Source organism: Actinokineospora cianjurensis, assembly GCF_003663795.1.
Lineage (GTDB): Bacteria > Actinomycetota > Actinomycetes > Mycobacteriales > Pseudonocardiaceae > Actinokineospora > Actinokineospora terrae.
In genome coordinates, this window is record NZ_RCDD01000003.1 from 57,672 (window position 1) to 115,342 (window position 57,671).

At 71.7% G+C, this 57,671-nt stretch carries 41 protein-coding genes (2 of these 41 cut by a window edge); 11 read left to right on the forward strand and 30 right to left on the reverse strand.

Annotated elements, in window-relative coordinates; genetic code table 11:
- Positions 1 to 447: the 5' portion of a helix-turn-helix domain-containing protein gene (locus CLV68_RS36080; protein WP_121392453.1), read on the reverse strand. It extends 978 nt beyond the left edge of the window; the window shows 447 of its 1,425 coding nt (coding positions 1-447); it begins with the start codon at positions 445 to 447; its stop codon lies off the left edge, out of view.
- Between the two features lie 295 nt (positions 448 to 742).
- Between CLV68_RS36080 and CLV68_RS20055 the strand changes: the two genes are divergently transcribed.
- The gene (locus tag CLV68_RS20055) at positions 743 to 985 is read left to right on the forward strand and encodes a hypothetical protein (protein ID WP_121392454.1); all 243 of its coding nucleotides are present in this window, start codon (positions 743 to 745) and stop codon (positions 983 to 985) included.
- Between the two features lie 802 nt (positions 986 to 1,787).
- Here the strand turns inward: CLV68_RS20055 and CLV68_RS20060 are convergent.
- Positions 1,788 to 2,576 carry a class I SAM-dependent methyltransferase gene (locus CLV68_RS20060; protein WP_121392455.1) on the reverse strand — a complete coding sequence of 263 codons (789 nt, stop codon included), beginning with the start codon at positions 2,574 to 2,576 and terminating at the stop codon, positions 1,788 to 1,790.
- 290 nt (positions 2,577 to 2,866) lie between these two features.
- The gene (locus CLV68_RS20065; RefSeq protein ID WP_121392456.1) at positions 2,867 to 3,916 is read right to left on the reverse strand and encodes a hypothetical protein; all 1,050 of its coding nucleotides are present in this window, start codon (positions 3,914 to 3,916) and stop codon (positions 2,867 to 2,869) included.
- Positions 3,917 to 4,021: 105 nt separating this feature from the next.
- Here CLV68_RS20065 and CLV68_RS20070 point away from each other — a divergent pair, with 105 nt between their 5' ends.
- Positions 4,022 to 5,569: a hypothetical protein gene (locus CLV68_RS20070; RefSeq protein WP_147460077.1), complete on the forward strand. Its 1,548-nt coding sequence runs from the start codon at positions 4,022 to 4,024 to the stop codon at positions 5,567 to 5,569.
- Between the two features lie 71 nt (positions 5,570 to 5,640).
- Here CLV68_RS20070 and CLV68_RS20075 read toward each other — a convergent pair whose 3' ends face one another.
- Together CLV68_RS20075 and CLV68_RS20080 are read right to left on the reverse strand one after the other, a co-directional pair.
- A complete protein-coding gene (locus CLV68_RS20075) occupies positions 5,641 to 6,468 on the reverse strand; it encodes an HNH endonuclease family protein (RefSeq protein WP_121392458.1) in 828 nt (275 codons plus the stop codon).
- A gap of 2 nt (positions 6,469 to 6,470) precedes the next feature.
- Positions 6,471 to 7,901: an AAA family ATPase gene (locus tag CLV68_RS20080; protein WP_121392459.1), complete on the reverse strand. Its 1,431-nt coding sequence runs from the start codon at positions 7,899 to 7,901 to the stop codon at positions 6,471 to 6,473.
- Positions 7,902 to 8,022: 121 nt separating this feature from the next.
- Between CLV68_RS20080 and CLV68_RS20085 the strand changes: the two genes are divergently transcribed.
- The 3 genes from CLV68_RS20085 to CLV68_RS20095 all read left to right on the forward strand — a co-directional run bounded on the left by CLV68_RS20085 (position 8,023) and on the right by CLV68_RS20095 (position 9,523).
- Complete coding sequence (locus CLV68_RS20085) at positions 8,023 to 8,364, forward strand: PadR family transcriptional regulator (RefSeq protein ID WP_121392460.1); 342 nt, start codon at positions 8,023 to 8,025, stop codon at positions 8,362 to 8,364.
- Positions 8,361 to 9,002: a permease prefix domain 1-containing protein gene (locus CLV68_RS20090; RefSeq protein WP_121392461.1), complete on the forward strand. Its 642-nt coding sequence runs from the start codon at positions 8,361 to 8,363 to the stop codon at positions 9,000 to 9,002. The genes CLV68_RS20085 and CLV68_RS20090 overlap by 4 nt, the downstream gene beginning before the upstream one ends.
- Positions 9,003 to 9,091: 89 nt before the next feature.
- The gene (locus tag CLV68_RS20095; RefSeq protein WP_121392462.1) at positions 9,092 to 9,523 is read left to right on the forward strand and encodes a DUF2269 family protein; all 432 of its coding nucleotides are present in this window, start codon (positions 9,092 to 9,094) and stop codon (positions 9,521 to 9,523) included.
- 145 nt (positions 9,524 to 9,668) lie between these two features.
- Here the strand turns inward: CLV68_RS20095 and CLV68_RS20100 are convergent, their stop codons facing one another.
- Positions 9,669 to 10,505: an NmrA family NAD(P)-binding protein gene (locus tag CLV68_RS20100; protein ID WP_170224477.1), complete on the reverse strand. Its 837-nt coding sequence runs from the start codon at positions 10,503 to 10,505 to the stop codon at positions 9,669 to 9,671.
- 35 nt (positions 10,506 to 10,540) lie between these two features.
- Here CLV68_RS20100 and CLV68_RS20105 point away from each other — a divergent pair, with 35 nt between their 5' ends.
- A complete protein-coding gene (locus CLV68_RS20105; protein WP_121392464.1) occupies positions 10,541 to 10,945 on the forward strand; it encodes a CoA-binding protein in 405 nt (134 codons plus the stop codon).
- A gap of 677 nt (positions 10,946 to 11,622) precedes the next feature.
- Here CLV68_RS20105 and CLV68_RS20110 read toward each other — a convergent pair.
- The 3 genes from CLV68_RS20110 to CLV68_RS20120 form a co-directional block, all read right to left on the reverse strand.
- On the reverse strand, positions 11,623 to 11,895 hold the full coding sequence (locus CLV68_RS20110) for a hypothetical protein (RefSeq protein ID WP_121392465.1): 273 nt from the start codon (positions 11,893 to 11,895) through the stop codon (positions 11,623 to 11,625).
- Between the two features lie 121 nt (positions 11,896 to 12,016).
- Entirely contained in the window at positions 12,017 to 14,092 is a 2,076-nt protein-coding gene (locus CLV68_RS20115) for a hypothetical protein (RefSeq protein WP_121392466.1), read from the reverse strand.
- A 44-nt stretch (positions 14,093 to 14,136) separates the two neighbouring features.
- A complete protein-coding gene (locus tag CLV68_RS20120) occupies positions 14,137 to 14,628 on the reverse strand; it encodes a DUF2231 domain-containing protein (protein WP_121392467.1) in 492 nt (163 codons plus the stop codon).
- Positions 14,629 to 14,700: 72 nt separating this feature from the next.
- On the opposite strand from CLV68_RS20120, the gene CLV68_RS34060 reads away from it, so the two are divergent.
- Entirely contained in the window at positions 14,701 to 14,877 is a 177-nt protein-coding gene (locus tag CLV68_RS34060; protein WP_170224478.1) for a hypothetical protein, read from the forward strand.
- A gap of 62 nt (positions 14,878 to 14,939) precedes the next feature.
- On the opposite strand, the gene CLV68_RS34065 is transcribed toward CLV68_RS34060, so the two are convergent.
- Positions 14,940 to 16,925, reverse strand: coding sequence for a hypothetical protein (locus CLV68_RS34065; protein WP_170224479.1), 1,986 nt, complete (start codon positions 16,923 to 16,925; stop codon positions 14,940 to 14,942).
- A 222-nt stretch (positions 16,926 to 17,147) separates the two neighbouring features.
- On the opposite strand from CLV68_RS34065, the gene CLV68_RS20130 reads away from it, so the two are divergent.
- Positions 17,148 to 17,510 carry a PLDc N-terminal domain-containing protein gene (locus CLV68_RS20130; protein ID WP_121392468.1) on the forward strand — a complete coding sequence of 121 codons (363 nt, stop codon included), beginning with the start codon at positions 17,148 to 17,150 and terminating at the stop codon, positions 17,508 to 17,510.
- Positions 17,511 to 17,535: 25 nt separating this feature from the next.
- Here the strand turns inward: CLV68_RS20130 and CLV68_RS20135 are convergent, their stop codons facing one another.
- Positions 17,536 to 19,644 carry a tetratricopeptide repeat protein gene (locus CLV68_RS20135; RefSeq protein ID WP_121392469.1) on the reverse strand — a complete coding sequence of 703 codons (2,109 nt, stop codon included), beginning with the start codon at positions 19,642 to 19,644 and terminating at the stop codon, positions 17,536 to 17,538.
- A gap of 348 nt (positions 19,645 to 19,992) precedes the next feature.
- On the opposite strand from CLV68_RS20135, the gene CLV68_RS20140 reads away from it, so the two are divergent.
- On the forward strand, positions 19,993 to 22,068 hold the full coding sequence (locus CLV68_RS20140; RefSeq protein WP_246010013.1) for a M28 family peptidase: 2,076 nt from the start codon (positions 19,993 to 19,995) through the stop codon (positions 22,066 to 22,068).
- Between the two features lie 77 nt (positions 22,069 to 22,145).
- Here the strand turns inward: CLV68_RS20140 and CLV68_RS20145 are convergent, their stop codons facing one another.
- Positions 22,146 to 23,444 carry a glycoside hydrolase family 18 protein gene (locus CLV68_RS20145; protein ID WP_121392470.1) on the reverse strand — a complete coding sequence of 433 codons (1,299 nt, stop codon included), beginning with the start codon at positions 23,442 to 23,444 and terminating at the stop codon, positions 22,146 to 22,148.
- Positions 23,445 to 24,249: 805 nt separating this feature from the next.
- Between CLV68_RS20145 and CLV68_RS20150 the strand changes: the two genes are divergently transcribed.
- Entirely contained in the window at positions 24,250 to 24,816 is a 567-nt protein-coding gene (locus CLV68_RS20150) for a hypothetical protein (RefSeq protein ID WP_147460078.1), read from the forward strand.
- 23 nt (positions 24,817 to 24,839) lie between these two features.
- Here the strand turns inward: CLV68_RS20150 and CLV68_RS20155 are convergent, their stop codons facing one another.
- The 18 genes from CLV68_RS20155 to mppP all read right to left on the reverse strand — a co-directional run bounded on the left by CLV68_RS20155 (position 24,840) and on the right by mppP (position 56,441).
- Positions 24,840 to 25,052, reverse strand: a complete 213-nt coding sequence (locus CLV68_RS20155) for an MbtH family protein (RefSeq protein ID WP_121392472.1) — start codon at positions 25,050 to 25,052, stop codon at positions 24,840 to 24,842.
- Positions 25,053 to 25,090: 38 nt separating this feature from the next.
- Positions 25,091 to 25,999, reverse strand: coding sequence for an ArsR/SmtB family transcription factor (locus tag CLV68_RS20160; protein ID WP_170224480.1), 909 nt, complete (start codon positions 25,997 to 25,999; stop codon positions 25,091 to 25,093).
- Between the two features lie 303 nt (positions 26,000 to 26,302).
- Entirely contained in the window at positions 26,303 to 27,778 is a 1,476-nt protein-coding gene (locus tag CLV68_RS20165; RefSeq protein ID WP_170224481.1) for an AfsR/SARP family transcriptional regulator, read from the reverse strand.
- Positions 27,779 to 27,968: 190 nt separating this feature from the next.
- A complete protein-coding gene (locus tag CLV68_RS20170; protein WP_121392895.1) occupies positions 27,969 to 29,066 on the reverse strand; it encodes a branched-chain amino acid aminotransferase in 1,098 nt (365 codons plus the stop codon).
- A gap of 2 nt (positions 29,067 to 29,068) precedes the next feature.
- The gene (locus CLV68_RS20175) at positions 29,069 to 29,518 is read right to left on the reverse strand and encodes a nuclear transport factor 2 family protein (RefSeq protein ID WP_121392475.1); all 450 of its coding nucleotides are present in this window, start codon (positions 29,516 to 29,518) and stop codon (positions 29,069 to 29,071) included.
- 130 nt (positions 29,519 to 29,648) lie between these two features.
- Positions 29,649 to 29,798 carry a hypothetical protein gene (locus CLV68_RS34070; RefSeq protein ID WP_170224482.1) on the reverse strand — a complete coding sequence of 50 codons (150 nt, stop codon included), beginning with the start codon at positions 29,796 to 29,798 and terminating at the stop codon, positions 29,649 to 29,651.
- 269 nt (positions 29,799 to 30,067) lie between these two features.
- On the reverse strand, positions 30,068 to 31,564 hold the full coding sequence (locus CLV68_RS20180) for a glycosyltransferase family 39 protein (protein WP_121392476.1): 1,497 nt from the start codon (positions 31,562 to 31,564) through the stop codon (positions 30,068 to 30,070).
- Between the two features lie 194 nt (positions 31,565 to 31,758).
- Positions 31,759 to 33,297, reverse strand: coding sequence for an amino acid adenylation domain-containing protein (locus CLV68_RS20185; protein ID WP_121392477.1), 1,539 nt, complete (start codon positions 33,295 to 33,297; stop codon positions 31,759 to 31,761).
- A 22-nt stretch (positions 33,298 to 33,319) separates the two neighbouring features.
- Complete coding sequence (locus tag CLV68_RS20190; protein WP_170224483.1) at positions 33,320 to 34,606, reverse strand: serine hydrolase domain-containing protein; 1,287 nt, start codon at positions 34,604 to 34,606, stop codon at positions 33,320 to 33,322.
- Positions 34,603 to 34,866 (reverse strand): hypothetical protein, encoded by a 264-nt coding sequence (locus CLV68_RS34075; RefSeq protein WP_170224484.1) that lies wholly within the window; start codon positions 34,864 to 34,866, stop codon positions 34,603 to 34,605. The genes CLV68_RS20190 and CLV68_RS34075 overlap by 4 nt, the downstream gene beginning before the upstream one ends.
- Positions 34,863 to 35,192: a hypothetical protein gene (locus tag CLV68_RS20195; protein ID WP_121392479.1), complete on the reverse strand. Its 330-nt coding sequence runs from the start codon at positions 35,190 to 35,192 to the stop codon at positions 34,863 to 34,865. The genes CLV68_RS34075 and CLV68_RS20195 overlap by 4 nt, the downstream gene beginning before the upstream one ends.
- Positions 35,189 to 44,296, reverse strand: coding sequence for a non-ribosomal peptide synthetase (locus tag CLV68_RS20200; RefSeq protein WP_121392480.1), 9,108 nt, complete (start codon positions 44,294 to 44,296; stop codon positions 35,189 to 35,191). Before CLV68_RS20200 ends, CLV68_RS20195 begins: the two co-directional genes overlap by 4 nt.
- Before the next feature lie 24 nt (positions 44,297 to 44,320).
- Entirely contained in the window at positions 44,321 to 49,447 is a 5,127-nt protein-coding gene (locus tag CLV68_RS20205; protein ID WP_121392481.1) for a non-ribosomal peptide synthetase, read from the reverse strand.
- A gap of 98 nt (positions 49,448 to 49,545) precedes the next feature.
- Entirely contained in the window at positions 49,546 to 52,236 is a 2,691-nt protein-coding gene (locus tag CLV68_RS20210; RefSeq protein WP_121392482.1) for an ABC transporter permease, read from the reverse strand.
- A complete protein-coding gene (locus CLV68_RS20215; RefSeq protein WP_121392483.1) occupies positions 52,233 to 52,979 on the reverse strand; it encodes an ABC transporter ATP-binding protein in 747 nt (248 codons plus the stop codon). Before CLV68_RS20215 ends, CLV68_RS20210 begins: the two co-directional genes overlap by 4 nt.
- 242 nt (positions 52,980 to 53,221) lie before the next feature.
- Complete coding sequence (mppR, locus tag CLV68_RS20220; RefSeq protein WP_211346691.1) at positions 53,222 to 54,079, reverse strand: enduracididine biosynthesis enzyme MppR; 858 nt, start codon at positions 54,077 to 54,079, stop codon at positions 53,222 to 53,224.
- Positions 54,076 to 55,296 carry an aminotransferase class I/II-fold pyridoxal phosphate-dependent enzyme gene (locus CLV68_RS20225; protein WP_170224485.1) on the reverse strand — a complete coding sequence of 407 codons (1,221 nt, stop codon included), beginning with the start codon at positions 55,294 to 55,296 and terminating at the stop codon, positions 54,076 to 54,078. The genes mppR and CLV68_RS20225 overlap by 4 nt, the downstream gene beginning before the upstream one ends.
- On the reverse strand, positions 55,293 to 56,441 hold the full coding sequence (mppP, locus tag CLV68_RS20230) for an enduracididine biosynthesis enzyme MppP (RefSeq protein WP_121392486.1): 1,149 nt from the start codon (positions 56,439 to 56,441) through the stop codon (positions 55,293 to 55,295). Before mppP ends, CLV68_RS20225 begins: the two co-directional genes overlap by 4 nt.
- A 287-nt stretch (positions 56,442 to 56,728) precedes the next feature.
- Between mppP and CLV68_RS20235 the strand changes: the two genes are divergently transcribed.
- Positions 56,729 to 57,671: the 5' portion of an MFS transporter gene (locus CLV68_RS20235; RefSeq protein WP_211346693.1), read on the forward strand. The gene runs 380 nt beyond the window's last position; 943 of the gene's 1,323 nt are visible here — the first part of the coding sequence; it begins with the start codon at positions 56,729 to 56,731; its stop codon lies beyond the right edge, outside the window.

A 57,671-nucleotide genomic window follows, 5' to 3' on the forward strand; every position in this document is an offset into this window, starting at 1 on the left:
GGCTGACGCGAGGAACGTACGACGATCCACGTCCGCGCCTCCCAACCTCATCACCGACTCCACGGCATCCCCGCCGGGCAGCCCATCACCGACATCTCCACCTGGACCAGCGTGCCATCCCAGGGCCTCGACGTGTGTTCGTCGATCCTGCGGCGCCTGGTCTTGAGGTCGCCCTGCTACCGCTTGAGGTAGGAGGTGCGCCTCGCCGACTGGCTCTAGATCGAGATTAGCCTGAGCAGGACCGGCTTCGAGTAGCGCCACTAGTTCGTGAAGTGGCACCGTCAGTGCGTCCGCCAGTCGACGCCGGATCCCCGGCATGGGTACCTGGGCACCCAGCTCCCACCGCGCTACTGTCGAGCGCTCTACCCCGACTGCCTCCGCCAGGGTCTCTTGGGTGAATCCCATCGCAACTCTTCGCTGCGCCAATGCACGTCGTCGCGTTGCCATGACATCCCCATCCGCCCACGCCCGATGCCACGATCGTGCCACATTTCACGACTGCACCACCACATGGTCACAGGCGCTGCCGCAAATCTCAGTCTGACACGGCAATTCCGTGTTGCGGCGATGGTGACGCCACAAGGACGCCACAACGTAGCCGCATTGCCGCTCTGTCGCGGCCGCGACCGTCGACCTAATTTGGTGGACACAACACGGGATGCCGCGAGGGTCCCGCGAGTTGACAACCGCTCGATATCGACGTCGCGTGGATTGGCTGCGCGACAGAAGTGTGAGGCCACAAATGTATGCCCCGACTCTCGATGTCTATGCGAAGCTCAACACCGGCTGCCCGATGTCGTACGAGACCAACACCGCGGGCGAGACCGAGTTCACCCTCGGAGGTGGCATGAACGGCGCCGTGGTGCTCACCTTTACTGGCGACACCCTCCACGACTTCCTCGCCGTAGCGACCGCAGCGACCGCCCTGCCCGCGTCGGACGAGTCTTCGTCTGACGCGGGCACGAGCGCGCACCACGCCAAGTAGGCCGCGGAGGTGGTCCTCGCCCGGTTTGCCTGCCGAGCCGGGCGAGGACGCGTCTCAGTGGGATTCCGGCTCCACGTCTCGGCCCGGGTGACCATCTGGAGGAGGTCGTGCGTCGACCTGCACGTGATCCACGACCTCACCACCACCGCCGCCCGCGCCACCCACGACGCCAAACACAACAAGCTGAAGCGCGCCGCACGGGTTGTGCTGTTCGCGGTGAGGGTTTCGACGTGGCCGAGTTGTGTCCGACCTGCGAATCGACCTCGCACTACTCCTGCACCACATCCGCAAGCAGTAGAAGCCAGGACAAGCTCAGGCATGCGTCTCTGGCGGGCCACGAATGGGGGTTCGCCAAGCCCTCTTCCCTGTTCTTCGAGCCATCCCCTGGCGCTTGCCATCGTCACCGGGCTTGCTCGTACGCGCTCACTCGCCGAGATCGTCGTTGGTCTGCAGGACGAGGCCACCAGGTTCGGTCTGCTGGACACCGGCGACCCGTCCACGAGCCTGCCCGCCGTGCTGTCCTACTTGCTCTGTGTGCTCACCCGCGAGCAGCAGGCGCTGTTTGCCCAGTTGGGCAACGCACCTGGCCCCGATATCGGACTCCCGGCCGCGGCCGCGCTCGTCGAGTTGTCGATCCTGGTTCCGAGCTCTGTTGCCGCCTGCTGGCGCGTTCGGCAGATCCCTCCACTGCGTCGTAAGTCAGCTGTACTCAACGCCTCTGAAAGTGTTCGCGTTGACCTGTCGAAGGCAGAATCAAACAGTGATTCCGCGACACCGTCGCGGTTGATTTGGGACAGACTCGTCACCAGGTGGGGCGGGTTCCTAGTGCTGATACGAGCGGGTAGGACCAGATTGTGAAGTCCGGGGTGTCGAGGAGGGTGTAGAAGGCGTCCAGGGATTTGGGGGTGACGCCGGTGGCGATCAGGGGGTGGGTTAGTTGTTCGGTGTTCACGCGGTGGAGGGTGGTTTGGGGTGTGCCGCCGTGGAGGAGGTGGGTTGTGGTGTGGGTTTGGGGGTTGGTCAGGCCCTTGGCGATGAGGAGTTCTGGGAGGGATCGGGCCCAGGTGGGGCTGACGTCGCGGGTGGTGTAGAGGTGGAGGAGGGGGGCGTGGACGGCGGTGAAGGTGGTGCGGTGTTCGGGGGTTGTGGTGTGCGGGAGGAGTGGGTGCTGGAGGTCGAACTCCTCCAGCACCAGGCGGCCGCCGGGTTTCAGGGCTGTGATGAGGCGGTCCAGGACGGCGAGGCGTTGGGGTAGGTGGATGAGGACGAGGCGGGCGTGGATCAGGTCGAAGGTGGCGGCGGGAAGGGGGTCGTTGACCACGTCGTGCTGGTGGACGGTGAGGTTGGGGCGGTCGCTGGTGGGAATGTGGCGGGGGTCGATGTCGGTGACGAGCACCGAGCCGCCGGGGCCCACCTGGTCGGACATCCAGTGGCCGACGCGGCCGTCTCCCCCGCCGATCTCCCAGCAGGTCCAGCCCGGCGCCAGGCCCGCGGTGGTGAGGGCGAAGTGGCTGGCGGGGTCGAACGCGGCCAGCACGTCGAAGCGGGCCTGGGCGCGGGCGTCGGCGTTGTCGAACACGTAGCTGGTCATCGCGGTGCCTCCGGTCAGGGCGGTCGGACCGCAGGATGGCAGCCCGGCAGCACAGTCACCCCGGGGCGCGAGCAGAACCACACGACCAGGCCAGGACGATCAGCCCACCCGGGCAACGATCGTCGCACCCTGGCGCCCGGCAGGTCGGTGTGGTCGTGACGCCGGTGATGCCCCTGCCGCGCAAGGCAGGCAACGGCGGGCAGGTCGCAGCGGGTTAAGGCTCACGTGGAGGTCGAGGGTCAAGCACGGGTCGAGGGTTGGGTCGATGTCGACCCCAACAGCAGACCCGGCTACAGGATGTCCAGCGAGACGAGCACGTCCGCCAGCGGCTCGATCCGCACAGCGGCGACCTTGCTCCGGTACGTCCGGTCCCGCCTGCCTTCTCGCAGGGTTCGCAGCCGAGCGGTGACGGCCCGGAGCAGCGGGTGGACCTCGACCGGCGGCGGCGGGCCCTCGGTCAGCCGGTCGGCGGCCCACTGGGCCATCCCGCGCAATGCCTCTACCTGCACCGACAAGTCGGTCTGGTTGCGGACCAGGCACAGCAGGCGGTCGGGATCCGGTTGGTCGAAGAGCTGCCGCGGTGACCAGATGGTGAGGCCGCTGCCGTGGGCGTAGAGGCGGCCCGCCAGGTTTGTGTCGCTGTTCGACGCCAGGAAGCGGTCCGGGTCGAACGCGCCGGGTGGACCCAGGGACGCCAGGCCCGCGATGCACGGGCCCACGCCGTCGACGGTCGGGGACAGGTCGTCCGGGGTGCCGTCGGTGGCGGTCAGGGGGGCGGCGACGGTGTGGACTGTGTCGGGGGCTGCCTCGACTGGGCGGCCGTCGGTGGTGAGGCGGGGGACGGCGGTGTCGCGGAGGTGGGTGGCGATCGCGCGCAGGGTCAGTCGTCCCGGCGCGTCGACGCCCCAGACGGCTGCGGAGCGGAGCCGGGCCAGGGCGTCGGCGAGGTCGGTGGCCAGCCAGGTCCCGGTCACCCGCACGGTGAGAGTGACCGCGACAGCGGCGGGGTACAGCAGGACCCGGGCTGTGACGGTGGTGCCCTCCGGACCGTGCAGCGAGGGCAACTCCCCGAGCCGGAACGGCACGACCCGCTGGAACACGATGTCGGCGTTCGGCTTGCGCATCACGCCCGGTTTGCCCAGGTAGGCCGACCAGAACCGGCTCCACGTGGCCGGTTCCGCGTCCGGCTCCCACGGCATGATCAGCTCGGGCCGGTACGACCGGTACACCTGCTCATGCCGCGACCGGGTCGTCAACCCACCCAGCGCGCCGTCGGCGAGCAGGTCGGGGTACGGGGTCGTCCAGCTGATCGTGAACACCGCGCCGCGGATGACGGCCATCTGACTCCTCTTCGACTACCCGAACACATCTGTCCCGGCCGGTGATCCGCTACACCGGCGGGTGTAGCGGATCACCGGCCACGGGAGATGAGTCTCGTGGACGGAGTGAGAGGGGTGCGTGTGGGGTTGCCGAGGGCACTCGCGTGCGTGTTCGCGGTGGTGTGGCTGTTGTCGCTCGGCGCACCGGTCATGGCGGCGGAGACACCCGTGGTGGTGTCCGTCGCCCCCGCCCAGATCGCGCTCGCGCCGGGACGATCGGCCGTCGTGCTGGTGTCGCTGGCGAACACAACCGACAAGCGCGTGCCGGTCACGGTCACGGCCGTGGCCGCCGAGGACTCGGTGATCACCTCGCCGGTGGCGCCGTTCGAGTTGGCGCCCGGCCAGTCCCGTACCGAGGCGGTCACCGTCACCAGGCGGTCCGAGGGGTCCGGCCAGGACGTCGGGCTGTCCTTCGTGGTCGACTCCCGCGCGGCGTCCGCGGTGGCGGGCACGACGGTGAAGGCCGTGCCGAACCCGCCGCCGGTCACCGTCACCGCCGAGGCGGGACCCGATCGGGTCAACGAGAACCGTCCGGGCTCGGCGACGCTGGTGATCGGCACCGACCGGGAGGGTCCGGTGCGGGTGACGGCGCTGTCGGTGACGCCGCCGCCGCACACCTGGCTGGAGGTGACCTGCCCGGGCGGGCGGGTGGCCAGGTGGGACGAGAACCCCGCCACCGGGCAACCGTGCGAGTTCGACCTGGCGCCGCGGTCGAAGGTGTCGCTGCCGGTGCGCGTCGGCACCGAGGGCGCGGTCGTGCCCGGCACCCGACCCGCGGTGTTCCGCGTCTCCGCGCAGGAACCGGGCCGGGCCGAGACGGCGGTGTCGCTGGTGGTGACCATGCCGGTCACCCTGGAGGTGTTCGGCGAGTCCGACATCCTGCAGGCATTGGGGGTGCCGGTCTTCCTGGTGCTACCCGGCGTGATCATCGTGCTCACCGCGGGGTTCCTGGTCCGGCGGTGCTCACCGTGGCGGCGGCGACCCGCGGTGGACGAGGAGCAGGCAGGCTCGGTGGTGGCCGCGGCGACCAGGACAGCGGTGCTCGGCGTGCTGCTGTCGCTGGGGATGGCCAAGCTCTACCCGGTGCTCACCGCCTGGTTCTGGCCGGGTGAGCCGAGGGACTACACCCGCGAGCACGCCTTCCTCGACTTCTACCTGGTGTTCGGCTACAGCTTCGCGGTGGCGACAGCGATCTGGCTGCTGGTGCTGCTCGGTGACCTGCCGCGGGCGCTCTGGGCGGCGACACACGTGCCCCACCCCGGTGACGCGCCGGTGGTCCTGCTGCGCAAGCTCAGCCTGCGGCGGAGCACGAGCTTCCCGCTGGTCGAGGTCGACGACCTGACCGGGGTGCTGGTGCGGCGCACCCGCGGCGAGGGGTACCTGGTGGCGCCGCGGGTCGTGGTCACCACACCTGCGGGCTCCGCGCTGCGCACCCGCGTCGAGACCCTGGTCTCGCGCAACCGGCCCGTGCGGTTGTACTGCGCGCTGCGGTGGGCCGTGTTCCGCGGCCGCGCGGAGCTGGGCTACCGGTCCTCCGACATCGACGAGGTGCTGCTCGCGCCCGAGGTGACGATTCGCAACCTCGAGGTCGGCATCGCCCAGATCGGCGAATAACGCCCGGGAAGTGAATGGCGGCCGGACCGGAGCCCGACCGCCGCCTCACCGGAGCGAGTAGTCGCCGAGGATCATACCGCCGTCCTGTCCCGCCCCAGCACCAAATCCGTCGCCTGGTCGAACACCTCTTCCGCCGCCGCGGGGTCGGTCCCGCACAGCAGGCGGAACCGCCGCGTGCACGCCGAATAACGCACTCCCGGCGCGCACAGGGCATCCATGTCCGCCGTCTTGTCCTTCTCCCACGCGTACCAGAACGCCATCAGCACGAGCGCGCGATCGGTCTGCAGCTTGTCGCGGTTGAGGCCGAGCAGCCTGATGGTCTCCGCGGCGCGCCGCACACCGTGCTCGTCGAGGTCGGGCGCCGCGACGGCGAAGGTCCCGCGCCAGTCGATCAGCCGCTCCGGGTCGGTGTCCTGCTCGTCGGTCGGGTCGACCAGGTAGGGGCGTTCCGCGCGCAACGCCGCCCGGTCGCCGGTGTGCAGGGCCCGGGCGCCGGCGGTCGGGAAGTAGTTGTCCTTGTACTTGTTGCACGTGCCGCAGGACCCGATGAAGTTGTCCGGCTCGTAGGCGAGCAGGTAGTACCCGGTCTGCGACGCGCCGCCGACGTCATGGATGTCCTCGGCCGGGTTGGTGCCGCTGTGGACCCGGCCCTTGGGGCGGTGGTGGTCGACCGTCCACTCCACGCCGTCCGCTTCCAGCTCGCTCTCGCAGTAGGCGCACTTGTTGTGCTGCAACCGCGTCAGTCCCGGGCGCAGCGCCGACCACAGGCTCTCGCCGGACACGTGCCTGCCCTTGTCGCGGTTGAGGTCGGTCGCCTTGCTCGCCTTCCCCCGCCACACCTGCGAGTCCGCGCCGAGCCAGGCCAGCAGCCGGTCGCGGCCCGCCAACACCCTGATCACCGTCAGCGGCTCCCGGTGGCGCCGTCGACCAGGACGGCCAGGTAGCGGCGGCGGGCCGCGTCGTCGCCGCGGACGGCCTTCCTGGCCAACTCGGTCAGGTCGTCGGCCACGTCGGGGGCGCGCGTGGTGTCGAGGCTGAAGTAGGAGCTGAGCAGGACCTGCTCGGCGTTGAGGCCGTGCACCTCCGCGCGCACCTCGCTCAGCCGCGACACCGACTCGTCCGGGTCGTCGCGGGCGAGCAGGATGTTGCGGGCCTGCAGGGTGCCGGTGACGATCGGGCTGTGCGTGGTGAGGATGAACTGGATGTTCGGGAACATCACCGCCACGTCGAGCACCACCTTGCGCTGCCACTCCGGGTGCAGCAGCAGGTCGATCTCGTCGACCAGCACGATGCCGCCCATGCTGCCCAGCGGGACGTGCGCCGGGGCCACGGCGCTGAGGTGGAACAGCAGGTCGCCGAGCCAGCCGAGGTACGAGCGGTAGCCGTCCGACAGCGCGCGGAACGGGACCGGCACGCCGCGGCGGCGGAACACCGCGTCCTCGCCGTCGAAGTCGTCGTCGAACCGGACGTCGTCGGGCAGCGCGCGCCGCAGGACCTCGGCGACCTCCCGCCTGCGCTCGGCGCTGACGGTGGGCAGCCAGGCGCCGAACGACACCAGGGACACGGTCTCGTCGAACAGGCTCGACACCCGCTGGAACCGCCGCCTGCGCCTGCCCTTCTCCTGGCTGGGGTCCGACCGCGCGTCCTCGGCCGTGCGCCGGTTGACCCCGTACCCGGCGACGAAGAACGACGGCGACGACTCGTCGAACAGGTCGTCCCAGTAGGGCCCGCGGGTGTCGGTCTCCACGACCTCGAAGTCCCCGCGGCGGCGCATCCGCACATCGCAGGCCAGCGGCTCCGGTCCGCCCACACCGCCGAACGCGAGCCTGCCCTCGACCAGCGCGGTGTCGCGCTCCTCGCGGACCAGCCGGTACGGCACGAACCCGGAGCTGTCGAGCACCGGCCCGAGCGCCACCATGGCCGCCGCGCGCAACACCGTGGACTTGCCGGTGCCGTTGTCGCCGATCAGCAGGTTCACGTTGGGCACGAGCGGCGCGGCGTCGGGTGTGGCGAACTCACCGGGGAAGCGCAGCGACAGCCGCGCCTCGCGGAAGCAGCGCAGGTCGGTGATCCGCAGGTCGGTCAGGTACACGTAGGGCGAGTCGCGGATGGCGCTTTGGTCCACCGGCAGCCGCGGCCGATCGGCCAACGACGTCACCGGCCGCTTGTCGCCCTCGGCCAGCGCCCGCGCCAACCGCTGCCGCTCCCGGCGCGCACTCGCCCGCCGGGCCAGCAGCCTGCGCACCTGCCTCGACCCGCTCGCGGCCACGGTGAACAGGCCGATCGGCGCCAGGACGAGTGCGAGCAGCCCGAGGACCACGTTCCAGGTCACCTGTACCACCGCACCCCAGAAGTGTAGGCGGCCCGATCAGGCCGGTGACAGCGCGACCGCGTCGGACACGTTGTCTTCCAATAGGTAGGGCGGCAATGCTTGTGGCGTAGGCTGACTCGTCGTGAGACAGGATGCGGTGCGCGGTCACCTGGACGGATTGCTGCTGGCCGTGCTCGAACAGGGCCCGCTGCACGGCTACGCCATCATCACCGCCGTCCAGCAGCGCAGCGGGGGCGCGCTCGAACTGCGCACGGGCACGATCTACCCCGCGCTCAACCGGCTGGAACGGGTCGGGTTGTTGCGCAGCACCAAGCAGTCCTCGGGCGAACGGCACCGACGGTGCTACGAGCTCACCGACGCCGGACGGCGGACGCTGGCGAACGAGCGGACGGCGTGGCAGGAGTTCACCGCCGCCATCGGGTCGGTGCTCAACCCCGTCGCGCCGCCCGAGATCGCGACATGAGCGATCCCGTCGAGGACTACCTCTCCTCGTTGGCCGCCGCACTGCAAGGCCCGAAGCGGACCAAGGCGCGCATGGTGGCCGAGGCCCGCGGCGATCTCAACGACGCGGTGTCCGAACGTACGCGGGCGGGGCTGTCGTACGAGCACGCCGCCGAGCAGGCCGTGCGTGAGTTCGGGACCGCGGCCGAGCTCGTCGGGAGCTGGCAACGGGAACTGACGATCGCGCAGGCCAGGCACACCGCGCGGGCGGTCGCGCTCACCGTCCCGTTCGTGATCGTCTGCTGGACCTTGCTCCAACGGGCCGACGACTCGTTCTGGCACCTTCCGCGCGCCGCCCAACACCTTGCCATCGTGTCGGCTGCCGCCGCCGTGCTCGCCGCGGTGACGCTGGCCGCCACCGGCACCCTCTCCCGGTGGTTCCCGACCCCGGACCGGCTGCCGCTCACGATCGCCTGGGCGGGTACTGCCGCGAGCATGTCCATGGCCATCGCGACTCTTGCTCTCGCTCTGTCGGCGGCCCTGGGCACGGACTGGGTCCTGCTGACCTTCGCCTGCGTTCTCGCCGCTGCCTCACACGCCCTCGTCGCAGGCTCCGCCCGGTCCTGCCGCCGCTGCGCGCGCCTCATCACCGACCTCTGACCCACCGGTTCCGCGTATCCGGCGAGGGTGGGCTGTGCTATCAATACGTAGGTAGCCAACATGTAGGCAGGCAACCTAGGAGGCCGTCGGTGACCGCACTGCTGCTCTCGATCCACGTCCTGGCGTCAATCGTGGCAATCGGCCCGATCACCGTTGCGGCGTCGATGTTCCCGCGCTCCGTGAAACCCGGGAGCGACCCGGCAACCGCCGCCCTCTTACACCGCGTCTGCCGCGGCTACACCGTCGTCGGCGTCGCGGTCCCGGTCTTCGGCATCGCCACCGGAGCCGCGATGGGCGTCCTCGGCCAACCCTGGCTCTCGGTCTCGATGCTCCTCACCGCCCTCGCGGCCGCCCTACTGCTGCTGGCGATCCTGCCGGGCCAGAAACGCTTACTCGACGCCGCCGAAGCAACCCGCGAGGCCACCACCCGCCTGACCATGACCACCGGCCTCTTCAACCTCGTCTGGGCCACCGTGGTAGTCCTGATGATCACCCGCCCCGGCTCCACAACCGGCGTCTGACTCAAGCCGATCCAGCGAGAGTCGTGGAGATATCGACAGCGCCTGGACGCCTTCGGCGGCACGCGAAGCCTGTCAGCGTGCTCCAGCAACTTTCGCTCGAGCAACTGCCCGGCGGGCAACCACTCTCGTTGCGCCCCTCAGTTGGTCAGGACTGGGCGAAGTGCCGGGCGAACTCGGCCGGGGTGTACGCGCGGCGGCCGCAGTGGCGTTCGACGGTGTCGGCGACGGGGATGACGAAGCTGCCGTTGGCGACCTTGCCGAGGGCGTCGGCGAGGAAGTCGCCGTAGGAGTGGGTGAAGCCGCGGGATTCGAGGAGGGCGATGAACTCGGCGGCCGGGACCGGGATGTAGCGGAACGGGCGGCCGAGGGCGGCTTCGAGGGCCTGGGCCACGGCGTGGTGGGTGACGGATTCGGGGCCGGTGACCGGGAGCGGGCCGGTGGGGCCGCCCGGGGCGAGTGCGGCGACGGCCACGGCGGCGATGTCGCGGGTGTCGACGAACGGGAAGGGGGCCTCGCCTGCGGGGAGGCGGAGTTCGCCGGTGTCGAGCATGCCGCGGAAGGAGCCGACGGTGAAGTTGTCGAGGAACCAGGTGGGGCGGATGAGCGCGGCCTCGACCGGGAGCGACAGCAGGGTCTGCTCGGCGACCTTGGTGGGGTCGTCGTCGGGGGCGTGGTCGACGTCGATCGTGGACAGCAGCGCGATCCGGGCGACCCCGGCGGCCGCGGCCGCGCGGATGACGTCGGGGGCCTTCTCGGGGACGCCCGCGTGGTTGAACGGGATCACGACGTACGCCGCGTCGGCACCGGCGAACGCGGGGTGCCAGGTGGACTCGTCGTCCCAGTCGAACGCGACGAACTCGCCTGCCTCGGCCGCCCGCCTGCCCGCGGCGCGGACCAGCCAGCCCCGCTCGACGGCCTGGGCCACGACGTGGCGCCCGGTCTTGCCGGTCGCCCCCAGCACGGTCACCACATGATCACTCACGGAGGGCAAGCTATCAGCATGGGAGGCTGGTGCGCATGAGCACCGAGGACGTCCGCTGGATCCTCGCCCACTGCGACACCTGGGCGATCATCGGCCTTGCCGACAACCCATCACGGGCGGCGCACGGGGTCGCCCGGTTCCTGCAGCAGCGCGGGAAGCGGATCGTGCCCGTCCACCCCCGAGCCGAGACGGTGTGGGGCGAGCAGGGCTACGCGTCGCTGGCGGACATCCCGTTCCCGGTGGACTGCGTCGACGTCTTCCGCCGCTCCGAGGACGCGGGCCCCTTCGCCGACGAAGCCGTGACCATCGGCGCGAAAGCAGTCTGGTTCCAACTCGACGTCATCGACGACGCCGCGGGCCAACGCGCGATGGACGCGGGACTGCGCTTCATCCAGGACCGCTGCCCGGTGATCGAATGGCCCGCCCACGGGCCTGCCTAGTCCTAGGGTGTGGACACCCGCCACCTGACGGATGCGCTCACAGAGGACGAACATCGAAGGCGCTCCGCGCAACCAGATCTGCGCCGAACCGGTATCCGACCACGACCCCGGTTATCCACAACCTGCCAAGCCATCCACACCTCGCCCTCGACCCCTCTTGACAACCCGCCGGGTTCGATGGGTTCAGAGATGGGCCCCCGGCCCCGGGAGGGTGGGCCCCGGTCGGAGAGTTGATCTTGATCGGCAGGTGATCTGGTAGGGGCTTGAGGGTGGGGAGGCGCTGGTTTCGCGTTCGGCGAAAGGGAGTCCCGCCGACGCAGGTGGTGGCGGTAGGGGCCTGGCGTGGGTGCGTGTCTTGGCCGCGCAAGTGGCGGATTGGGGTGACTGCCGCCGGTAGCGCCGAGTTCCACGTTTCCACGCGGCGGCGAAGTGGCTTGTGCGCCGCGGCCGACTTGGGCAGGTCGACGCTGGCTGGTGGCGGGTGTCGTCCCGGCTTGTCGCCGGAGGGCGTGGAGCCCGCGTGGCCGAGGCCCGGTGAGCAAGTCAGTGGCGGACTCGTGTGGTCACGGTTGGCCGGACCGACTTCTCTTGGTCGAGGCGCGGGCTTGGTCTGTATCGGCGGGCTTGGTCATTCCGCGATGCGGAGCACCATCGGCGTCCCGAGAGCTCGAACCAGGTCAGGCGGCCATCGGGAGGGCGACGTAGTCGGTGCCGGTGGGGGTGAGGCTGACCTTGGCGAGGCGGCCGCCGCCGGTGGCGGGTTCGATCTGGGCGAGGCCGCGGCGGATCAGGACCTCGAGGGACTCGGACTGCCACTGGGGGACCGTGCCCGCGGCGCCGCCGTCGGTGTCGGACCAGCGGAAGCCCATCGGGCCGCCCCACAGGCCGTTGTGGAACAGGATGGACTGGTCGGCCACGTCGCGGAGGGTCGACATCTCGTTCTCGGTCATCGGGGGCTCCTTGGGTCGGTGCTGCCGGTCACAGCAATCCTGACCCCGGCGACCCCCGCTTGTCCCCGCCCGCACCACCCTCGCCCTTGACCCGCACCCGTCCCGCAACCGCGGCCGCCCGCTAGCCCCCGAGACCCGCCCGCAGGGCCGTGGTGATCTCCACGTCCTCGGCGATCGTGTCGCTGGCGGTGGGCAGGCGGTGGTCGTCGTCAAGGATGTCCGACAGCTGTTCACGGACCTGTTCCCGCAGGTCAGGGTGCGCGGCGAGCACCCTGCCGAGCACCAGGCCCACCTCGGGCGCGACGCGGCCCGCGCTGTGTTCGTCGATCGAGTCGAACAGGGCCTCGGTGACCCGCTCAACCGCGGCGCCCGGCGCGATCTCCCCCAGGTCGACCAGGGTGTCCACGGCGACCACGACGGCCAGGTGGTCGCGTCCGGACCAGGTCAGGCGGCCCGTGGTGCTGATGTCCTCCAGCAGCGCGACCACCTCGGCGCGGTGCTCCCCCAGGGCCAGGGCGACCGCGATGGCGGTCGGCAGCGGGTTGCCCGCCTCGTCGAGCACCGCGCGGATCGTGGGCCAGGTGCGTGCGGGGTCGTCGATCGCGCGGGCGGCGGCGAGTTGGGCGAACTGGCCGGGGAAGGACGTGAGCGCGGTGCCGTCGAGCAGGCGCAGGCAGGTCTCGAGCAGGGCGGGTGACGGGCGCGTCGACCAGACGTCGATCAGGTCGCTGCTGGCGCGGTCGTCGCCGCCGTTGGCCTCCCAGGCCCGGCGGAACGCGGTGTCGAGGTCGGCGTCCGGGTCGGCGAGGGCACCGGCGGTGATCATCCAGGCGTCGTCGGAATCCACCGGCGGCACAGCGAGGCCCGCCACGGCGGCATGGGCCAACAATTTACCAACCTGCGCGGGCAACTCAGCAGCGAACGGCAGCACCGCCCGCACGGTCTCCTGGGTCAGCGGCAGCACCCCCAACACCTCGACCCACGCGCCGCTCCGCCAGGACCACAGCGCCGCGACAGCCAGTTCGAACAGGTCGGCCTCCGCCCACAGCAGGTCAGGCCGCTGCGGGCCGAACCCGGTCAGAGCGTAGGCGAACGACATCCGGGCCTTCCGACGCGAGACGGTCGGCTCGGCCGGGTGCACGGTCACGGTCTTCGCGGGCGCGGCCCACCGTGCATCCCGCGCCGAGAACAACGTCGTGGCGACGACCGCCCGCAGTGTCGGGTCGTCACTATCGGCCAACTCGAACACCGCGTCGCACAACTCGGCCGCTCGTTCGGGGACAGCGGGCAGCACCTGGGCGAGAGCCGTCACGACCCCGACTGTGCGGGGCGTCAGCGCGAGCAAGCCGTCCAGGGCCGCGTCGACGGACGACCGCGAGGCGAGGGCGACCTCCACCCACGCGTCGGCCAGCGCGTCGGTCTCGATCGAGTCGGCGAGGGCCTGCAACACCGGTACCGCCCGGGGACCGGCGTGGTTGGCCAGGATCTCCAGCGACGCCCCAGAACCGGGGTACCCGTCCGCTTGCGCCAGCCACAGCCGGACCACGTGGTCGATGGCGTCCGGCAGGTCCATCCCCTCGGCGATCGCGCTCCACGCCGCGGCGAAGGTGATGGCGTCGTCGCCGCGCTCCAGCACGACCTCGAAGTCCGCCTCGGTGAACAGGTCGTGCCGCACCAGGGACTCGATCAACGATGCCGCAGCACCGCTCTCGTTGTCGAACTTGGCACGCACCAGCGGCATGACCTCCTCGGCCACCGGCTCATCGACCAGGTACGACGTGAGCTGGTAGATCGACGCCCGCACCTCGTCGTCCGCGTCGTCGAGCAACGGTGCGAGTCGGCGGGTCGCGTCGGACAACGCCGCACGAGCGGACTCGTCGAAGTCGTCCATGTCGGTGTCTTCCGGCAGGTAGTGCGACGACTCGCTGTACCCCTGCGCGATGGACTCGGCGTAGGCGACGACGAACCACAGTGCACCCTGCCGACCCGGCGCGGCGGGATCGAGCGCGACGTCGACGATGCGCGGCACGGCGGGCAACGTTGCGTTGTAGATCGTGCCCTGGTGCAAGATCGACGCGTGCAGGTTCTGCAGCGCGCTCTCCCAGTCGGCGCCGCGCAGCGCCTCGATGAACCCGGGCGTGTCCTCGGCGGTGCCGTACGCGTGTTCCAGCTCAGACCAGTCCCGGTGCGCAGTCACGCGCAGAGACTAGTCATCCGCCCATGTGGGTGACAGCCAGGTCCTCACGCGTGTTGCGCCTTACCCGGAGTAGCCATCTTGAGCGCGTTCAGGCTCGCGTCCTCGTCCACCCCGACCGCGTGCCGCTCCACCAACTCGGCCCCGAGCCAACCGCCGAACACGACCAGCGCCAGCCCGGCAAGAGCCAGCACCAGCGAGGTCGACGTGGGCTCCCAGGTCTCCCCCGTCAACCGCACCAGCCAGCTCACGGCGAACAAGGTGATCACCACCGCGTTGGTCAACCCGTGCACCAACCCGATCCGCCGCGCCCGGGTACCTGCGGGCAGCGAGGACCAGTCGACCCACCCGAACGTGGACGCCACCGAACCCCCGACCACCCCAGCCGCCATGGTGTACGCCCCCGCGACGGCGAAATCCGCCCCGCCCGTCACGTAGAACAGGGCGTCGAACACGACCGCCGTCACCAGCAGCCCCAACGGGAACACGACCAGCATCGGGTGCACCGCATGCCCCGCGAACCTCGCCCGACTCCGCATTGTGGACTCCCTTGTCGTCCCACCCAGTCTCGCGCCGTGCCCCCGCCGACGCACCCCTCGTCAACCGGTCGGGTGCCGCTGCAACCTGACGGCGGACCGCGCTCGAGCACGCCGCCGCTCGTGGCGTGCGTCCTGAACTCGAGGGCGTACAACCTGGACGGCGGCGAGGGCCCGGGCTCGGTGGGGGTCTTCCCGGGGGACGAGACGGTGTGCTCCCGGCTGGGGATGGCCAACGCGGACATCGACTAGCCACCGGACGACGAGTGGAAAGCCCGCCGCGCCCAGGGTGGTGGGCACGGCGGGCTCCGGGGCTACTGGGGGGACATGGCGCCGAAGCCGGTGGTGACCGGGAGGACCAGGTCGTCGGGGGTCGAGCGGGCGCCCTGGCCCGCGTCGGACGGGGTGAGCAGGTAGCCGACGCCCGGGGAGGGGTCGCCCGTGCCGTCGTCGATGGCGTTGTGGTGCAGGTCGGTGGGGGTGGTGGTCAGGGAGATCGAGGCGAAGCCGATGCCCGCCGGGGCCGGGGTGTGCGGTTCGGCGGCGGCCTCGACCAGGACGCCGGTGGCCGTCGCGGCGAAAGCCTCGATGCCGGTGAGGGTGATGTCGAAGTCGACCAGGCGCAGGCCGCCCGCGCTCCACTCCTGCCACTTCTCCAGGAAGCTCGTCCAGTCGGTGTTGACCCACAGGCCGTACCCGCCCGCGCCCGCCCGGAACACGCCCGAGTACCGGCGCTGGCCGTTGACCTCGGTGATGTCCAGGTCCACCAACCGCAGCCCCTGCGCGCTCCACTCCTTCCACTTGGCCACGAAGCTGTCCCAGTCGGCGAGGGCCCACAACCCGTAACCGCCCGCGCCCGCGTTGAAGACGCCGGAGTAGCGCAACTGGCCGTTGATCGTGGTGACGGTCAGGTCGTCGAGCCGCAGCCCGGCGGCGCTCCACTCCTGCCACTTGGCCACGAAGTTGGACCACTCGGCGTTCACCCACAGCCCGTAGCCGCCGGTGCCCGCGCGGAACACGCCGGAGTAGCGGGGTTTCCCGTCGACCTCGGTGATGTCCAGGTCCACCAACCGCAAACCCTGCGCGCTCCACTCCTTCCACTTCGCCACGAAGCTGTCCCAGTCGACCAGCGCCCAAAGGCCGTAACCGCCCGCGCCCGCCGAGAAAACCCCGGAGTAGCGCAGGTTCCCGCCGGGCTTGCTGATCTCCAACTCGTCGAGCCGCAGTCCCGCCGCGCTCCACTCCTGCCACTTGGCCACGAAGTGCGACCAGTCGGCGTTGACCCACAACCCGTGCCCGCCGGTGCCTGCCGTGAACACGCCCGAGTACCGCTGGCCCTGCGGGAACCCGAGGTGCCACGGGGTGTGCGCGCACATGGTCCAGCTGTTGGACTTCATGATGCACGGCTCGCCGCCGCCGGGGGCGCAGGTCTCGCAGTTGGCGTTGGGCTTGCCCCACGGGCCCCAGGAACCGCCGCAGTCGCAACCACTTGAGGCGTACTCGTCGGGCGCGCCGAAGATGTGGCCGGTCTCGTGGGCGAAGACCCGGTCGATGTTGTCGACCCCCCAACCGTCATTGCTGTACTGCATGACCAGCCGGGGGCCGCCGATGGAGGCGTAGGCGAAGTGGCGCACCGGGTACTTGGTGAAGAACGCGACGTAGGCCCAGGTGGAGTTCTTGGTGTCGCGCAACTTCTCCGCGTACTGGGCGGCGGTGTCGAAGCCGATCGCCTTGAGGGCCGGGTCGCGCCAGAGGGGTTCCTTGGCGGCGTCCGCGGCGTTGGGGTCCGGCTGCGCGGTGATCGACGGGGTGCGCACGTCGTACACCCAGGTGACGCCGCCCGGGCTGCTCTGCGCGCCCAACCAGCCCAACCCGTTCTGCACCTCGGCGACGACCTTCGTGCGCTCGGCCGCGCTGAACTGGAGGTCCGCGGTCGGTCCGTCCACGATCACGATGCCCACCGCGACCCGGCCGGTGAGCCTGGCCGACAGCGCGGCACCGCTGTCCTCAGTGGACACCTCGGCGTCGTCGTCCGCGTCGGGGGCGTCGCCCTCGTCCCAGTTGGCACCGTCGAGGGGGCGCTGCGCCTTGGCCTCGGCGTACCCCGCGGACTCGCGCAACCGCAACGCCGCAAGCCCGATCGCGGCGAGCTCGTCGAGGCTCTCCTCGTCGACCGCCGCCACCGCCGCCGTACCCTCAGGCACCGCGGCGACCACCAGGTCTCCATACTCGTGTGCGACCGCGTGGTGACCGTCCGCGGTCGCGACTAACTGCTCGTTGAGGTTGATGTCTCCAGCCATGCACCTGACTCCTTGTTTTCTCGCACCACCCGCGCGCCCGCCAGGATCGCCCCGCGCGAGCGCCCCGGTCCTGCCCGTTCGGACAGCGGTGGAGGCGGAGTTCGGGACGGGAGGGACAGGTTCGCTGTCGTCCGAAACGGGGCCGTGACCGGAATCCGCTTGCCGGGGACGCGCGCGGGTGCCCTACCCTGTGCCGGTCAGATCTACTTGGGGGTGGGCGACATGTGGTACTTCGGCGGCGTCTTCGGACTCGCGACCTTGGCGCTGTGGATCTTCTGCCTGGTGGACGTGATCACCGCGCCGGAAGGCAGCCACCGCAACCTGCCGAAGTTCGGCTGGCTGCTGCTCGTCCTCGTCCTCCCCCTCATCGGCTCCCTCCTCTGGCTCGTCGCTGGCCGCCCACAATCCACAACCCCACGCCGCCCCGCAGCCTACGAACGCACCACCCCGCACTACCCCGAGTACGACCGCCCCGGCCGCTTCGCCGCCCCGGACACCGCCGCAGACGAGGACTTCCTCCGCCGCTGCCGCGAACGAGCCGAACAACAACGCCGCCAAGCCCGCGACGACACCGCCGACTCCTGACCGCTGATCCAGCCTGCGCAGTCGGCTAGTCGAGCTCGGCGAGTCCTCGTCGGACCACCTCGGCGTCGTCGTGGCCCAACTCCGTGAAGATCTCAGCGGCGCGGCTCCACGCGTCCCTGGCCGAGTCCACGTCGCCGAGTTCGCGGTACACGACACCCAGGCGTTTCAGGGTTCCAGCCTCGTAGAAGCGGTTCCCGAGCCGCCGCCACAGCCGGATCGCCCGCCGGTAGTGGGCGACGCACTCTTCTCGGTGCCCGGTGCGGTGCAACACATAAGCCTGCACCTCCACGGCGCTGGCCTCGCCTTGGTGGTCGGCGGCCTCCAGCGACTCGAACATGCCGATGGCACTGCGGGAGTGGACCAACGCCTGCGCGTACTGGCCGGATTCAGCACCGCACCACGCGAGCGCGTGCAAGGCCCTGGCCTCGCCGGACCTGTTGCCCGTGAGCCGGAACAGGTCACGAGACCGCGTCGCGTTGGCGAGCGCGCCGTCGTAATCCCCCCGCTCCTGGTGGATCATCGCAATGTTGCGGTACGCGCGGGCCATCCCCTCCCTGTCGCCCGTCTCCTGGTGGATCCGCAGGGCGCGGGCGCAGCAGCTCAGTGCCTCGTCGAACTCCCGCCGCAGGAGAGTGGCCCGTCCCAGTCGCCGCAAGGTCTGCGCGAGCATCGTCCGGTCGCCGAGTCGGGTGGCCGCGTCGGCCGCCGCGCGCAGGACACCGACGTAGTCCTCCCAGTGCCCGCTTCGGTCGAGGTAGGTCGACAGCCACCGGGACAGGTGCCACGCGTGGGCGTCGAACCCCGCTGCCGCCGCGTGCTCGACCGCTGTCACCAAGGTCGCGTGTTCGGCGGTGAACCACTGGAGCGCGCTGTCGTAGTCGGTGGGTGCGTCGATGATGGCGCCGTCGCGAGGTCCGCCGGGAGGCGTTCCACCTCGGTAGGGGTACAACTGCTCGTCGGCTGACCACGCTGAGTGCGCGTAGTGGTCGAACAGGCGGTGCAGCGCGGCGCTCCGATCCTCCGCGTCCAGCGAACGCGAGAGTTCGGCCGCGTAGACCCGCATGAGGTCGTGCATGCGGTACCGGCCCGCACCGTGCCGCTCCAGCAACCCGGCCGCGACCAAGCGGTCGAGATGACCTCGAGCGCGACGCACCGGCTGCCCTGCGAGACTCGCCACGGCGGTACCGGTGATGTCCGTGCTCCGGTGCAGGCCGAGCAGCCGGAAGACCTCCTTCACCTGCGGGGACAGCGCCCGGTACGACCAGGAGAAGACCGTGCGGACATCCACATCGGACTCGTGGAGGTCGAGGCCGTCGAGCACGGCGTCCTCGTCGGCCAGTTCCTCCGCCAGGTCGACCAGCCGGACATCAGGACGGCTCGCCGCGCGGGCGGCGACGATGCTCAACGCGAGCGGGAGCCCGGCACACCGCCGGGCCAGCGCGAGGGCCGCGTTCCGCTCCCGCGCCACCCGCGCCACGCCGAGGCGCCGTTCGAGCAGGGCCAGCACGTCCTCGTGCGTGAGCAGGCCGAGCGGCAGCCGCCAAGCGCCGTCCCGAGCGACCAGGCCGTCCATCGCGTTGCGGCTGGTGACCAGGACCAGACTCCCCGCGGTGCCCGGCAGCAGCGGTCGCACGTGACCGCTGTCCCTGGCGTTGTCGAGCACGATCATCACCCGTCGGCCGCGCAACAGGCTCCGGTACAGACCGCACTTGGCGTTCAGGCCCGCGGGCACCTGGGCCGCCTGGACCCCCAGCGCCATGAGGAAACCGTCCAGCACCGCGGCGCACGACACCGGCTCCCGCAGGCCGAACCCCACCAGGTCGGCGTACAACTGGCCGTCCGGAAAGCGGTGCTCGACCGCGTTCGCCCAGCGCAACGCCAGCGCGGTCTTCCCGATGCCCGCGGTGCCGTCCACCGCTGACACGACCACCGCGTTCGCCGCCCCGTCGACCAGCCGGTCGAGTTCGGCCAGTTCCGCATGGCGACCGACGAAGTGGGGCGTTGCCGCCGGGAGCTGCCGCGGGAGCACCGGGACCGCCCCGACCGCCACGGTCACGACCCCGGCCTGCACCACGGACCCGAAGACCGTGCCGGACAGCGTGTTCGACACGACCAGACCCGGCACGTCGTCCATCACCCCAGGGTGGGGCCACCCCGCGGGAATGCCATCCGCCGCACGGACGAATGCGCGGAGGTCAGTGGGCGAACCGGCTTTCCAGGGCGGCGCGGCGGGCGGCTAGTTCGTCGGGGTCGTCGCCCAGGAGGACACCTCTGGGAAGGTACTCGCCTTCGCCATCAGCGGTGACGGCCGGTTGATGGTCGCGCACCGGACCGAGCCCGGTGGCGACAAACCCTTCACCGACTGGACCTTGATCTGGGCCGTGCTTCATTCCCCAGCCTCAGTGTTCCCAGATGTCCACCTGGTAGGACACCGGACGATCAGTGGGTACCGCGCGCGACGGCGAGGTGGCTGACTGGGTGGATGCGAAGTATCACCCAGCGCAGTTCCAAGGTTGTCGCGGGCGTGGTCGTGGTGGGGGTTGTCTCCGCACTGACCGTGGTGCCCGCTGCCGCGCAGGACGGATCCCTGCTCGGGTTCACCGCCGCTCACTCCGCCGCACAACGGCGGGTGGAGAAGGACTTCCTGGCCGCCATCGATCCCGCGCAGGCGCTCGCGTTGAACACGACGCTGTCGGCGCGGCCGCAGCTCGTCGGGACGGAGGGCAACCGGGATTCCGGTGAGTACGCGACGCGCAAGCTAAAGGGGTGGGGGTTGCCCGCCCGCCATGCCCGCTACTCCGTCTACACGTCGGTGCCCAAGGACATCAAGGTGGAGATCACCGCCCCGACCAGGCGCGTGTTGAGCGTCAAGGAGAAGCCCTACCCGGGTCAGGAGCACCTGGACGAGGCCGTGGTCGGTTACAACGCGTACTCGCCCGCCGGGGACGTCACCGGTCTGGTGGTGTACGTCAACTACGGCCTGCCGGAGGACTACCAGCGGCTCACCGAACTCGGCGTCGACGTCCGGGGCAAGATCGTGCTGGCGCGCTACGGCGGCAGCTTCCGGGGTGTCAAGTCGAAGGTCGCGCAGGAGCGCGGCGCCAAGGGGCTGATCATCTACTCCGACCCCAAGGACGACGGGTTCGTGCGCGGCCCGGTCTACCCCGACGGCCCGTGGCGGCCTGCCGACGCGATCCAGCGCGGCAGCGTGCAGTACATCTTCCAGTACCCCGGCGACCCGCTGACCCCGGGCGAGCCGTCCGTGCCCGGCACCGACCGGATCGACCCGGAGGACGCGGACAACCTGCCCCGCATCCCGACCACTCCGATCTCCTACGGCGAGGCCCAACACCTGCTGCGCGCGCTGGGCGGCCCGGCGGTGCCCGCGACCTGGCAGGGCGGGCTGGACTTCCCGTACCGCGTGGGCCCCGGCCCGACCGAGGCGCACCTGGACCTCGACATCGACTACCGGCAGGTGCCGGTGGACAACGTCATCACCGAGATCAAGGGCCGCACCCACCCGGACGAGAAGGTCGTCATCGGCGCCCACCGGGACGCCTGGGTGTACGGCAGCACCGACAACACCAGCGGCTGGACCTCGGCCCTGCAGATCGCCTACGGGCTCTCCCGGCTGCTCAAGACCGGCTGGCGCCCGGAGCGGACCATCGTCATCGCGGGCTGGGACGGCGAGGAGTACGGGCTGCTCGGCTCGACCGAGTGGGTGGAGCAATTGGCGCCAGAACTGCGGCGGGGCGCGGTCGCCTACCTGAACATGGACGGCACCGCGGGCCGGTCCTTCGGTGCGGCAGCGGTTCCCGCTCTTGACGACCTGATCACGGCGGTCACCCAGTCCGTCCCCGACCCCGCGGGCGGCACGGTCCACGACAACTGGGCCGCGCAGGGCGCCACGACCCCCGGCCGCCTGGGCAGCGGCTCCGACTACACCGCCTTCCTGGACCGCCTGGGCATCGCCTCGGCCGACATCGGCTTCCACTCCCCCAACGGCAACTACCACAGCACCATCGACGACCCCCAGTTCACCCACCGCTTCCTCGACCCCGGCGCGCGCTACCAGTCCACCGCCGCCAAGACCACCGGCCTGCTCGGCCTCCGCCTGGCCCAGGCCGACGTGATCCCGTTCAACTACTCGGACTACGCGCGCGAGACCCTCATCTACCTCGAAGCCGCGGGCAAACGCGGTGTGGACGTCCGGGCGGCGACCAGGGCGGCCCAGGAGTGGTTGCGTGCCACGGAAAGGCTGGAGTCCACTCGGGACAGACTAATGCGGGAACGCGACCTCGGCGGTGGTGACCGGCTCGCCCGGCTCAACAGGTCGCTGCTGGCCCAGGAACGCGCCCTCACCCGGACCGAGGGCCTGCCGAACCGCCCGTGGTACCGGCACCAGATCTACGCCCCCGGCACCTACACCGGCTACGCGGTCAAGGTCCTGCCCGGCGTCAACGAACCCCTCGACCAGAACGACCCGGCGACGGCCACCCGCTGGCTCCGCACCCTGACGAGGTCCCTGGAAACCGCGACCCGCTCCGCCGAGAGCTGAAGCCTCCGCCAAGGGAGCGACGTTCCACTGCGGACGTCGCTCCCTTGGCGGTCATTGGCTTGTGCAGGAGAACAGCCTCAGCGCCGGTGCAACCCGGCGGACAGCGCGCGGATCAGCTCGCCCTGGGGTGTGTCGCCGTCGAGGGACCAGATCATGGCGCCGCCGAGGCCGCGGTCGCGGATGTAGCGGCCCTTGCGGGTGAGCTCGGTCGGGTCGTCGTAGGTCCAGAAGGTGGTGCCGTTGAAGAGCCAGGCGTGGCCCGCCTTGTTGTCGCGGTGCAGGGTGTACTTGCCGCTTGTCAGGAGGCCCTTGAGGGTGCGGTAGTCGTCGTAGCCCGCTTCGTGGGTGCCGGGGGCGGGGCCGGTGGATTGTTGGAACAGGCCGTTGTTCTGGTTCGGCAGGCCGGTCCAGCCGCGGCCGTAGTACGGGACACCCAGGGTGATCTTGTCTCGGGGGGCGCCGCGTTCCAGGTGAGCGTCGACGACGATCTCGCCGCTGTCCTTGGGGGTGGTCGGGTCGCCGTCGGGGACGCGCAGGGCCGACTGCTGGTTGGCGGTCCGTTCCCAGGCGCCGTGGTAGTCGTAGCCCTGCACGGTGGCGAAGGTCAGCAGCCGGTACACCTCGGCGAGCTCGTACCCGCGGTCCATCGCCTCCCGGTTGGCGGGCAGGAACGCGGTGAGGTCGTAGGTCCTGCGGTCCTTGAACCCCTGCCGGTCGAGCTGGACGCGGTACTCGCGCAGCAACGCGGTGAAGTTCTGCTTGTCCTCAGGCCGAACCACGTTGCCCACGTTGCCGTCGGTCGCGGGCCACTCCCAGTCCAGGTCGATCCCGTCGAACACCCCCTTGCCCGCGCCTGCGGGCGCACCGGGCAGATTTCCCTTGAGCCACAGGTCAATGCAGGACCGGACATGCGCCGCGCGGGACTGCGGGGTCAGCGCGGCGTTGGAGAAGTACGCGGAGCCGATCCAGCCGCCGAGCGAGATGTAGACGCGCAGCTTCGGGAACTTCTGCTTGAGCTGCTTGAGCTGGTTGAGGTTGCCCGCGAGCGCCTGACCGGGCCGATCCGCCTTGCCGCTAACGGATTCCCGCGCCGGGATCAACCGCCGGTAGTCGGCCGTCGGGTCTGAACTGACGCAGCTGCCTTGTTCGTCGAGCAGACCGAAGGCGTAGTTGAGGTGCGTCAACCTCGCCGCCGAGCCGTTGTCGACGATGTAGCGGACAGGCACCCCGCGGTCCTGGTGACTCCACTGCGTGTAGTACCCGACCGCCCGAACCCCACCGCCCCCGCCATGAGCCTGCGCGGGAACCCCGACAACCGCCACTCCGACCGCCACCGCCCCAACAGCGACGACGGTGCCCCACCTCTTCCAGGACATGGCCCTCCTCCACCCGGCGTTATGGTCCAGACCAATCTAGGCGAAGGCCCGCACCCCCGATACGCCCAGACGGGGCGATCCGGACGCCGCTACACCGCCAGGAAGCCCAGCGAACGGGGGGGAAGTGCACACAACCTGCCTGGAACCCGTCGCGCCGGGAGGTCCACCGCCTGCCGGAATCCTTGGCGGCACCACCGGAGAACACGACGTGCTCGACCAGGCCGTCTGCATGCAGTCTCGCGGCAGCGCGGCTGATCTCCCGCGCAGGCGACGACGATGAGTCGCAGGTGAGATGGGTAGGCCGTGCGGGCCTGCCATCACGTCGGCGAGGAGCCGGAAGTTGTCGGAGAGGGTCGTGGTCACACGTCGGATCCGTTCGAGGCCGACCGCGTAAGACTTGCAGGCCGTGCGGGACGACCGCGGCGAGCTCTTCTCACGGGGGACTCCATGGCCGCGTTCCTTTGCCGCGACAGCGCTTCGCAGGGCGCCGGTCGACATGTGCAGTTCGGCCGCAAGGGCGAAGGCCCGCTCCCAGGCACCCGTCGACGGCACCATCCGGGAAGCGATCCCCCCGCGCCGAGCTATCCGTTTGTCACGCCCGACGAGGTCCTCGCTCTACCGGTGCTTGTCGTCCATTGGCCGCTGGTAGCTGATTCCAGGGCTCCGAAGTGCGGCGGGCCGTTGATGGCTCCTTGGACTACGGCGCCGTCATTGGGCCACCCGGCGTAATCGGGCCGGTTTCGGGGTGCGGCTGGTGGTGGTCGTTGATCATGGCGGCGTCGGGGTGTCGAGCAGGGGGTGTGGGGTGGGCGATCTCGCGGTCGAGGTGGCGCGGGAGAAGTTTCAGGCGAGAGCGGTTGTGGAGTTGGGGAAGGTGACGGTGCCGCGCACGCACCTGATGGCGGAGCGGGACGCGGCGGATGCCGTGGCGCGGTTGAGCAAGCGTGCGCTGGTGTCGGCGAGTTTCGGGACCGTGGTGCTGGCGATGCTGCTCGGGTTCATCCTGGCGCGGTGGCACGTGGACCAGCCCACGTTCCAGACCCTGTGGATCGTGCTGGCCGCGACGGTGGGCAGCTTCTACGCGGTCGAGGGGGCGGTCCACCGGGTGCGGTGGCGCACGCGGGCCGAGGCGGCCGCCCGCACCGGGTGGACGACGGGGGTGGCTCAGGTGGACCAGTACGTCGGGGGTTCGGTGGCGATCAACCTGGAGGACGACCGGAAGCTGCGGTTGTCCATCCCCAAGGAGATCAACCGGCGCGTCCCAGACCCGTTTCGCGTCGGTGAGGTCCTCGTGGCGGGCAACGGCAACGCCGTCTCGGTCCTGCTCACCTCCGGCCCCCTGCTCATCGCGGCGAAAGCCATCCCGGACTGAGCAGGCGCGCGCAACCGGAGCGCTCAGCGGCCCATGGCCTCGATCAGGCTGTTCGGGCGCATGTCGACCCAGGTGTGGTCGATGTGGGCGAGGGCGTCGGCTCGGGTGGTGGGGCCGTGGGTGGGGGTCCAGCCGGTGGGGGTGGGGGCGAAGGTGGGCCAGAGGGAGTGTTGGCCCTCGGCGTTGACCAGGACGAGGAAGGTGCCGTCGGGGTCGTCGAAGGGGTTGGTGGTCATGGGGTTCCTCCCGGGGGTCGGGTGTCCACTGAGGACGGTCAGGCGGGGATGGAGGTTCGGTTGACCAGGACGGTGCGCTGCAACAGGGCGACACCGAGGGGGGTGAGGGTGTGCAGGACGGCGTTGCGGTGGCGGGCGGTGCGGATGAGGCCCGCCTTGCGCAGCACGGTGGCGTGCTTGCTGGCGCCCGCGATGGAGATGCCGAGGCGCTCGGCCAGTTCGCTTGTGGTGCAGTTGTCCGAGAGGACCTGGAGTGCGGCGGCGCGGGTGTGGCCGACGAGGTTGCCGAGGGCCTGGCCGCCCGCGTCGTCGCGGTCCTCGTCGTCGGGGGTGGTGGCGGCGGTGAAGGCGGTGGAGTAGGCCAGGACCGGGGGGCCGGAGTCCTCGGCGTCGACGAAGGCGCAGGTGCGGGGAGCCAGGAAGAGCGCGGGGCTGAGCAGCAGTCCCTGGCCGTCGAGGTGGATGTCGCGGTCGGGGCCGGGGGTGGAGACGTAGAGGACCGGCGCGTCCCAGTACAGGTTGGGGTGCAGGCTGCCGAGCAGGCGGTCCATGCCGCCGGAGATGACCACCCGGCCGCGGTCGTCGCGCTCGGCGCGCAGGTGCGCCAGGCCCTGTTCCCAGTACGGGACGACGGCGGCGTTGCCGAACTCGAACACGGCCTCGGCGAGGTGCCTGCTGGACGCGGGCAGGGCACCGCGCCCGCCACCGCCCTCCGGCCGCTCGACGAGCCAGAGTAAGTCCTGCAGGGGTAACTGCTCCCGGACCGTGCGCTCGATGCCGTCGAGCCTGCCGCCGAGCCTGCTGCGGACCCGCTTGCGCCACCGGCCGAACACGCTGCCCGGCCTGCCGAACAGGTCGAGCGCGAACACGCTCTCCGCGATCACCCCCAGCCCGGTCACCATCCGGACCCGCGCGAGGTCACCAACGCCGAAGTGGATTCGCAGCACTGTGCCCCCTAGACGGATTGCGCCCGTTGACATTTCCCCGGTACGAGCCGCACCCGCTGCACAATAAGCGACCCTCGGGCGCTAAGCGACATTACCGCGTCCCTGCGGACTAGTCCAGACCGGCCCACGGCAACCATCCGCACCGACACTCCGAATGGCGGTTGCCCCACGCCGACAAGCGAGGTTGGCGAGAAAAGGCCACGTCCAGCCGCACCAACACAATTGTCCTGGCATGCTCTCAGTCCGATTCACAGCGGCGAACCCGGCCACACCCAAGAAAGGATCGGGCAGTATGAGACTTTCTCAGGGCAGCGAACGGCGAATCGGCTCGACCACCGCCGCCCGTTCCATTCCTCGGCCCTCGGCCATTCGATCGGACAACCGCGCCGCGGCCCGCCGCAGCTCCACCGGTCTGCGCCCGGAAAGCGAGGCGAGGACCACCGGGGCGCGCCCGCCCGCGGCGAGCACGGTGACCAGCGCCTGCGCCTCGGCCGAGGACAGGTCGGGCAGCGCGATCCGTGCGGCCCCGTCGCCCGCCTCCAGTTCGGCGAGGTCGTGACGACTGGTGACCAGCACCTGGCAGGACCGCGTCCCCGGCAGCAGCGGGCGCACCTGCTCGGCGGACGCGGCGTCGTCCAGCACGACGAGGGTCTTGGTCGGTGCGAGCAGCGACCGGTACTCGGCAGCGGCCTCGGCGCAGTCCGCGGGCACCCGGTCCGGCGCCATGCCCAGCGCGCGCAGGAACCGGGCGAGTACGGCCGCCGGGTCCAACGGCAGCGGACCACTCCCCCGCAGGTCCACGTACAACTCCCCGTCCGGGAAGCGATCCCTGACCCGGTGCGCCCAGCGGGTGCAGACCGCGGTCTTGCCGACCCCGGCCGGCCCGGTCAGCACCACCGGCACCCGGTCACGGTCCGCCGCGGTCATCGCGTCGATCCTGGCCAGCACCTCGTCCCGCCCCACGAACGGACTGGCCTCGGCAGGCAACTGGCGGGGCGGCGCGGTCGCCAGCACCGGTGCGGCAAGCCGGTCCGCGGGGGCGCCGCGCAGGATCGCCTGCTGCACCTCGCGAAGCGCCGCGGTCGGTTCGATGCCCAGCTCCTCGGTCAGCAGCCGCCGCCCGTCCCGGTAGGCGGCCAATGCGTCGGCGACGCGTCCGCACCGGTAGAGCGCGATCATGTAGCTGCGGCGGAACCCCTCGTGCAGCGGGTGCGCCTCGAGCAGACCGGCGAGCACCGGCAGCAACTCGGCGTGCCGACCCAGGGCCAGCTCGATGTCCGTCTGGCGTTCACGGGCGAACAACCACCGCTCGCGCAACCGCGCGGCCTCGGCGGCGGCGTAGCGGCCGTCCAGCCCGACCAGCGGCGCACCCCGCCAACAGGCCAGGGCCTTGGCGAACGCGGCCGAGGCGGCGCTCTGCTGACCGGCGGCCTGCCACCGCACACCCGCGGCCACGGCGTCCTCGAACTCGCGCACGTCGACCACCACCGGCGGGGAGTGCAGCAGGTACCCGGTCGCGGTGGTCTCCAGGGCGCCGGGGTCGCCGGTGGCCGCGGTCAGCGCCCTGCGCACCGCGCCGACGTGGACGTGGACCTGGTTGCGCACGGTCGGTGGGGGCGGGTCGTCCTCCCAGAGCACGTCGATGATGCGTTCGACCGGCACCACGCGGTTGGCGCACGCGGCCAGCAGGGCGAGCAGCAGCCGCTGCTTGCGCCGGTGCAGCCGCGGGTCGCCGTCGTCGGCGCTGATCTCCACGGGCCCGAGCAGGTGGACGGTCATGGGCTTCCTCGCGCTGGCGGGCAGCATGAGCCGCGGTCCGGTGGGTCGGCTCGACCCAGCGTAAGCGCGCCCGCGAATCAGCCCGCCGGTATTTGCGCCGTGGGTAAAACACCGACCCCAGGCCCATCAGGTCGCCGCCCCCGCGCCCCCGGCACCACAACCAGGACACCACAGCCGGGGGCGCGGCGGTTCAGCGCTCGGCCAGCCGGTACCGCCACCCCCTGGGGTCCTCGGCCCGGCCGCGCTGCAGGTCGACCAGGGCCCCGCGCAGCCGCTTGGCCGCGGTGCCCGCCCCGCCGTCGCCGACGGTGAAGTCGCCGGAGGCGGCGGCGACCCGGCCGACCGGGGTGATCACGGCGGCGGTGCCGCAGGCGAACGCCTCGGTCATCGCCCCGGACCGGCAGTCCTCCCGCCACCGCTCCAGGGTGATCCGCCGTTCCTCGACGGTGAACCCCAGTTCCGCCGCGAGGGCGAGCAGCGAGGCCCGGGTGACGCCGGGCAGCAGCGACCCGGACAGCGGCGGGGTGATCAGGTGGTCGCCGTAAGCGAAGAACAGGTTCATGCCGCCCATCTCCTCGACCCACCGGTGTTCGGCGGCGTCGAGCCAGACGACCTGCTGGCACCCGTGTTCGGCGGCCTCGACCTGCGCGACGAAGGCACCGGCGTAGTTGCCCGCGCACTTGGCCTCGCCCGTGCCACCGCTGGCCGCCCGCGAGTACCGGGTGCTCGCCCACACCGCGACCGGTGGGGCCTCGGCGCCGAAGAAGTCCTCGGTGACCGCGGCCAGCACGAGGAAGCGGTAGGTGGCCGAGGGCCGCAGCGCGAGGCTGGGGTCGGTGGCGAACAGGACCGGGCGCAGGTACAGGCTCTGCGACTCGACCTCGGGCACCCAGCGCCGGTCCGCGGCCACCAGTTCGGCCAGGGACTCCAGGAACAGCCCCACCGGCAGCTCCGGCATCGCCAGGCGGGCCGCCGAGCGCTGGAACCGCGACGCGTGGTGCTCCGGCCGGAACGCGGCCACGGACCCGTCCGGCTGGGCGTACGCCTTGAGGCCCTCGAACACGACCTGCCCGTAGTGCAGGCCGACCGTCGAGGGCGCCAACGGCAGCGGGCCGAACGGCAGCACGGCCGCGTTGTGCCAGCCCCGCTCGGCCGACCACTCCAGGGACACCATGTGCTCGGTCAGGACCTCACCGAAAGCGGGGGCGGCCGTCCGATCGGCGAGCTGAGCCGGGGTGAGCCGCTGGTCGTCGGGCAGGATCCGCCGGTTCCACGTCGTGTTCGCCACGGTCACACCGCGGGGGCGAAGAAGAAGGTGTCCCGACGCGCGAACAGGCCCTGCGCGTCGAACTCGAAGAAGTCGGCGAAGCGCAGCCCGACCCGCGTGCCGTCCTTGAGGACGCCGTCGAACTCCCCGTGCACGGCGACGGCGGCGGCCTCGGCGGTGACGTGGGTGAGGGTGTGCCTGCCGGACTCGATGACCCGTTGGTCGCGGTAGAAGCGCTCGATCGCCTCGCGGCCCTCAAGCGGCTGGTAGCCCGGCCTGCGGTAGACGCCGTCGACCGCGAACAAGGCCACCAACTCCTCGACGGCGTCCGCGTCGACGGTCTCGTAGTACCGCCGCACGGTCCGCACGTTCGCCGCGGTGTCGGTGCGGCCGGGGGTGTCGGAGGGCAGGGACAGCTCGGGTGTGACGACGCGGACCGCGACCGTCTGCCCGGGGGCGATGTTGTTCGACATCGTTCATGGATAGCGGCGCGCTCCACCGGATCCCTGAACACAACGGTGAACGCGCGACAGCCGCACCACCGTTCGCCCACGCGGCAACGGCTATCCGGCGGCGTTCGGCCTCACCGGCGACCGGTGCCGGTCATCCCTCCACACCGGACCCGCCGTTCTGCTCCTCGAGGAAGCGCAACACCCGCTCGCGAATCTCGCGGGCCTCGCGTTCCTCTTCCTCCCGCTCGGCTTCCGACACGTCGCGGACGTCGTCGTCGGAGGACTTGCGCTGACCACGCACCACACATCTCCTTCTGTGGTCTACCCCCTGCGACCCCTGCCAAAAGCATGCCACACCCCTCCGGCCGCCACATCAGCCGCGAGAACGACCCCGGAACCAACCCGGGGAACCACGCGGAACGAGCCCGGGATGTCACCCGGCAACACCACCGGGCGGCACATGCCACAGGGTCCCAACCGGACACTCGGCCGACCAGCGGACGGCAACAGCCCAGCGGTCGTGCGCTGGGCACGGACCGCTGGGCGGGGTGTTGCCGGACCGGTGTCCGGTCAGTCGCAGCCGGTCGCGCTGGTGGCCGTCACCGGCTTCGTGGTGTACGGGCACTGGAAGCCGATCCAGCGCAACCGCGGCCAGGTCTGCGCCCACGAGCGCACCGGGTCGCGGCAGACCAGGAACTCCTGACCACGGTCCGAAACCGGGAGGTCGAGGGTGAACGCGCCGCGCTGCTCGCAGGAGGCGAACAGGTCGGTGAACAGGGCGCGGTCGACACCGATGGCGATCACGACGGTCTTGTCCTCGGTCGGCACACCGAAGTCCGCGTACGAGTTGTGGCCGCTGTACGCCCGCGGCAGCCCGAGTTCGGGGCCGTACCGGTCCAGCGCCCCGGCCTGCCCGTAGTGGTTGCCGTAGAACACCGCGCGGGCCTGGTCCTCGGCGGGCAGCGCCCGGTACACGGCGGCGGCCTGCGCGGCGAGTTCCGGCCAGCCGACCTGGTCGAACTGCACGAAGGACGAGTTCTGCAGCACCCCGTCGTCGGCGTAGGTCTGGATGGGGAGCACGGGCAGGGTCAGCACCGCCGACAGCGCCGCGTTGGCGACCAGCGCCACGCCGATGACCACCTTGCGGGTCACCGTGCGCGTCCACCCGTCGACCACCACCGCACCGGCGGAGAGCAGCACGAACTGCAACGCCGACGCGTAGTTGGACGGCCCGCCGGTGACGATCAGCAGCGCGATCATCACCGGGAACGCCACCGCGACGAACCGGTACTGGCGCCACCGCGGCCTGCGCAGCAGCGCGACGAGCCCGGCGACCCAGAACGGGGTCAGGAACAGGCCCATGATGAGGATCAGGATGGGCAGGAACGACACGACGGCCAGGTCTTCGAGGGCCTTGGACACCGCGGCGGCCATCTCGAACTGCGGCCAACCGGTGAACGCCTGCCACAGCAGCACCGGCGCCGGGATGACCAGCGCGATCAGCACGCCGAGCGGGAGCCACTTGCCGCGCAGCAGGTCGCGCGGGCCGCAGACCAGCACCGACACGGCCAGCGAGATCAGCAGCAGCGCGATGAGGTACTTCCCGTAGAGCCCGACGCCCACCACGGCGCCGATGGCCAACCACAGCTTGAGGTCGCGGGTGCGCGCCATCCGGATCGCCAGCAACAACACGCCGACCCAGGACAGGGCGTCGAAGTCGTTGGTGGTCAGGAAGTGCCCGGTGTTGGCCACGAACCCGCTGGTCGCCGCGGCCGCCGCCGCGAGGAACTGGGCCCGTCCGGTGCCGCCGAGTTCTCGGGCGATCAGCGCGGAGAGCACCACCAGCGCGGCCGCGACCAGCGCCGGGGCGACGCGCAGCGCGGTGACGGTGTCGCCGAGGAGGATCGTCTCCAGGCGTGCCACCAGCGCGGGCAAGGGCGGCTGGTCGATCTGCGCCCACGCGAGGTGCTGGCCAGCGACGCGCGTGTACAACTCGTCGAGCAGGTACCCGTGCCTGCCCGCCAAGGCCATCAATGCGGCGAACAGCAGGCCCGCGACGACGAGCACGGATCGCCAGGCGATAGGCGCGAGTGCGCGTTCCGGCGGGATCCGGGTGTCTGATGTGGAGGGTGGGGAGGATTGGGTGGGCTGGGCGGGCTGGGAGGGTTGGGCCGGTGGAGTGGTCAGCACGGGTTGTCCGTTCTTCGCGGGGGCGGGGCTCGCGGGCCGGGTGTCCGAGCGAACCCCGTCCCGGTGCGCGGTCAGCTCGGGGACAGCGCCAGGAGGGCGGTGCGGTCGACCTTGCCGTTGGCGTTGAGCGGCAGCGCGGGCAGGTGGGTCAGCCGCTCGGGCACCATGTGCGCGGGCAGCCGCTCGCGCAGCCAGTGGGTGAACTGCCGGTCGGGCACCTCGGTGCCGGTGTAGAAACCGGCCAGCCGCACCGCGTCCCCCTCGCGCAGTACGACGACGACGGCCTGGGTGGCGGCCTCGTGCCGGGTCAGCACCGACTCGATCTCGCCGAGTTCCACCCGGTAGCCGCGGATCTTGACCTGCTGGTCCAACCTGCCGAGGTGGACCAGTTCGCCGTGCTCCCAGCGGACCCGGTCGCCGGTCCGGTAGTACTCCTCCGGCCCTGGGACCGCGCTCGACGACTCAGACCAGCGGCCGTCGTCGTGGACCAGGAACCGGCCCCGGTTGTCCTCCTCGCGCACATACCCGTCGAACCGCTGGACGCCGCGCACGCACAGTTCGCCCTCCACCGCGGGGAAACCGTCCTCACCGACGACGACCGAGGCCAGGAAGTCGTACACCGGTCCGATCGGCACGGTGTCGTTCGACGTGGTGGGCCACCGCGCGGGGTCGGCGGGCAGGCGGTAGCGGGTGCAGGCGACGGTCAGCTCGGTCGGGCCGTAGACGTTGTCGATGGGCGCGCTCGGGTTGAGCCGTTGCCACGCCGCCGCCTGCGTGTAGGTCAACTGCTCGCCGATGAACACGCTGTGCCGCAAGGTGGTGACCCGGCGGGCGGGCAGCGCGCCGAGGCCCGTGCTGACCGAAACCGCGGACGGCACGGAGAACCAGTGCGTGATGGCCCGGTCGACGAGGTAGTCGACCGGGTTCAGCAGGTCCTCGCGCTGCGGGCACACCAGGGTCGCGCCGCTGCTCCAGGTGGCGAACAGGTCGAACACCGACGGGTCGAAGGTCAGGTCGAAGGTGTGCGAGGTGCGGCAGCCGGGTTCGAGGCCGTAGTGGTCGGCGTTGTGCGCCACGTACGCCGCCGCCGCGCGGTGGGTGATCGGGACGCCCTTCGGTGTGCCGGTGGAGCCGGAGGTGAACAGCACATAGGCGACCGCGTCGGGGTCCGGGCGATGTGCGGGCAGGCTGCCGGGATCGAGATCGGGCACGTCGTCGTCGGCCAGTTCGAACACCGAGCCCGCGAGGTCGGCCAGGTCCCCGTCGAGCTGGTCGGCGCCGGACTCGTCGGCGATCAGCACGTCCGGGCGGGCGGTGCGGCAGATCAGGGCGTTGCGCCTGGCCGGGTAGCGCGGGTTGAGCGGCACGACGGCGGCACCGAGCCGGAGGGCGGCGAGGTACCCGGTGAACGCCACGAGGCTGCGGCTGGCCAACAGCGCGATCCGGGGCTGTGCCGTACCCGCAGCCAGGGGCAGTGCGGCGGCGAGGGCCTCGGCGTGGGCGTGGAGTTGCCGGTAGGTCACTGCCCGGTCGCCGACCTCCAGCGCGACGACGTCGGGGAACCGTGCGGCGGTGTCGGCGAACCGCTGGTACAGGGTGCGTTCGGTCATCGGGGATTCCTCCGTGGGGTGATCACGTGCGCCTGGCCAGGCGGCCGGTGACCTGGAGGGAGTGGATCTCGCCGGTGCCCGGGTGCCGGAGGAAGCGGCCGAGCAGGGGCAGCGCGCCGGTGCGGGCGGTGGTGGTGAACTGGTCGCTGTCGTAGCAGGTCAGCTCCGCGCTCGGCTCGGCGTCGGCGGCCAGGTGCAGGCGGCCCGCGTCCGCCGTGACGGTGTAGCTCTCGGACCCGTTGGTGTAGCGGCCAACGGCGTCGGTGGGCCCGGCCACCGGGTCGCCTGGGTCGACGAGGTGGGACATGGAGTGGTGGCCGATCTCGATGCCGAGTTCGGCGACGAGCGCCTCCCAGACGTCCACGCCGGTGTTGGCGTTGGTCAGCAGGGCGACGACCGTGCCGCTGTCGGGTTCCACGCGCAGGTGCGACCAGGCGCCGTCGCCGGTGCCGTCGTGGCCGAACCACTCCGGTCCGCTGCTCCGGTAGAGCGACCACCCCGCACCCCAGCCGTCAGCCAGCCCGAACGGCCCCGCGGCCAGCCCAGCGGTCACATCGCGCCGCATGTCCTTGGCGCGACCGGGATCCAGCAGTCCCGGCCCGGGATGACTGGGCAGGTGGGCTTCGGCGAACCGCACCAGGTCGGTGGCGCTGGCGGCCAGTGCGGCGACCGGTTCCTCCAGCGCGGTGACGGTCTGCGCGGCGACCGGGACCACCGTGCCATCGCGCAGCACGGCGTGCCCGGTGATGGGACCGCGGGCGACCGGGCCGAGCACGAACGAGGGCTTGATGTCCAACGGCCGCAACACCATCGACTGAACAGCCTCGCGCCACCCCATACCGGTGACCTCCTCGACGAGCAGGCCCGCCAGGAGGTACCCGGTGTTGGCGTAGGAGAACGCGGTTCCCGGCTGATGCGCCACGGCATGCCCGGCCCGCGTCCCGGCCCAGCGACGGCGGGTGGTGCCGGTGGGCAGTTCGTCGACATTGGCAGCTAGCCCGGCGGTGTGGCTGAGCAGCCCGCGCAGGGTGACCTGCCCGGTGGCCGTTCCGCGCACCTCACGCAGGTACTCACCGATGGGCTCGTCGAGCTCCAGATCGCCATCGGCCACCAGCATCATCGCGGCGGTGGCGGTGAACGGCTTAGTGAGCGAGCCGACCGGGAAGGCAGATCCGGCGGTGACCACGCGGCTGGTGCCGGAGGTCTCCACCCCGATCTCGGCGGTGATCACCTCGCCCCGCCACCGCACGGCGAGCTGCGCGCCCGGCACCGAGTGCACGGCCGCCAAGCGGGTCAACAGATCGGTCAACGTCCGGCGATCCACGACAACTCCCCCTCCACGATCGCACCACACTGGCGGGCGACGGCAGTGCACGGCTTCGTCAGCGAGCCAGCCAGCAAGGCGGAGCCGGCCGTTACCGCGCGGCTGGTGCGCGCGGTCGCCGCCCTGGTCTCGGTGACGATCACCTCGCCCTGCCACCGCACGGCGAGCTGCGTGCTCGCCACAGAATGCACGGCAGTTAAACGGGTCGACAGGTCAGTCAGCGTCCGGTGATCCACGGTGCTCACGGCACCTCTCTCTCGACCGTCGGGTCGCACCGGCGGGCGATGGCGGCAAACGGCTCGGTCAGCAGGCCGACCGGGAAAGCAAACCCGGCAGTGACCACGCGACCGGTCCCCGAGGTCTCCACCCCAATCGCGACGGCCGGCTGCGCGCCCGGCACCTTCCGCGCCACCGCCACCGACGCCCGCGCGATCGCCGGGTCGGTCGAGGTGTCGAACCAGTCCGACACCTCCTTGTCGTCCACCTGCGGCACCGACGACACGGGCTCCGGGTGCACGGCCGCCAAGCGGGTCAGCAGGTCAGTCAGCGTCCGGTGGTCCACGGTGCTCACGGCAGTTCTCCCTCGACCGTCGCGTCGCACTGGCGGGCGATGGCGGTCAGGGCGGCCAGGAACTCCCCCGCCACGTGTTCGACGGTGGACAAGTCGTGGACTGCGGTGGAGTAGTGCCAGTCGAACGACAGGCGTCCGTCTTGTGCGGCGCCGACGATCTCCAGGAGCTGCAACGCCTTTTCGCCGGAGTGCTGTTCGGCGCCGGTGCTGTCGTGGAAGGTGTGGTAGAGGGAGCGGCCGGCTACGCGGGTGATCTCGTCGATTTGGCTGTGGTAGTTGAACACCACCTGCGGATGGGCACGCTCCGCCAGTACTCCGGACGGGCTGAGGTGGGACAGTGCGCCGTGGCTCAGGCCGTTGGTGGGTACCGCGCGCAGACTGCGGCGCACAGACTTCACCAGCGACGCCCAGTCGTCACCCTCAGGCACGGCGAGCAGCACCGGGTACGAGGTGGTGAACCAGCCGACGGTGCGGGACAGGTCGACGTCGTCGAAGATCTCCTCGCGGCCGTGGCCCTCCAGTTCGACCAGCAGCCGGTCCGAGCCGGTCCAGCGGCACAGCGCCCAGGCCAGTGCGCCGAGCAGCACGTCGTTGACCCGGGCGCGGAAGGTGCCGGGGGCGACGTGCAGCAGGATGGCGGTGTCCTGTTCGGTGAGCGAGAACCGCAGCACCTGCCGGGAGGACACGACGTTGGGCCCGTTGTGGTCGACCGGGAGCGGAGTCGGAGCAGGGAGGGCGACCCAGTGTTCGAGATCGTCGTCGAAACCGCCGTCGATGACGTGTCCGGCCAGCCGCAGCGCCCAGTCGCGGAACGAGGTCGTCTTGGCGCCGAGTCGGACAGGCTCGCCCGCGCGGGCCTGGCGGTACGCGGTGTCCAGGTCGTCGCTGAGCACCCGCCACGACACGGTGTCGATCACCAGGTGGTGGGCGGTGATGTGCAGCCACGGGCGGCCGCCGGGGCCGCAGTCGAACAGCACCGCGCGCAGCAGCGGCCCGTTCGCCAGGTCCATTGTGGAGTCAGCCTCGACCGAGAGCGCGCGGATCACCTCGGCGCGGTCGGCCTCGGCGACGGCGGAGAGGTCAACGCGCCGGAGCACCTCGCCCGCTTCCACCGGCGCGTTGTACTGCGTCCACCGCCCGTCCTCGACGGTGTAGCGCATGCGCAGGGCGTCGTGGTGGTCGAGCACGGCGGCGAACGCGGCGCGCACGGCGGCCTCGTCGACACCCTCGACCAGTTCGACGAGGACGGCCTGGTTGAAGTGGTGCGGCGCGACGGGCTCGCGGTCGAAGAACGAGCGCTGGATCGGGGTCAGCGGCACCGCGCCCTCGACCACGCCCTGGTTGGCCACGACCCGCTCGCCCTGGCCCGCCACCGCGGTCAGCTCGGCGATGGTCGGGTAGCGGAACAGGTCGCTCGACGAGATCGCCAGGCCCGCCTGCCTGCTGCGGAACACCACCTGGATGCTGAGGATCGAGTCGCCGCCGAGGTCGAAGAAGTTGTCCCGGGCACCGATCCGGGCCACGCCGAGCACGTCCGCCCAGATCGCGGCCATGGCGTGTTCGTCGGGGCTGCTCGGGGCCACGTGCGGCCGGTCAGCGGACCCCGCAACGGGAGCGGGCAGCGCCCGGCGGTCGACCTTGCCGTTCGGGGTGAGCGGGAACCGGTCGAGGACGACGAACGCGGCGGGCACCATGTGCTCGGGCAGCGCGGCGGCCACGAAGGCCCGCAGCTCGACCGGATCCAGCTCACCGTCAGGCACGACATACCCGACCAGTTGCTTGCGACCGGGCCGGTCCTCGCGGACGACGACCGCGGTCGTGGCCACCCGGGGGTGCCGGGCGACGGCCTTCTCGACCTCGGCCAGCTCGATCCGGAAGCCGCGGACCTTGACCTGGTCGTCGGTGCGCCCGACGAACTCCAGGGTGCCGTCGGGGCGCCTGCGCATGAGGTCACCGGTGCGGTACACCCGGGACCCGGGCGGTCCGAACGGGTCCGCGACGAACCGCTCGGCGGTCATCCCCGGCCGAGACAGGAAGCCTCGGGTGACACCGTCACCGCCGATGTACGCCTCGCCCGCGACACCGACCGGGACCGGGTTGAGGTCGCGGTCGAGCAGGTGCACGGTGGAGTTGGCGACCGGCCTGCCGACCGGCACCGCCACCGCGCCTGCCGGGATCTCCTCGACCGGGGAACAGGTCGCCGTCACCGAGCACTCGGTGGGCCCATAGGCGTTGACGATCCGCAGGTCGGGCAGCCGGTCGAGCACCTTGGCGCAGTGCGCGGGCGAGAGCGCCTCGCCGCCGCAGACCACCTTCCGCAGTCCGGACAGGATGCCGGGGTCGGTGTCGGCGATGGCGTGGAAGAACCCGGCCGCGAAGGACATGGCGGCGACGTCGTTGGCCCGCAGGAAGTCCGCGAGCTCGTCCACCGAGTGGAAGCCGCCGGGCCGAACGGCCAGGCAGGCGCCGGTGAGCAGGGCGTTCCAGATCTCGTTCTGGGCCGCGTCGAACGAGATGGAGTGGTGCTGGGCGATGACCGGCGCGCCGCCGAAGGTGTGCTCGCCCTCGGCGAGGACCAGCCGCACCAGACCCCGGTGGGTGATCATCGAGCCCTTGGGGATGCCGGTCGACCCGGAGGTGAAGATCAGCCCGGCGAGGTTGTCCGGGTGCACAACCACCGCAGGTAGCGGGGCCGCGACAGCCCTGGGCCCGTCGAGCAGGAACACCTCCGCCGCCGTGGCCGGAAGCCGGTCGACCAGTCGGGACTCGGTGAGCACCAGCGGGACGGCCGTGTCGGCGAACAGGTGGGCCACGCGCTCGGCCGGGTAGCCCGGGTCGACGGGCACGTAGGCGCCGCCTGCCTTGAGCACGCCGAGCAGCGCGGTGATCATGTCCGGTCCGCCATCGAGGAACACCGCGACCGGGACCTCCAGCCCCACACCGCGCATGGCCAACTCCCCGGCCAAGAGATCGGCGCGGGCGTCCAGTTCGCCGTAGGTGAGCCGCACGTCCCCGCAGACCACGGCGGGTGCGTCCGGGGTGCGGCGCGCGTGGTCGGCGAAGATCTCGTGCAGGCACCGCTGCGGGTACTCGGCCGCCGAGTCGTTCCAGTCGACCACGAGCCTGCGCAGTTCCTCGCCACCGACCGCGGGCAGCCGTGACAGCGGCGCGGTCGGGGACTCGACCAGGTCCGACAGCGTGCGCAACAGGTGCTCGGACATGCGTGCGGCGGTGTCCCGGTCGAACAAGTGCGGGTCGTAGCCGAAGCGCATGCTCAGCGCGCCGGTCAGCTCGGCGACACAGGTCAGGGCGAAGGTGGAGGACTCGGCGCTGGTCATCGACCGCGCGACCAGCCCGCTCTTGCCTGCCGCGTCGGCGTCCCACGGGTAGTTCTCGAACACCACGGCGCTGTCGAACAGTCCGCTGCCCTGCTCCACCTCGCTCCACTGCCGCACCTGGGCCAGTGACACGTGTTCGTGCTGGCGGGCGTGGACCTGCTGCTCCTGGATCCGGCGCAGCCAGGACGCGACGTCGAGGTCGCGGTCGAGGGTGATCCGGGCGGGCAGGGTGTTGATGAACAGGCCGATCATGTCGTCGGCACCGGCGAGGTCGGCTGGCCTGCCGGACACGGTGGTGCCGAAGCAGACGTCGCGTTCGCCGCTGAACCGGGCCAGCAGCAGCGCCCACGCGGCTTGCAGGATCGTGTTGACCGTGACCCGGCTGTGGCGAGCGAAGTCGACCAGTCGAGTGGTGTCGACGGCACTCAGGGCCAGGTCGAACCAGGCGGAGTCGTGTGTCTGGTGCGCGCGGGTAGGGACGCGGTCGAACGGGAGCGGGGTGGGCGCGGTGAACCCGGCCAGCACGCCGCGCCAGTGCTCCGCCGCCGCGTCCTGGTCCTGTTCGCCGAGCCACCGCACGTACTCGCGGTACGGCCTGCGGGCCTTGGGGGCGACCGGGGTCCGCGCGGCGTACTGCTCGTAGACGTCGGACAGGACCTCGGCGAAGCTCCAGCCGTCCAGCAGGATGTGGTGCGACGAGCAGAGCAGGAACACGCTGGTGTCGCTGGTCCGGGCCAGGTGCAGGCGCAGCAGCGGCGGGCGGGTCAGGTCGATCCGAGTGCGCTTGGCCTCCTCCCACAGCGCCCGCTCGGCCTCGTCGCGCTCGGCCTCGGTCAACCCGCGCCAGTCGTGGTGCGCCACTGGCAGTCGAACACCCTTGTGGACGACCTGACGGGGCTCGCCCGCCTCGGCGCCGGACACCGCCGTGCGCAGGACCGGGGTCGCGTCGAGCACGCGCTGCCAGGCCCCGTCGAGCTCCCGGGGGTCGGTGACGCCGTCGAGGTGAACGCCGAAGTGGGTGAGGTAGATGTCGGTGTCGTGCCCGCCGAGGGAGTGGAACAGCAGGCCGTTCTGCATGGGGGTCAGCGGGTAGACGTCCTCGACCAGGGTTCCGTCGCCCGCGATCCGGTCAACGCTCGCCTGGTCCAGCCCGGCCAGCGGGAAGTCCGACGGGGTGCGGCCGCCGGTGCCCGGCTGGGCGCAGTGCTCGACGATCTCGCGGAGCGCGGCGGTGTACTCCTCGGCCAGGCGCGCGATGGTGGCGTGGTCGTGGCGGGCGGTGGAGTACTCCCAGTCGAACCGGAGCCGCCCTTCGCGGACCATGCCGATGACCTCGATCAGGTTGGCGCGGGCGAGGTCGTCACCCTCGTCGCGGACCGGACTGGTTAGCCAGCGCCGGTAGGGGGCGCCGTCGTCGGTCTCGTCTAGGTCTAACCGGCCGTGGTAGTTGAACCCGACCTGGCACTCCCCCACCTGCCCGAGGCCAGAGTCCTCGGCGAGGTAGCGCAATGCGCCATAGCCCAGGCCCGCGGAGGGGACGGCGCGGAGGCGTTCCTTGACGGTCTTGATGGTGGTGGCCCAGTCGGGTCCGGGGGTGAGGGCGACGGGGTAGATCGTGGTGAACCAACCGACCGTGCTGGACAGGTCGACGTCGGGGAACAGGTCTTCGCGGCCGTGGCCCTCGATCTCGACGCCGATGGTGGCGCCGCCGGTCCAGCGGGTCAGCACGGCGGCAAGCGCACTGAGCAGGATGTCGTTGACCTGTGTGCGGTAGGTGTCGGGCACGTCCTGCAACAAGGCCGTGGTCGTGTCCGGGTCCATCTCGACCGACACCACGGCTGAGCTGCCGACCAGGTTCGGGCCGTCGTCGTCGACCGGGAGAGGCTGGTCGACCTCCCGCTCCACGGCGGCCCAGTACTCGCGCTCAGCGTCGAAGCGGCCCGCCGCGACGGCTTCGTGCAGGCGCTCCGACCAGTGGCCGAACGAGCTGGTGCGCCCGGGGAGTTCGGGCGCGCGGCCTTGCGCGGCGGCGGCGTACGCCTGTGCGAGGTCCGCGAGGATCACCCGCCAGGACACGCCGTCGACCACGAGGTGGTGCGCGGCGAGGAGAAGCCGGGAAGCGTCATCGGAGGTGAACAGGATGGCGGCACCCACGGGACCACCGGTCAGCCGCATGCCTATCTGCGCGGCCAAAGTAGCCGTTCGAACAGCGGCTTCCCAATCCTCCACAACGGACAAGTCGACCGACTGGCTGGTGATGCCGTGGCCGGACTCGGTGTAGTGCTGGCGCCATCCATCGGCCGTGTGCTCGAACCGGAGGCGGAACGCGTCGTGGTGGTCGAACACGGCGGTCAGCGCGGTGTCCAGCGCGGCGAGGTCGACCTCGGGCGCCAGTTCGAGGAACACCGACTGGGTGTAGTGCGCCGCGCCGTCGGGGAAGCGCTCGAAGTACCAGCGCTGGACCGGGGTCAGGCGGGCCTCACCGGTCGCGGGGCCTGCCACGGCGGTGGGCGCCTCGTCGACGGTGACCATGCGCGCCAGTTCGGCGATGGTCTGGTGCAGGAAGATCTGCTTGGCGCTGAGCCGCAGACCGGCCTGCCGGGCCCGGGACACGACCCGCAGGCCGACGATGGAGTCGCCGCCGAGGCCGAAGAAGTTGTCGGTGACGCCGATCGCGGCCCGGTCGGCGCCCAGCAGGTCCGCCCACACCTCGACCAGCACGGTCTCCACGTGATCGCGCGGCGCCACCCGGTCTGCCGCACCGCGCACCTGCCACTGCGGCGTCGGCAGGGCGCGGCGGTCGAGGGTGCCGTTCGGGGTCATCGGCAGCGCGTCGAGGACGACCAACGCCGAGGGCACGGCGGGATCGGGCAGGCTGTCGGCCAGGAACGCGCGGAGCGCGGCCAAGTCGGGCACGCCACCAGCGGCGGGCACCGCGTAGCCGACCAGGCGGTCGCGGCCGTCGTCGGTACGCCGCACGGCCGCCGCGGCAGCGGAAATGCCCACGTGGCGGGCCATGGCGGTCTCCACCTCGCCGAGTTCGACGCGGAACCCGCGGACCTTGACCTGGTCGTCGACCCGGCCCGCGATCTCCAGGGTGCCGTCGACGCGCCACCGGCCGACATCGCCCGTCCGGTAGAGCCGAGCCCCGGGGGTCGTGGCGAACGGGTCGGCGGTGAACCGCTGCTCGGTCAACTCGGGGCGGTTGAGGTAGCCCTGGGCGACACCGTCGCCGCCGACGTGGATCTCGCCGGGCACACCGACCGGCACCGGGCGGCCGTGCGGGTCGAGGACGTAGACCGTGGTGTTGGCCAGTGGTCGACCGATCGGCATGATCGCCGGGCCGTCCTCGCCGACCGACCGCACGTCGAACACCGTGGAGTCCACAGTGGTCTCGGTGGCGCCGTAGTTGTTGGTGACCAGGGTATCCGGACCGAGGTGGGCCAGTACCTGGGCGCAATCCTCGACCAGCCACGGCTCGGACCCGATGGCCAGCACGCGCAGCGCGGCGAGACCGCCGACCCACTCCGGCTCCTGGGCGACGGCCTTGAGCAGCGACGGCGTGGTGATCAGGATCTGCGGCGCCTCGGCCGCGACCAGCGCGGCGAGCGCGGGTGGGTCGGTCATCACCTCGGCGGGGCCGACGAGCATCTCGCCGCCGAACAGGGCCGAGAGCAGGAAGTCGCCGAAGAACAGGTCGACACCGAGGCTGGACACCGACAGGCAGCGCCCGCGCAGTGCGCTCAGCCCGTAGCGGTCGTCCCAGACGTGCACGATGAAGTGCACGTTGCGGTGGCTGATCCGCACACCCTTGGGCTTGCCGGTCGACCCCGAGGTGTAGACGACGTACGCCAGGTCGTCCGGCGACACCTCGACACCAGGCGCCGAATCGTCCGAAGTGGACTCGACTTCGTCCGGGAAGAGCAGAGCCGCACCGGTTCCGGTGACCCGGTCGCTCAGCGCCCGCTCGGTGATCACCACCGGGACCGCGGCGTCGGTCAGCATCTCGGTCACCCGCCGCGCCGGGTACTCGGGGTCCACCGGCACGAACGCGCCACCGGCCTTGAGCACGCCCAGCAGCGCGACCACGGCGTCCACACCGCGATCGAGGCAGACCCCGACCAGCACACCGGGCCGCACGCCCAGCTCCACCAGGTGGTTCGCCACCTGGTTGGCTCGGGCGACGAGCCCGGCGAAGGTGAGCCGGTCGTGCCCGCTGCGCACGGCCACGGCGTCGGGGTGCAGCGCGGCGCGGTCGTCGAACACCTCGTGGATCGGGCGGACCGGCCCGGTCGCCAACTCGCGGCCTTGCCAGCCGACTGTGAGGTCGTGCTGTTCGCGCTCGGTCAGCATCGCCAGCCCGCGCATCGGCTCCTCGGGGGCCCGGACCGCGCTCTCCAGCAGGACCAGCAGGTGCCCGCCCATGCGCTCGACGGTGGCCGCGTCGTAGAGGTCGGTGCTGTACTCGACCGAGCAGGTCAGCGCGTCGCCGTGGTCGTCGAAGTCGAACGCGAGGTCCAGCTTCGCCACCTCGATGGGCGGCTTCACCTCGGTCACCACCAGCCCGGGGATGGTGGGCACGGTGTCGGCGGTGTTCTGCAGGTTGACCATGACCTGCACCAGCGGCGGCCTGCTCGGGTCGCGCTCGGGCCGCAGCGCCTCGACCAGCCGGTGGAACGGCACGTCGGCGTGCGCGAACGCCTCCAGCAGGGTCGAGCGGAACGCGGCGAGGAACTCGGTGAACGTCGCGGTCTCGTCGACCTGGGAGCGCAGCACCACGGTGTTGATGAACAGGCCGACGAGGTCGTCCAGTTCGGGCAACTCGCGGCCCGCGGTGACCGTCCCTACAGCGATGTCCCGCTCCCCGGAGTACCGCGACAGCAGCACCGTAGTCGCGGCGGCCAGCGGCATGAACAGGGTCGACCCGCTCTCCACCGCCAGTGCGCGCAGCCGGGACACCAGGTCGGCGGGCAGGTCGAACACGTGCACCGCGCCTGCGGGCGTGCGCACGGGTGGGCGAGGTCGGTCGGTGGGCAGGTCGAGGGGCCGCACGCCGTCGAGGACCCGGCGCCAGTGGTCGAGCCCGTCGTCGAGCGCGCCACTCGATGCCCGGTCCTGCTCCCAGGCCGCGTAGTCCGGGTACTGCACCACCAGGTCGGGCAGTTGCGGTGCGGTGCCCTGGACCTCGGCGGTGTAGACGGCGGCGAGTTCGCCGAAGAGGCGTCCGGTGGACCAGCCGTCGCCGACGATGTGGTGCATGGTCAGCGCGAGCACGTGTTCCTGCTCGGCGACCCGCACGACCTGCGCGCGCAGCACCGGTCCGGTGCGCAGGTCGAACGGTGTGGCCATCTCGGTGCGCAGGTGCTCCAGCACAGCGGTTTCGCCATTACCGTCCAGCACGGGGACCGGCACGGGGATGTGGGCGCGCACGATCTGCACGCCGCGCCCGTCGATCGAGTCGAACGTGGTGCGCAGCGACTCGTGCCTGCTGACGACGGTGTCGACGGCGGTGGTCACGGCGTCCAAGTCGAGGTCGCCGCGCAGCCGCAGCGCCCAAGTGGCGTTGTACTCGACGCTGCCCGGGTCCAACTCGGCGAGGAACCACAGGCTCTGCTGGGCCGAGGACAGCGGCAGCGGGCCGCCGCGGGCCACCACCGGCACGGTCGGCGCCGGGGCCGCGGGCGGTTGGGTCCCGGCGAGCCTGCGCAGCGCTTCCGCACGCAGGTGCTCGGGCAGGGCGGCGAGCTTGTCATCCAAAGACGTCACGGGGAGGTCCCTTCCAAGTCCCGCTCAGGCGCCGGGCGCGGACAGCAGCCGGTCCAGCACCCGCTCCTGGATCACCGCGGCCAACTCCGCCAGCCGGGGGCGGTCGAACAGGTCGTGCGGGGAGAGGTCGACGGTGAACGAGGACCGGATCCGGGAGACGAGCCGGATGCTGGTGATCGAGTCGCCGCCCAGCCGGAAGAAGTCGTCGTCGGCGCCCACCCGGTCGACGTGCAGCACGTCCGACCACAGCAGGCACAGCGCTTCCTCGGTCGGGTTGCGCGGCGCGAGGTAGGTGGACTCCGGCGCGGTCGGCCCCTGCCTGCCCTGGTGCCCCGGCAGCTTGGGCACCAGCCGTATCGACGCGGGCACGGCAGCGGCGGGCAGGTGGTCGGCGACGTGCGTCTTGAGATCACGCCCGGTGGGGGCGGGTCCGCCGGGGACCGCGACGACATAGGCGGTGAGCCGGGCGGACCCGGTGTCGTCAGCGCGGACGACGACGGCCGCGTCCCGCACGCCGCTGTGGCCGCGCAGGACGAGCGCCACCTCGGCCGGTTCGACCCGAGTCCCCTGGACCACCACTTGCTCGTCGGTGCGGCCGACGACCTCCAACGCGCCCTCAGCGCTCCAGCGGGCGAGTTCGCCGGTCCGGTGCAGCCGGGTGCCGTCGCCGAACGGGTCGGCGACGAACCGCTGGGCGGTGCGGCCGGGGCGGCCGAGGTAACCCCAGGCCCGGGCATCGACGTGGAGTTCACCGACCACCCCGGCGGGCACGGGCCGCAGCCGCGCGTCGAGGACCCGCACCACACCGCGTCCGCCCAGGACGGCCGCTCCCCCGCTGGCCAGCAGTTCCGGTGCGGCCAACGCGCGGTGGGTGAGGAGCACGGCGCGTGGCGTGCCCTCGGGGTCCGCGGTGTAGCTGATGGCCGCGAGGTCGTCCGGGCCGCCGATCGGGTCGGGCGCGGTGTCCGGGTGGTCGAAGACGGCGGGCTGGTTCATGATCGCGGTCTTGGCGCCCGCTGCGGCCAGGATTCCCGCGTGGTCGTCGGTGGTGAGGACGACGGCGGGGCGTGCTCCGGCGATGGCGGTGGCCAGCAGGCGCACCGGATATGTCGGGTCGAGAGGCAGGTAAGCAGCGCCGGTCTTGACCGTGGCCAGCACGGCGGTCACCAGGTCCGCGCCGGGTTCGAGTCCGATGCCGACGACCGTGCCGAGTCCGATGCCTTGGCGCAGCAGGAATCGGGCGAGCCGGTTGGCGTGGCCGTCGAGTTCGGCGTAGGTGAGGCCGGAGCCCAGTGCGATGTCGTCCGGTGTGGACTGTGCTCGCTCGGCGATCACCTCGTGGACGCGCTGACCGGTGTCGGTCGCCGCGCCCCACTGGTCGATGATCGTGCGTTGCTCGGCGTCGGTCAGCATGCGCAGGTCGCCGAGAACAGCGTCATCGCCCTGCCGCGCCAGGGATTCGAGCAGGGTGATGAGGTGGGCGGAGATCCGCTCGACAGTGGCCGTGTCGAACAGGGCGGGGTCGTGCAGGATCTGGATGGACATCTCGTCGCCGGGCAGCACGCACAGCGCGATCGGGAAGTTCGAGGTGAACTCCACGTCGAAGGACCGCAGCCGCAGGCCCGCCGCCACCGCGCCGCGGTCGAACGGGTAGTTCTGGAACACGACGATGGTGTCGAACAGGTTGGCCCCGGACGGCACCCCGCTCCAGCCCTGGATCCTGGGCAGCGGCACCGAGGCGTACCGGCGCGCGGCGACCTGCTCGGCCTGCAGGTCCCGCAACCAGGGCAGCAGGTCCCGCCGCTCGTCCACCTCCACCCGGGTCGGCAGGGTGTTGATCAGCGGCCCGACCACCGAGTCCACGTCGGCCAGGTCGGTGGGCCGCACGGTCGCGGTGGTGCCGAAGCAGATGTCCCCGCGCGCGGTGTGCCGGGACAGCAGCACCGCCCAGGCGCCTTGGACCAGGGTGTTGACCGTGAGGCCGTGGCCGCGGGCGAACCGGCCCAGGTCCGCCACCACCGCGGCGGGCACGTCCCGGTCGACGCGTGCCGTCGCGCAAGGCCGGTGGGTGTCGTCGCGGGGCGCCACCTCCGGGAGGGCGGTCGGCGTGCCGAGGCCCGAGATCCGCTGCCGCCAGTGCGCCTCGGCCGCCGCCGCGACGGGCAGGTCCGCCCAGGCCACGAAGTCGCGGAACGGCCGCCGGACCACCGGCTGCGGCCCGGTCCCCGCCCGCAGCGCGGTGTAGGCGTCGAACACGTCGCGGATGAGTTCGGCGGAGCTCCAGCCGTCGAGCAGGATGTGGTGCAGGGTCCAGATGATCGTGATGTCCGCGTCGGTCGTCCTGGCCAGGGTGATCCGGTGCAGCGGCGGGGCGGCGAGGTCGAACCCGGTCGCCTTCTCCCGCTCGCGCAGCCGGTTCACCTGCTCGGCGGGGTCCGCCTCGGCGCGCAGGTCGACGTGCGTCACCGGGGTCCGGACTTGGCGGCGGACGACCTGCACCGGGGCGTCGACCCCTTCCCAGACGACAGCGGTGCGCAGGACCGGGTGCTGGGTCGCGGCATGCTGCCAAGCCCGGTCCAACACGGCCGGGTCGTCCACCGAGCCGACCTCCAGCACGATCTGGACCACGTGCAGGCGGGCGTCGGGGGCCATCAGGGTGTCGAACAGCATGCCGCTCTGCATGGCCGTCAACGGGTACACGTCCTCGACCCCGCCGCCGAGGCGCTCGGCCAGGTGGTCGAGATCCGGTCGGAGCGTGGGCTCGATGTCCACTGTGGCCGGTGGCGCGCTCTCGACCGCGGCGAGTTCGGCGATGGTCGGGGTGTCGAACACGTCCTCGACGGTGAGGGCGATGCCACGGGCGCGGGCCCGGTTCACCACCTTCATGGTGAGGATGGAGTCGCCGCCGAGCGCGAAGAAGCTGTCGGTGACGCTCACCCGGTCCAGGCCCAGCAACTCGCACCACACCTCGGCCAGCGCTCGCTCGGCGTCGGTGCGCGGGGCGACAAGGGTTGCGGTGGCCACGGCGTTCGGGTCGGGCAGCGCGCGGCGGTCGACCTTGCCGTTCACGGTGATGGGCATGCTGTCGAGTGCCACGAACCGCGACGGGACCATGTAACTGGGCAGCCGCTCGGTCAGGAAGTCGCGCAGGGTGTCCTCGTCCACACCAGTCGACACGACGTAGGCGACCAGGGTGCGCGCCTCGCCCGCCTCGTGCACGACCGTGACGGCCTCGCCGACCGCGGGGTGCAGGCACAGCGCGGTGTCGATCTCGCCCAGCTCGATGCGGAACCCGCGCAGCTTGACCTGGTCGTCGGTCCGGCCCACGAACTCCAGCTCGCCCGCGCTGTTCCACCGCACGACGTCACCGGTGCGGTAGAGCCTGCCGCCGGAGCCGAACGGATCGGCCACGAACCGCTCGGCGGTGAAGCCGGGCTTGCCGAAGTACCCGCGAGCCAGCCCCTCCCCCGCCAGGTACAGCTCACCGGGAGCGCCGGTCGGGACCGGCGCCAGGTACTCGTCGAGGACATAGGCGCGGGTGTTGTCCAGAGGGCGCCCGATCGGTGTGCTGCCTGCCTTGACCTCCGCGAGGCTGAGGCGGTGCGACGTCGAGTAGGTGGTGCACTCGGTCGGGCCGTACCCGTTGACCAGGACGACGTCGGGGCAGGCGGTCAGTGCCCGCTCCAGCGCGGCGGGCGACGGCGCCTCACCGCCGGTCCAGATCTCCCGCATGCCGGTGAAGCAACGCGGGTCCTCGTCGGTGAACTGGGCGAAGAGAGCGGCGGTGATCCAGGAGCTGGTCACGCCGTGGTCGGCGATCAGCCGGGCGAGCAGGCGCGGGGTGAGCTGGTCGGGGGCCACGACGGTCCGGCCGCCGGTGATCAGCGGGACGAGCACCTCGTAGGTGAGGGCGTCGAAGGCGTGCGAGTTGTGGAACAGCACCACCCGGTGCGCGTCGGCGCGCATCCGCTCGTCCCAGCCCAGGGCGACGACATCGCGGTGGGTGACGGCGGCGCCTTTCGGGGTGCCGGTCGAGCCGGACGTGTACATCACGTACGCCACCTGGTCCGGGTGCACGACCAGGTCGGGGTCGGTGTCCGGCCACTCGGTGGGGTCGGGCTCGTCCACGACGATCGCGGGCACCCCGGTGGCCACCGCGCGGGCGGACATGGCGCGGTCGGTCAGCACGGCGACGGCGCCGGTCTCGTCGAGCACCCAGCGGAGGCGGTCGTCGGGCTGGCCGTGGTGCATCGGGACGAGGGTGCCGCCCGCCTTGAGCACCGCCAGCACCGAGACGACCACGTGCGGGGCGCGGCCCTGCAGGACGCCGACCCGGTACTCCGGTCGCGTACCCGCGGCGATCAGCCGGTGCGCCAACCGGTTGGCCAGCGCGTTGAGCTCGGCGTAGGTGAGCGTGCCGGTGTCGGCGACGACGGCGGGCTCGTCCGGGGTGCGCCGGGCGTGCTCGGCGACGATGTCGGGCAGCGTCCGGTGGGCCGGGTAGGTGGCGGTGGTGTCGTTCCAGTCCAGCAGCAGCCGGTGCCGCTCGGCGCCGGTGACCAAGGGCAGGTGGAACACCGCGCGGCCGGGGTCGGCGAGCGCGCCCGCCAGCAGGGTGGTGAGGTGGCCGACGAGCCGCTCGGCGGTGGTGGCGTCGAACAGGGCGGCGTCGTAGCCGATCACCAACTCGACGGTCTCGCCGTGCTCCACCACGGAGACGACGAGGTCCACCGGGGTCTGGGGTGGCTCGCCCTCGACCAGCAGCACGGTCGGGTCGGACTCGAGCGGGCCGCGGGCGTCCAGCACCGCCCTGCGCACGCCGCCGAGGAAGGTGTGGAACGACTCCGCACCATCCACTGTGGACACCAGTGGGACCGGTGCGCCGCCGCCGACACTCGCCCCGACCACGAAGTCGCGCTCTCCGGTGTACCGGGCGAACACGATCTCGCTGGCCGCGGCGACGAGGACGAACAACGAGGTGCCGCGGCGGACACCGAACATGCGCAGCCGGTACACCAGGTCCTTGGGCAGTCCCGCCCGGTGCTCGGCGCGCGAGCGCGGTCCGGCCGACACCCGGGGCCGGTCCGTGGGCAGCCGAAGCCGGGCGCGTTCCGCGGCGTCCGGTGTGGACAGTACCGGCTGGTCGGACATGGCGCCCCCGGGTGGTCGTCGGTGCGACCAGCCTCCCGCAGGGCTCCTGGCGGAGCCACGCCGTTGACTCCTCGGGAAAACTCCGAGGAGTCAGCCGCTCACTCGCGCCCGCCGATCGCCTCCACCGGCAACGGCCGCATCGCGATCCGGGTGGACACCATGATCGCCGACCAGCCCAGCAGCGCCGCGGCCAGGACGATGGCGAGGTAGGTCAGCGGCGGGATCGACGGCACCAGCGAGCCGGTCAACCCCAGGGCGGTGCCGATGAGCGAGGGCAGCGCGGCGAGGCTGCCGGTGATGATCGCGGCGGCCACGATCACCTTGGTCTCGCCCCGCATCATCGCCCGCACCTGCTCGCGGGTCGCCCCGATCAGCTGGAGCAGGGCGAACTCGCGGAACCGGGACACCGTCGCCATCACCAGGGTGTTGACCACGATGATCGCCAGGTAGCCGAGGAGCACGCCGTTGAGCACCAAGCCGATCGCCGAGTCGCCGCTCTCCTCGCCCCGCGCGGCGATGAACGCGCTCCGGTCGTCCACCCGCAGCGTCGGCGATCCCGACACCGCGGCCCGCAACGCGTCGCCCAGGGCAGCGACATCCGCCCCGCTCGCGGCCGAGACGAGCACGGAGGTGTCGACGTGGTTGGTGGTGTGGTCGAGGACGACCTTGTGCGGCAGGGTGACGTCGCCCAGGCCCAGCCCCTTCTCGTAGAGGGCGACGACCTTCGGCTTGATCTGGGTGCCGTCGCCGAGGTGGATCTCCACGGTGGACCCGATGGACGCGTCGAGGGTGCCCGCGGCGAGCCTGCTGAGCGCGACCGTGCTGTCGTCGCGCAACTGCCCCAGGTCGCCGTGCAGGACGCCGAGGTCCATCGTCCGGTCAATCCCGGCGGGGTCGACGCCCTGTACGGCGTAGGGCCGGTACTGCGGGCTGTCGTCGGACAGGAACATCGCGATGGCCTGGCTCCGCACGACCGGGGTCACGGTCCCGACGCCGTCGACACCACGCAACTCGGCCGCGACATCGGCGGAAATGCCCGAGGACGACGAGGTGATCGTGTAGTCCGCGCGCAGCCCGGCCTCGGCCTGCTCCTGCGCGGCCGCGTCGGCGGTGGTGGCGCTGAACAGCTGCGCGGCCGCCAGCGTGATGCCCATGATCAGCGGTGTTGTCGCCGCTGCCAGCCGCCGGGAGTTGGCCCGGGCGTTGGCCGTCGCGAGGAACCCGCTGACGTCGGAGGCGCGGTTGAGCCGGGGGCCGAGCAGGGCCACCGCGCCGACGAGCAGCCTCGGCCCGAGCAGGGCGATCGCGAACACCAGCAGGAACGCCGAACTGGCGGCGCCCTCGGCGGCGGACTCACCGGGCAGCACCAGCGGCAGCACGATCGCCGCGGCCAGCCCGGCGGGGATGAGCAGCCAGCCGAACGCCAGGCGCAGCCAGCCCAGCTCGGGCGGTTCGACCGCGGCGTCCGACAGCGCCTCCACCGGCTTGACCTTCGCCGCGCGCCGGGCGGCGAGCCACCCACCGAGCCGGGCACCGATCACGCACAGCACGACGGCGGCGAGCAACGGCAGCGGGCCGTAGCTCAGCTCGAAGTCCGGTGGTATCGCGCCGAAGAGGGTGAACGCGTGCTGGAACAGGCTCGCCAGCGCGATGCCGGGGATGACACCGATGACCGCGCCCGCGACCCCGACCACGGTGGTCTCGGCGGCGATCATGCCGAGCACCTGCTTCGGGGTGGCGCCGATGGCGCGCAGCAGGGCCAGCTCGCGCATCCGCTGGCGCACCGACAGGGCGAGGGTGCTGGCCACCACCAGCATGATCACCACGACCATGCTGCCGCCGAAGGCGAGGGCGAGTTCGGTGAGGGCCGAGCGGGTCTGGCCGATGTCGAGGAACTCGGCCTCGGCGCGGTCGGCGTCGGCGTAGACGACGAGTTCCGGGACAGCGGCCCGGATGGCGTCGGCGAGTTCGTCGAGGTCGGTGTCCGGCGCGGCGAGCACCCCGACCGCGGCGACCCGGTCGGGGTGGCCGGTCAGCTGCCTGGCCCGGTCGTCGGTGAAGAACGCGGCCGCCTGCCGGTCGAGCCCGGCGCCGGAGAGCGCGGCCAGGCCGGTGACGTGGAAGGTGGACACCCGCGAACCGACCGCCAGCCGGACGTCCGACCCGACACCGGCGCCCGCGCGGTCGGCGAGCGCGGTGTCGAGCACGACGTCGTCCGGTCCGGTCGGTGCCCTGCCCTGGGTGGTGGTGAACGGGCCGAGCGGGGCGCTGCCCCAGCCGTGGCCGAGCGCGGGGCTGCCGTCCGGGGCGCCCGCGGTGCCGTTGTCGGTGACGACGGTCAGCGCGACGGTGGTGTCCGGGATGGCCGCGGTGACACCGGGAACGCCCGCGATGGCGCCGACCCGGTCGGCGGGCAGCGTGGCGCGCTCGGCGAAGCGCGGGTTGATGTCGCCCTCGACGGGCAGGTCCTGCTGGGCGCCGACGACCAGCGCCGCACCGTGGTACCGCTCGGTCGGGACGCCGGAGCTCTGCGCGCTCTCCAGCAGGATCCCGCAGGCGCAGATGACCGCCGAGCCGAACAGCACGGCGATGAAGGCGGCGGCGAAACCGCCCCGGCGGCCCTTGATCGTGGTCCAGGCCAGTGCCAGGTCGCGCCTGCGCCGACCCCGGCGGTGCGCGCGCTTGTCCTGCCTGGCCCGCTTCCGGTCCGCCTTGCGACCGTCCTTGGCTGCCTGCTTGGCCTGCTTGCGGCCGTCCTCGCGCTCCTGCTTGCGTTCGCGGCGGCTCACGCCTCCCCCAGGCGGGTCATCCGCTCGGCGACCTGCTCGGGGGTGGGCGCGCGCAGCTCGCCAGCCAACTGGCCGTCGGCGAGGAAGACGACGGTGTCGGCCTGGGCGGCGGCCACCGGGTCGTGGGTCACCATCAGCACGGTCTGGCCCATCTCGTCGACGACCTGGCGCAGCAGGGCCAGCACCTGGCGGCCGGTGCGGCTGTCGAGCGCGCCGGTCGGCTCGTCCGCGCACACCAGGTCGGGCCGGGTGATCAGCGCGCGGGCGATGGCGACGCGCTGCTGCTGGCCGCCGGAGAGCTGGTTGGGCCTGCGGGTCCGGTGCTCGGCGAGCCCGACGGCGGACAGCACGAAGGACAGGTGCTGGTGGTCGACGGGGGCGTCGGCCAACCGCAGCGGCATGGTCACGTTGTCCTCGACGGTGAGCGCGCTGAGCAGGTTGTACGCCTGGAACACGAAGCCGATGCGGTCGCGGCGGAACTCGGTCAGCTGCGCCTCGGTGCGCCCGGACAGCTCGGTCCCGCCGAGCAGGATGTGCCCGGAGGTCGGGTGGTCGAGTCCGGCGACACAGTTGAGGAAGGTGCTTTTCCCGGAACCGGAAGGCCCCATCACCGCGGTGAAGGACCCAGTCGGGAATGCGGCTGTGATGCCGCGCAGGGCGTGGACCTCATTGCGGCCGGAGCGGTACTTCTTGGTGACCGAATCCAATTGCACCGCGTACTGCAGTACCCCCGATTTCGCCATTGGCCGAGTGTAGCGCGAGCAGAACACCGGTGGATCCGGGGCGGCACAGTGGATTCGCGGGTAGAGTCGGCGCGCAGGCCGAACGCCCGGGTCCCGTTGCCGGGACCCGGGCCACAAAGGGAACGCGAATTCTCGATGACCGCTTCACACTTTCAGGGTGTGGCATCACCCTTTCTGGCGATTGCCTGGTCGACGATTCCCGGGTTGGCAATTTTCGGCCGTGACTGAGCGATCGTCAGCGATCAGCTGAGCGCCGAACCGCCGTGCAGGGTCTCGGCGTACCCGAACACGTGCCCGGCGCCGACCGCCACGGGGGCGAGCAGGCCGAGGTCGGGGATCGCGTCGCCGTCCAGGCGCAGGCTCGCGCTGCCCGACCAGACCTCGGAGAACTCGACGTCGGTGACCGTCGAGGACACCAGCTGCGCCAACGGTTGCTCGCCGGGCAGCCACGCGGGGAACGTCCTGGTGTGCACCAGCGGGACGGTGTGCAGCGCGGGCGGCTGCACGGCTTCCTCGGTGACCACGACGCTCGCCTCGGCGATCTGCCTGCCCTCGACGGCGACCGTGCCGTCGAACCGGCCCGCGGCGCCGAGCCTCGGTCCGGCCGAGCCGACGCGCATGGGCCGGGTCTGGTGGATGGCGCCCAGCTGCTTGGGCATGCCCTGGACCCAGCCGCGCACCATCGGCACCGGGTGGTCGACCCACGCGAACGGGCACCGGGCCATCGGCCTGCCGCGGTGCTCGCAGGCCAGCAGGATCAGGAACTCCCCGAACTGGCAGCGCCGCGGCGACGTCAGCTCGTCGGCCGACTCCGAGCACCACTGCCACTGCGCCCAGATCGCGGCGGCGGCGCCCGGGTCCGGGCCGAGTTCCAGCTCCGGCGGCAGGAAGCGCGCGGCGGCGTCCGGGTCGACGCGGTAGTCGACCATCACGACCTCGCCTGCGAAGTGCCAGGGCGGCGGGGTGAGCATCGACGATCGGCCGGACGGCGACAGCGGCAGGCTGTAGCCGCCTGGGCCGGTCCGGGTGGGCGGGCTGGGCATGGGTGCTGGGTGGGCGGGTGGGCCGGGAATGGGTGCGAGGGTGGGTGACTGGGTCATGGGTGTCTCCTCTGGCCAGGTCCGGCGGTGGGGCGCCAGGCGGCGGCGAGCCGGGCGGCGGCCTCGGCCAGTCCGTCGGGTGGGGTGAAGCTGTAGGCGAGGCGGATGGCGGGTCCGGCCGTGGTGCCGAAGCGGGAGCCCGCCGCGGCGTTGACCCCGACCGCGGCCGCGGCGGCGAGCAGGTCGGCCTCGGTGCGTTCAGGGGGGAACCGCAACCACAGGAAGAAGCCGCCGCCGGGGGTGGTGAACTCCGCCAGGTCGTCCGCCTCGGCGCGCAGGGCGTTGACGAGCGCGTCCCGGCGTTCCCGCAGGCAGGCGCGCAGCCAGTCCAGGCGCCGGTCGTAGTGGCCGTCGCGGACCAGGGTGGCGATCGCGAGTGAGGTCGTGTGGTTCACGCACCCGCCGCTGACGAACGTGCCCCGCCGCGCGAGCCCGGTCACCACGGCGGGGTGGGCGACGAGCCACCCCAACCGAAGACCGGGCCCGATGGTCTTGGCGAAGGTGCCCAGCCGGATCACGCCGTCGTACTCCGCGAGCGACGCCAGCGATGGCGGCAGGTCCGTGCCGTCGAGGCCGAGTTCGGCGTAGGCGTCGTCCTCGACGACCAGGACCCCGTGCAGGGCCGCCACCGCGAGCAGTTCGCGGCGGCGGTCGGTGCCGACGAGGGTTCCCGTGGGGTTGTGGAAGGTCGGGTTCAGCAGCACGAAGCCGACGTGCCTGCCCGCGGCGCGCTCGGCGGTGAGCGCTTCGTGCAGCGCCCTGGGGTCCATCCCGCCCTCGTCGAGGCGCACCTCGCGCAGCCGGAGCCCGTGGTCGGTGAGGACGCGCCTGCCGAAGTCGTAGGACAGGCGGTCGACCAGCACGGTGTCACCCGGGGCGGCCATCGCCGTGCCGACCAGGTGCAGCGCCTGGGAGGTCCCGGCGGTGACCAGCACGTGCTCGGGCCCGCAGGGGTACCCGGACGCGGCGGCCTCGCGCGCGGCCAGTCCCGCCCGCAGCACCTCGTTGCCCTGGTCCGCGCCGTAGGACAGGGCCGCGGCGCCGAACTCCGCCAGCGCGGTGGCGTAGGCGTCGCGGACCAGGTCGACCGGGAGCAGGTCCGGTTCGAGGTAGCCGGGTCCGAGGTCGAGCACCCCGGGCCGGGACACCGCCTGGACGACGGTGGTGTCCCAGCGCCGGGTGTGCGAGAGCGCCCCGGCTCGGTGCGCGGCCGTCACCCGGCCAGGAGGACCGAGCGCAGCACCTGCGCGCCGGTGCTCAGCGCCAGCGGGTTGCGGGAGAGCGCCACGCGCAGGGTGTGCGCGCCCTCGGACGGGTTGGCCCAGTGGAACTTCTGGCAGGGCAGCAGGTAGAGCTGGTGCTCGCGCACCGCGTTCCAGACGTCGAGGCCCTGGCGGGCGCCGACGTGCAGCCGGTCGACGCTGGTGCGGCTGAAGGTGTCCACGAAGCTGATGTCGGGCACGCCCGCCAGGTTGTTGCGCAGCAGCGCGCGGTTGTCGGCAATGTGCCGGTGCAGGTCGGCCAGGCCGCCACCGGCCGCGTCCTCGGCGAACCTCTGCACCATCAGCAGCACCAGCGGCGAGACACCGAGCAGGATGTCGGAGTGGATCTTCTCCAGCGGGAGACCGACATCGGTCGAGCGGACGAGCCAGCCGATCTTGAGCTCCAGGGTCGGCCACAGCTTGCCGGTGTCCTCGATGACGACCCAGCGGCAGCCGCTGGCCTCGAGCACCGCGTAGTGGTCGTAGTGCGCGTCGGTGTCGAAGCCGCGGAACGAGGTGTCCAGGGTCAGCACGACGCCGTGCTCGGCGCACTGCTCGGCTAGGCCGCGCAGCCGCTCCTCGGGCAGCACCCGGCCGGTGGGGTTGTTCGGGGTGGTGACGAACACGCAGCCGACCCGGTTCAGCAGCTCGGTCGGCAGCGGCCCGTCGTGCAGCGCGTCCTCCTCGACCGGGACCAGGCGCAGGCCGACGCCGCGCAGGATGTCGGGGATGTTGTCGAAGGTGGGGTGGATCAGCGCGATGGCGTCGCTCTCGGTGGCCAGCGCGCGGGCGAAGATCTCCATGGCCAGCGAGGACGAGTAGCAGGCGAGCACCCTGCCGTCGTCGAACGGGTGGCTGTGCTGGCCGAGCGCGCCGAGGAAGGCGTGGCAGGCGGCGCGCTCGATCTCGTCGACGGGCCGTTCGGCGGCCTCGACCCACAGGGCGGGCAGGTCGTCGATGACGCGCCGCTGCGGCGGGGTCAACTCCTGGCGGGCGTGTCCGTCGGCCAGGTTGAGCCTGCTGCTCAGCGCCAGCGTCTCGAACTGGGTCAGGTTCTGCGCGGTGGCCTCCGCCTGCGTGGCGGGCGTGGCCAGGGACATTCTGTTCACAAGCACCTCGGCGACTCTGCGGTGGGCGGTGTAGGCGTGCTTGGAGCCCGGTACGGGTCGGGCTCACCGGCGACCGCGGGGGTCACCGGGATAGGAATCGAGGCAGGCGGGCCCTGGTGGGCGCCGCCGCGGCCCCCGCGCACGGGTTGGACCAGTCGGGCGTCCGGTGTCGTGGCGTCCCCCGAGCGTGCCCGCCCGGCCGCCGCGCGGTCCACGACATTGACCGCCGGGCAAAACACGATGGTCCGGCGCCCGGCGCGCTGCCTCCCGGTTTCGCCGTGGAGTTGAAGACCTGGCCCGCGGGGTCGCGGCGGCGCACGATCTCGGCGCAGGCAGTGCGCACCCCGCGGGAGGCGGCGATCACCGAGAACCCAGTCGTCGACGCGGTTCCCCTGTCCCGCAACCGCGGCTACCACGTGCTGTGGTCCAGCATGCTGCTGGCCGAGTTGGCGAGCGAGGTCGCCTACATCGCGCTGCCGCTGCTGGTGCTGGCGCACGGCGGGTCCGCCGCGCAGGTCGCCGCGGTCGCCGCCGTGTTGGCGGGCACCAGGATGGCCTGCGGTGTTCCCGCCGGGGTGCTCGCGGACCGGTGTGACCGGCGGGTCCTCATGCTGGTGGCCCAAGGGGCTCGGGCGTTGGCGATGGTGGGCATGGTCGTCACACTGGCCACGGGTGCGTACTCCTTCGCGGTCGTGTTGGTGGTCGCGGCGGTCGAAGGTGTTGGTGGATCGGTATTCCAGCCCGCGGAGCACGCCGCGCTCCCTCAGGTCGTGCCCGTTTCCCAGCTGTCCGACGCTCTCGCGCGCAATGCCGCTCGTCCGTTCGCGGCGGTCTTGATCGGCCCGGTGCTGGCGGGTGCCACGTTCGCGTTGCACCAGGTGTGGCCGTTCTCCATCGAGGCGGCGGTCTTGGCCTTGTCGTTCGCGGTGCTGCTGACTCTGCGATTGCCCCGCGTCGCCGTGGTTTCCACCGAACCGGAGCGCCGGTCGGTCGCCGGGTTCAGGTGGCTGCTGCGGCAACCCCTGTTGCGCGCGACGGCGTTGTGGTTGTTCGCGGTGAACCTCGGCTTCCACGCGCTGGTGGTGACTGTGCTCATCGTGTCCGGTGTGGACGGTGTCGGCTACGGCGAGATCGGGCTGACCATGGCCTGCCTCGGCGTGGGCGGCCTGGTCGGGTCGCTCGCAGCGGGCCCCGTGCACGCCGCGGTGCGCCCCGGGGTGA

Excerpts from the sequence above, each read along its gene's own strand:
- CLV68_RS20055 (WP_121392454.1), top strand. The coding sequence starts at position 743 with ATGTATGCCCCGACTCTCGATGTCTATGCGAAGCTCAACACCGGCTGC.
- CLV68_RS20060 (WP_121392455.1), bottom strand. The coding sequence starts at position 2,576 with ATGACCAGCTACGTGTTCGACAACGCCGACGCCCGCGCCCAGGCCCGC.
- CLV68_RS20065 (WP_121392456.1), bottom strand. The coding sequence starts at position 3,916 with ATGGCCGTCATCCGCGGCGCGGTGTTCACGATCAGCTGGACGACCCCG.
- CLV68_RS20090 (WP_121392461.1), top strand. The coding sequence starts at position 8,361 with ATGAGCGATCCCGTCGAGGACTACCTCTCCTCGTTGGCCGCCGCACTG.
- CLV68_RS20105 (WP_121392464.1), top strand. The coding sequence starts at position 10,541 with ATGAGCACCGAGGACGTCCGCTGGATCCTCGCCCACTGCGACACCTGG.
- CLV68_RS20110 (WP_121392465.1), bottom strand. The coding sequence starts at position 11,895 with ATGACCGAGAACGAGATGTCGACCCTCCGCGACGTGGCCGACCAGTCC.
- CLV68_RS20120 (WP_121392467.1), bottom strand. The coding sequence starts at position 14,628 with ATGCGGAGTCGGGCGAGGTTCGCGGGGCATGCGGTGCACCCGATGCTG.
- CLV68_RS34065 (WP_170224479.1), bottom strand. The coding sequence starts at position 16,925 with ATGGCTGGAGACATCAACCTCAACGAGCAGTTAGTCGCGACCGCGGAC.
- CLV68_RS20130 (WP_121392468.1), top strand. The coding sequence starts at position 17,148 with ATGTGGTACTTCGGCGGCGTCTTCGGACTCGCGACCTTGGCGCTGTGG.
- CLV68_RS20135 (WP_121392469.1), bottom strand. The coding sequence starts at position 19,644 with ATGGACGACGTGCCGGGTCTGGTCGTGTCGAACACGCTGTCCGGCACG.
- CLV68_RS20140 (WP_246010013.1), top strand. The coding sequence starts at position 19,993 with ATGCGAAGTATCACCCAGCGCAGTTCCAAGGTTGTCGCGGGCGTGGTC.
- CLV68_RS20145 (WP_121392470.1), bottom strand. The coding sequence starts at position 23,444 with ATGTCCTGGAAGAGGTGGGGCACCGTCGTCGCTGTTGGGGCGGTGGCG.
- CLV68_RS20155 (WP_121392472.1), bottom strand. The coding sequence starts at position 25,052 with ATGACCACCAACCCCTTCGACGACCCCGACGGCACCTTCCTCGTCCTG.
- CLV68_RS20165 (WP_170224481.1), bottom strand. The coding sequence starts at position 27,778 with ATGACCGTCCACCTGCTCGGGCCCGTGGAGATCAGCGCCGACGACGGC.
- CLV68_RS20175 (WP_121392475.1), bottom strand. The coding sequence starts at position 29,518 with ATGTCGAACAACATCGCCCCCGGGCAGACGGTCGCGGTCCGCGTCGTC.
- CLV68_RS20185 (WP_121392477.1), bottom strand. The coding sequence starts at position 33,297 with ATGACCGAACGCACCCTGTACCAGCGGTTCGCCGACACCGCCGCACGG.
- CLV68_RS20205 (WP_121392481.1), bottom strand. The coding sequence starts at position 49,447 with ATGTCCGACCAGCCGGTACTGTCCACACCGGACGCCGCGGAACGCGCC.
- CLV68_RS20215 (WP_121392483.1), bottom strand. The coding sequence starts at position 52,979 with ATGGCGAAATCGGGGGTACTGCAGTACGCGGTGCAATTGGATTCGGTC.
- mppR (WP_211346691.1), bottom strand. The coding sequence starts at position 54,079 with ATGACCCAGTCACCCACCCTCGCACCCATTCCCGGCCCACCCGCCCAC.
- mppP (WP_121392486.1), bottom strand. The coding sequence starts at position 56,441 with ATGTCCCTGGCCACGCCCGCCACGCAGGCGGAGGCCACCGCGCAGAAC.